This window comes from Microbacterium sp. NPDC059771 (assembly GCF_042732495.1).
GTDB classification, from domain to species: Bacteria; Actinomycetota; Actinomycetes; order Actinomycetales; family Microbacteriaceae; genus Microbacterium; species Microbacterium sufflavum.
In genome coordinates, this window is record NZ_JBHWHK010000001.1 from 2,742,284 (window position 1) to 2,795,900 (window position 53,617).

A 53,617-nucleotide genomic window follows, 5' to 3' on the forward strand; every position below is an offset into this window, starting at 1 on the left:
GCGACGACGTCTTCCTTCTTCGACACGTCTGCAGCCACGAAGATCGCACGGCGGCCCAGCGCCTCGATCTCCGCGACGACGCCGCGCGCCTTCTCCTCCTGAAACGTGAGGTCTGCGACGGCGACGTCGAAGCCGTCCTTCGCGAGCTGGAGCGCGATTCCGCGACCGATTCCCTGACCTGCGCCCGAGACGAGAGCGACCTTGGCAGTGGACATTCCGACTACTCCTTCATGGTTCGATGAAGCGCTGTCGCGCTCCGAGAGAAGGTCGCCCGAAGGCACGTTGCTCGGCGCCGCACGACCCTCGACATCCTCGCAAAACTCATCGAGTCGGACGGAGATGGCAGGTATGCTCGCGAAGACCGCGTCCACGAGCTGCTTTTCCCCATGCGCAAGGACTCGAACGATGACGGGGTCGATGCGTCGAACCTGTGGATTCTGGACGAGCGGCTCGTCTTCCACACTACCTCGCGTCCGACAAGACTCTCAAGAGCATGCCCGTCACGGACGACGCCTCGACGAACCGACCGGACATACTGGCGACACGCGTGCTCGAGGCGGACTCGCCCGTGCTCGCGACCGCGGGGCAGAAGTTGCCGCTGCAGTCGATCGTCGTCGTCGAGATCAAGCGCCCCATGCGCAACGACGCGACGACGGAGGACAAGAACCCCATCGCGCAGTGCCTTGACTACGTCGCGCGGGTTCGCGAGGGCAAAGTAACGACGGCAACCGGGCGGCTGATTCCGTCGAGCGCGCAGGAGCCGCCGGCCTTCTGCTACGTCATCGCCGACCTGACGCCAACGATGGAGCGCATGTGCAAGCTGTCGAACTTGACCAAGACGCATGACGGGCTCGGGTACTTCGGCTACGTCGAGCCGTACAAGGCGTATGTCGAGGTCATCAGTTTCGACGGCCTCGTCAACGCGGCCACGGAGCGGAACAGGGCGTTCTTCGACAGGCTCGGCCTACCGTCGAGCTAGGCCGTGTTGATCAAGAGGCGGGGCCGGGCGCGGCCAGTGATTCCATCCGACGGGAAGGTCGCGGAGGACGGGCTTGGCGTCTTTGAGGCGCTGGGCAGGAAGATCTTGGGAGCGGGATTTCCCGGAGCTCGCGCCGTCGGGATAGGGGAAGGCGTAATCGACCCAGGGGCGAAGTCCGCGTTCGATCGTCTCTCGGTAGTTGCCGCTGACGGTCGCGAACACTTGCTGCTCGAGTTCATCGGCTTCGGCCTCCCAGCTCGAGTCGCAAGCGTCGCAACCGCAGACTGGGTAGTGGAAGTCGTGCAATAGTCCCGCGTGCATGTAGATCCCCGGATAAGCGGTGAAGACCAACGTCAAGGACGCGCACTTCGGATCATTAGGACGTATCCGCACCGCGCGCACCACATCATGAAACGCGGGACGCAGCAGATCCGCTGCCACCTCAACACCCTCATCGACCTCGACGTCATACGTCTCTCGGAGGTGGGCGATAAGGGCGTCAGCGACAACGTGCAGCGGTGCGAACCGCTCGGGATGCGTGTCGACCGAGTAGGTGTCTTCCGGAGGTGACCCGTGCCACCGACTCCCGTAGCTGATCACCGCGCCGTCAGCATCGCGGAACACCGGCGCTTCGATCAAAGGGCGAACGTAGGAACTCATCCCGTCATCCTGCCGCATCGGCGCGGCGCCGGCCGGCCTATGTCCAGGCCGGACGGGACAGGTCCGTCTTGATCCAGATCAGCGTCGCAGCGAGGCTGATCGCGGCACGATAGTTGCGAGCGAGCTTGTCCGAACGCATCGCGATGCCGCGCCACTGCTTGAGCTTGTTGAAGCAGCGTTCGACGACGTTGCGGCCCTTGTAGCGTTCCTGCTGCTGATCGCCGAAGTCGATCGGTCGGCCTGGCTTCTTGCGGCGGTGCGCGATCTGATCGTCCCTCTCGGGGATCGTGGCCGCGATCCCTCTCGTGCGCAGCCATGCACGGTTCGCCTTCGACGGGTAGCCCTTGTCGGCGAGCACCCGGTCGGGGCGGGTGCGCGGCCGGCCCTTCCCGTCGCGGGGCACGCGGATGTCCTCAAGCACGGCGGGCATCATCGTGGTGTCGTTGACATTCCCACCGGTGATGACCATGCCCAGCGGCCTTCCGCGGCCGTCGCAGACCAGGTGCAGCTTGGTCGTCAGGCCGCCACGGGAGCGTCCGATCCCGTGATCAGGCGGCTCGAACCACGGATTCTTGTGATTCGGCAGGGCCCCCTGTGTCACGCTTCAGTGTCGCGCCGTGCTGATGCACACGTGCAATCGTGGAGTCGATCGAGACGACCCAGTCGATCTTCCCGGCGGCGTCGGCCTGCTTCTGCACCTCGGCCAGCAGCTTCTCCCAGGTGCCGTCCTCGGCCCACCGGTTGAACCGCTTGTAGATCGAGTTCCACTTACCGAACCGCTCCGGCACGTCCCGCCACGGCGCCCCGGTGCGGTACTTCGACGCCATACCCTCGACCGCGAGGCGATGATCCGTCCACGGCCTCGACCTCCCGGTCACCGTCGGCATCAACGGCTCCAGCACGGCCCACACCTCGTCCGAGATCTCCTGCCGCGTCACCGTTCAAGACTCGCCCAGCGGAGAGTGAACCCTCTTGATCAACACGGCCTAGCGCTTGCTGTCGTGTTGGGCGCTGCGGGAAGAAGTAGACGAGCCGAGATCGTCTGCCCCAGCGGCTCTCAGCGATGAACTGCTTCTTGCGGCACCGTTGCACTTCGAGCGTGACGGTGGCTCCTTCATCCCATCGCTCGGGCGAGAGGTGGAAGATGTGGTGGGGTAGTTCCGCGTCGCCGCTGACCCTCCGATATGGGTTTGCTGCGGTCACGAGGACGATGACGGCGACCAGCACCAGCAGCCCGCTCACGAACAGGGGCCACCCGAGAGCTGACCGGATCGTCACGATGCCGGCGAGGTAGAGCCCGCCGCCGATGATCGTCAGCGTCAGCACCGTGGCGAGAGCGCGGGTGCTGCGGCGTTTCACATCTGCCGGCACCCAGTCGTCGACGGCCCAGACGTCGTTGTCGTCGCTCATGAATCGTCCTCGAGCCTTTCGGTCGGTACGAACCGCACGCCGGCCTTCTGTGCCTCGTGGCGGTCGTGTCGGGCTCTGGCAACCTGTCGACGCTGCTGCTCGCGTGTGCGGGCTCGTGCAGCTCGGCGGGAGCGCCGCAACAGGCCGATGAGCCCCACGCCGGCTACGGCCGTGATGATGCCGGCCAGGTAGCTGAGTAGTTCTGGGGGCATCGTGCTAGCGCGGCAGGGGGACGCCGACGCCCTCCATGAAGGTCTGCGGGTTCACGTACTCGCCGTTCACCTTCACCTCGTAGTGCAGGTGGCAGCCGTACGAATTGCCCTCGTTGCCGACCTTCCCGATTTGGTCGCCGGCCTGCACGGCCTGCCCCTCGACCACCATGAAGTTGATCGGCTTCATGTGGAAGTATCCGGTCATCACGCCGTCGGCGTGCTTGATCCAGATGTACCCGCCACCGCCCTTATTCTCCCCGGTGTTGTCGACGACGCCTGCGGATGCGGCCCAGATCGGGCCGTCACAGGTGCCGTCCGCGAGGTCGGTTCCCATGTGCGCATGATCGCCTCGGCCGTCTCCAAAGACACCGGAGACGGTGCCGCGGGCCGGCACGATCCAGTCGCCCGATCCACACGGGCCGCTGAGAGCCTCCACGATCGCTGTCGCGTCCGTTTCGTACTTCGCGTAGTGGTTCTTGTCGGAGTTGATCTGCACGCGCCAGATCGCGTGTGAGGGGTCCATGTCCTGCCAGCCGTCGACGGCGACGAGGCGGCCGAAGAACAGCGTTGCGGACTTGGTGGGGTCCATGCGGTCTTCAACGCTCCCCCACCAATCCTGCTGCTGGAACAGGCCGATGCTGCTGGCCGGGTTCCGTCAGGGTTCACGACAGCGTTGATGTCGTCGCCGTAGGTGATGTTTTTGAGGCTGCTCTCCCCCATCGCCGTCATGATGCCGATAATCTGCGCGTCTTCTCCAAGCGAGAGCTGCTGTGCAGCTCCGATGATCGCGGCCGCGTTGGCGAGCTGGTCACCCTTGTAGCCGTTGACGCCCTCAGCGGGGTAGTTCGACGGGTCCGCGAGGCATGTCGATGCGTCGCTGCGCTGCACCGATGCCAACAGGAAGGTCACGCCAAGAGCGACGGCAAGGATGCCGCCGAGCACCGCCAGGCCGAACGACTTCATTACTGCACCTTGCGGGCGTCGCCGCGCATCCCCTCGTCGGTGTCGGTCAGGGTGACCTCGATGTCAGATCGGACGTGCTGCACGTGCGTCTCGGGCACAGATCCGTACTTGAAGACGAAGTGACCGGGCTGGAGCGTCTGCAAGACCTCAGCGGTGCTGGGATCGAAACCGAACGTGCGCACGGCCCAATCGGCGTCGTCTTTCCGGTCCTGCCGGAAAACGTAGATCGACTGCGCTTCACTGATCACGGTCTGTCCGGGTGAGTCCTTCGGGATATCGGTTCCCTTGTGGAACACGAAGACGTTGTTCAGCCCGAGCCCGCGCGAGAGCTTCTGATTCGATTTCAGAAGGTGGGCGGCGGGTCCCTCGACCATGTCCCAGCCTTCCTCGTTGATGCATGTCGTCTGCCAGCCCGGATCGGTGCGCAGTCGGCCCAGCATCCACTGGTTACCGATCGCGCGGATGACGTTCGATGACGGCCCTTCGGCGGGCAGCTGCGAGATATCGAACGATGTGAGCTTGCCTGTCAGGTCGACGCCCTTGCTCGTCTCGCCGTCAAGCAGCCCGCCGTACTCGTCCAACAGTCCTTCGAGAGTGAAGCGGATGCCGAGGCCGGCCTGGTGCAGCCGATCGCGGGAGGCTGGCGACATGTCGTCGTCGCCTGCGTCGACGCGGCCGAGCCACGGGAGGATATCGCCCAGTGTGGCGATGCGGCCGGCGTCAAACGTCGCGAGCGTCTCGGACAGGGCTGCGCGAGCTGCCTTCTCATCCCAGACGTCGAGCTGCGCCCCGTCACGGGCAATACGGATGATCGCGTGCAGCAGACGGTAGGTGCCGGCGTCCCCGATCTGACTCACGATGAGCGGATCGAGCAGATTCAGGCGGGAGCCTGAACCGTCCTGGGTGAACCGGATCGGTTCGCCCTGTCCCCACTCGCGCACCAGCTCGGCGTACTCACCCTCGCCGCCGCGGTTCTTCTTGTCGAAGATGACGGCGCGACGGTAGCGGATCACGAGAGGCCGGATCACGCAGACCGTTTTGACGAAGCTCGACTTACCGCCACCCACTCCCCCAACCACAACCGTGTTGGGGGAGGAAATCAGCCTCGGCACTGAGTTGTAGGCAGTCACCGGGTCGTGTGTGACCAGGTTGTGCGACAGGACGTCGCGACCGTTCGCAACGCCCTGCGTGCCCGTGGAGGGGCCGATGAGAGCGGTGTTCAGAACGGTGGCCTGTCGTGTCGTCGACGGCGCTCCGGGCAGTTTCGGGGCGTAGTAGCCGCGCCGTGCTTTTCGTACGTTCGTGCGCCGTGCTGGCCCTGGCAGTTCGTACGGCGAGATTTCGCCGGCTACATTCTCGACGGGCTGCGTTTCCTCGACGTCGACGGCCTGTGCCTGTCGACGTGAGCGCCGCCCGGATGCTGTGGTGTCGCTCACGAGATCGCCTCCTTCTCTCCCTTGTCTGCGAGCATGCGCATGGTGCGCGCAGCCCATGTGGGCTCGTCGGGCTTGATTCCGCGACCGATCGGCCAGGTGAGCCCGCTCGCTGCGGACTGGTAGCTGTCGAGCCATTCGAGCCGGTGAATGCCGGCGTCGGTGTCGCACAGCTCTTCCAGCTCGCGGCTGTCCAAGGCCAGCTGCTCTTTGCTGTCCGACGTGATCGTGACGTACCCGATCCAGTTGGTGCCGTGGTGGCCGCCGCCTTCTGCGAGGTCGTTACGGCGACGCTGCGCCGCGAGAACGCGCACGCTGCCCTCGTCGAGCGGAATGCGACCGCCTGCGGTCTGCGCATGCTCAGTAGCCATGTCGGCCACCAGGTCTTTGCGAGCTGCGCGCCGAGCCTCGGATGCCGGGATCAGCTCGATGTGGAAGCTCACGGTGCGGATCACATCGAGCTTGCTTCCGGTGAGCAGCGGCAGCAGCCACAGCGGGGTGCGCTGCGCCACGGAAAGGTGATCGGCGCGGATCGCCGCGGTGCGGTGCCACCACTCGACCGGTGCGCCCGTCTCAGGGTCGATGCCCTCGACGACATGTGCGGAGAACTCGCCCCCGCGGGCGCGCTCTCCGAGGTCGGTCGGTGCGAGGTCGCGCACCAGGTCGAGCGGTCGGCTGGGGTTCTGCATGTGCCGGATCACCGCCGTGGTGCCACGTGCCGTAAGTGCCACGGCTTCACCGAAGTAGGCATCGTGCAGACCACGCTGCGCGGACTCAATCTCGGCGGCCATGAGCCGCCGCCAGCCGTCGCGGCCCTCTCCGAACTTGCGTGCCTTCTCGGCAAAGCGGGCATTGAGGGGCCAGCTCGCGACCACGTAGTGGCGCTGCACCATCGCCCCGGTGCCCGACAGCATCAGCACTTCCTCGTATGACTTCTTGGCCCACTCGGGCGCTTCATCGTCGATGTTGGTCATGACCCACCATTCCTGCAGCGCCGTGTCGGCGGGCAGAATGCGGGTCACCGGCTGGACGAAGCGCAGCAGCGAACCCGGCGCCGCACGGCCGGCGAGCTGTGCGCCGAATCCCTCCGCTTTGCGGAGGGTGGAGTCTGGCGATTCCATCCCGCGCAGCTGACCGCTGACCGCGAATGCGACCGAGAGGTACGGGTCTTCGCCTACGGGGCCGTGCCAGGCGATACCCGGGATTCCCCGAGCTGATTGCAGCCAGCCCATGCCGTCTGCACCGTCCGGGGTTGCCCGCATAGCGGCCAGTTCGCGAGCCCACTCGACCCGCGCCGCACGCTCGGCTTTGTCCTTGGTCTTCGCCGTCTGTTCCAGTGCGGCCGTGAGCATCGTGACGCGCTGCTGGTCGTACGGGTGGTAGTCGCCGCTGCGGGTCTTCACAGACTCGCGGTGACGCTTCCGCCGCACCCGTCGCTCGAGAATCGATCCGTTGTGCGTGGCGCTGGTGATCAGCACGAGCACGCCTGCGGCGAGGACGCCTAGGACGATCGGCGGCCAGCCGAAGGACGGCACGAAGATGAAAGCAATGACGAGGATGATGACGACGCCCCATCCGCGGCCCTTCGCCTTCTCTCCCCAGAATCCGCGGTGGCTGCCCTCTCCCCCGAGGATAAAGACGCCGCGCTGCTGCTCAGCCTGTTCCTGCTCATTCATTCGGGGCGATCCTTTCCAAGCGTCGGCGGGGCTCCCACCGGAGTGTGCGCAGTTTCGTTGACCTTGCGGCCCACGGTGTTCGCGCCCTGGAGGGCGACCGCGCCTGCGGCGACGGCTGGCCCAGCTGCCTTACTGGCGGTTGCAGCTGCACCGCGGCCTGCGGTTGCTGTACCTGCTTGGGCTGCACCGCGGCCGGCAGCTGCGCCGCCGCCCGATACTCCCTTTGCCCCGATACTCGCCGTCGTCCCTTGGGCGTTGGCCGGGGTGGCGTTCGCACGAACGGCTTGGGCCGAGCGCGGGGCGGCGGTCGAGCCGCCGCTGTTGCGTGCCGACGCAAGGGATTGCGCCCCGATCGGCATTGAGGGGGATGCGCTGCCGGATGACGATTGGCCGGCTAGATGTTTGGTGGCCCACGAGACGAGAACGAACGGAGCGATTTCGGCCAGGAAGATAGCGATCATCGCCACGAGCAGCATGACCAGGTTCTTGAAGCCGTCGTCGCCCCATTGCCCGATCGAGTCGATGGTGAGCCGGAAAGCGAACCCGAGCATGAAAAACAGCGTCGGGTGGATGAGCAGTAGCCCTATCCAGATCTTCACCGCGGCCATGCCACCGCTACGGCGTTGCTGGTCGACGACGTAGACCACGGCAAGCGGGATGAGCACGCCCGAGAAGTAGAGGATGACGAGCTGAAAGACGAACAGGCACACGACGATCAGAAGGCCGATCGCCATAGCCCAGATAATCAGGAACCCGATGTACGCGCCGCCTGCGATCAGGGACGGGTCTTCAAGTGCCACCTTGCCGAAGGTGTCGACCATTTCGAGGACGGTTCCGCCGTACGTCCACTCGATGATGCTGCGCGAGAGCGCCTGGATCAGCTCGACGAACATCACGCCGATCGCGGGACCGAAGCTGATGCCGACGAGGAATCCGGGGAAATACATGGCGACGGACTCGAATAGCTCTTCGCCGCTCATCCGGCCCCTGGCGGTGCGGACGAACTGGCCCACCAGGAGCAGAATCGCAACCAGGATCGACAGCGCGAACGACACCGCGTATGCACTGAGGAAGCTCGGCAGCGTGAGGTCTGGCAGCGTCGATTCGGTGATCGCGGGAATGACCGTGCCGGCAAGACTCATGACGGCCTCGCGACCGGCCGCGTACATGTTGCCCCACGGGTCTGACCAGAAGTTGACGACACCGCCGATCACATCAGGAAGGTTCCCGATGTCGTCGATGATGTTCAGAGAACGCATGGGTCAGCACCCTCCTGTGAATGCCACGCCCGTTGTGCCAAGCGACGTCTTGTCGGGGGTGTCGACGTTCTCGACGATGACCCATCCGCGGTCAGTCCACTCGACCGCTACAGACGGCATGTAGCGCAGCGTCGGATCGACGGCCTCGTTAATCACGAGAGGGAGCATCAGCGTCACGACAACGCGCGTGTCACTGACGCTCTCGATCCGGTAGTCCCCGTTCAGCGTCGTAACGCGGAACTGAGCGGCTTCGAACTCGTCTGCCGATGCGACGTCGCCGGCCAGGTCAGGAAGCGTTGTCACCACGCCGTCGAGCTGCGCGACCTCATCGGCCGGCACTACCGGCTTCTGAGCGGCCCAGCGCGAGAACGTGGCGACGAATGACACCGCGCCCTCTGGGGTCTGCGGTGCCTGCTCCTGAGCGTCGAGCACGGTCTGTGGTGCCCGTGCGTCGCCGGCTAGACAACCGTCGACACCCTCCACGGCAGGGGGTGCCGACGTGGAGGGCGTCGCCGGGGCTGTGGGGCGCGGGGTGGCCTCGGGGCTGCCGCCGCGCGTGGTGAAGAACACGAGCCCGACGACGGCCACGATGACGAAGACCGCTGCGCCCAGGACGTACCAGGGCCAGCGGCGGCGGGCGGCGGGCTGCGTGCTCATGATGCGATCGCGATAACCGCGCCGACGATGACGCCGAGAGCCACCAGGCCGCCGAGAGCGACGGCGGAACGGATGATCTGCTTCTTGGCCTCCGCGACGCCCTGCGGGTTCGTCTCGCCGCTCGATCCGAGCTTGAACAGGCCCATGATGAGGAAGACGATTGCAGCGATGATCGCGAGGCCCCATAGGCCGGCGAACAGCTTCTGCCAGATGTTGGTGAACTCGGCACCGAAGATGGTGAAGTCCGGGATGATCCCGTCAATCGGGTTGTTCATGGTCATTCTGCCTTTCGGAGTGCTGCGTTGAGCTGGGAGACGATCACCGCGGTGAGCTGGGTGATCGCGGCTGTAGTTGCCGGCTTGAGCTGGCCGAAGCTGAGCGTGGTCCGCTGCGCGATGTGCGGATCGAACGGCACGTGCACGACGGCTCCGACGCCAGCTGTTTCCACGAGCTGATCGGCGTAGGAACGAACCTCGGGATCCTCGGTACGGCCGTCGTGCATCCGCACGATGATTGCCGACCGGGCAAGGTCGGCCGCGCGGCCGCCGAGCTTGTGCAGGTGACGAAGCAGCTGCATCGCCCCGTTGAGCTCGGGCAGCGCGTCGAGCACGGGGATCACGAGAACGTCGGTGACCTCTAGCGCGCCATGGAAGGCATCGCTTGACGGCTGGTTACCGGAGTCCATCACACGCACCGGGTAGTAGGTATCCGTGAGCGCTGCCATGCGCTTCACGTCCTCCCCCGTGAGTGCTTCGCGATCGCCTGCGGTGCCGGTGACGGCCGCGTATGACGTCTGCTGCGCGATGTAGCCGGCGAGCTGGCCGGCCCCTCGAATCTCGTCCATGTCGCGCAGCAGCTCCGCGACACCGGCAGCGGCCGGCCCCTCTGCTCTCACTGCGAGCGCGCCGGGGTCGTCCGAGACTTCGAGAACGATCGTGCCGCCTCCGCGGATGTTCGCGAGCACGCCCGCCGTCAGAAGGGAAAGCGGCCTCTTACCGACGCCCCCTTTCGGGTTCGCGACCAGGATGCCGACGCTGCGCGGCCATGTCGAAAGACGGATCAGCGACCGCGCGCGGCCGAGGTCGGCGGCCGCCAGCTCAGCGGCATTCGGCTTGGGCTTGAGGCCCAGAGTCCGAAGGAACTTGTTCCAGCCGAGCGACGGCACATCGGCCGGCCGCTCACGGTTACGCAACCGCAGATCGCCGGGGCCGGCAGCTGGTGCGGCGGCGTCCTCTTCACGCTCCGCAGCCTGCGAGCCGCGGACGATCATGGCGAGTTCTTCGTCCTCTCCCCCGCCACTCAGTCGTGCGAGCAGCTGCTCGGATGATGGGACTTGCGCGTTACTCGCGTTGTCCCCCATTAGGGGGACAAGTTCCGTTTCGGCAGCGGGGCGAGATACCGAAGTATCGGCATCCTATCTGGATATCTACCTAGCTAGATTCAGTGTGAAGCGATCGTGAGCTATCTAGATAGCTGGCTACGCGGCTGAGCTTACGAAGCGACCTTGTGGCCGGCGATCGTCTTGCCGGCGTCGGCGGTCTTCTCGATCTGATAGACGCGCTGCTTGCTGATCCCGAGCACGCGGCCAACGTCGGGGGCGCTGAGCTGCCCGCGGAGTTCGCGCACCACGGAGCGGCGACGCTCGGCAGCTCGGGCCTGCGCGACTCGCGCTTCCTGTTCGTCGCGCTCGGCGGCCGCCCACTCGTTGAGGGCGCGCTCTGGGCCCTTCACAGTGACGTTGACTGCGACTGTCTCGGGGGAGACGTTGAGCCACATCGCGGCGACGCCCTGAGCCTCGTAGTCGACCTCAGCAAGGTTGCGCGCCTGGCCGCCAGTGCCGAGTTCGGGAATCTCGAACACCCACCAGGTGCCCTCGCGCTCGACGGAAACCTCGAACGTTCGTGCGCTCATCGCGCTCTCCTTCCTCATCGCCACTCGCGCGGCAACTCGACTCCTGCATTCTGGATCTGGCGCAGCACCCCGGGGGAGACCTCGCGGTGTCCGGTCGGGATCGACGCCTTGACAGATTCATCGGGCATTCCCCAAAGCTCGTGGCTTCCCTGGCCGTCCCGGAGGTAGACCCAGCCGAGCCCTTTCAGGTACTTGAGGACGTCCCGCGTCTTCTGTGCTTTCATAACTCTAATCTAGTCCCCCCTTGCCGTCAATGTCAAGGGGGGGCTTGCCTTTCAGTTCTCGGGGGTGAACTCGTCGCCGCAGAGGCTGCACACGATGGGGCCAGCGTCTAGCACCGCGAGGGACGCCCTGATCCTACGGCCGCAGCCACACGCGGCCGCAGCGCCGTTGTTGTTGCTCTTGCGGCCGTCCTCTGCTCCGTGAAGCTCTGCGCGGCGGTGTGCGGTGATCGCAGCGTCAAGGTTGCTGATCGTGGCGGCGTAGTGAGCTGCTGCGCCCGCGGGGAGCGCCGTAACGCTCCATCCGATCTTCGCGTCATGCTCGATCACGAGCCCAAAGCTCTCGGCAATCGCCTTGAACTTCTGATTGTGATAGCGGCCCTGACGGCTCGGCCTCACACGCCTGCAGATGACGGGCGTGCACGGACGCTCCACCACCTCCTCGGCCATGTGGTTCCTGGGCGACGACAACGCCTGCCAGCGCCGAGGTGCACTGGACGGTCAGGGATCCTGGATCCACGACCGCGACACCCTGGTCGCCCTCGAGCTGTGCACGGACACCTCTCCCGCCCGTGCCGCTCTGCTGGGCATCGACCCAACCAGCGGTGCCGAGCGCTGGCGCGTGTCCGTCCCCGGCTTCGACGCGTGGGCCGCGGGGCTCGACGGGCCAGTCCCCACACTCTCCTCCAGCCCGTGGCCGGTGACCTTCCACTCCCTCCCGTCCTCCGCCCCCACCGACGAGGGCGGCACCGACGAGGGCGAGACGGCCGAGGGCGAGACGGCCGAGGGCGAGACGGCCGAGGGCGAGACGGCCGAGGGCGGCGCCGACAAGGATGGCCCCTCGGTGCCCACCGATCCCGGGACAGATGCCTTCGAGGTGGTGGTCGACGGCGTGGGACACAGGATCGCGACCTCGACGGGGGAGATCCTGCAGACGCAGGGATGAGCCGGCCCCCGGGCTGCCCCCTGACGGCCCCCGGGCTGCCCCCCGGGCTGCCCCCGGCGCAGACTTCCGGACGGAGCGCGACACGACTAGCGTCGGTCCTGGCAGGAGAACGCGTGTCGCATGCCGTCCAACACACCGCCGGGACCGTGGCACGACGGACTTCGCCGAGAAAGAGGACGGACTTCGGCGGGAGAAGGATGGGGAGGGACGTGTCGGAACAGGGGGGACCCGAAGAGGTTGACCAGGCCGTGGAGCGGCCGCAGGTCCGGGTGCGCAGGATCTACGAGGACCCCGACCCCGCTGACGGGGACCGTGTCCTGGTGGACCGTCTGTGGCCGCGCGGCATGAGCAAGGTGCGCGCCCATCTGGACGAGTGGTGCAAACAGGTCGCCCCCTCACCCGAGTTGCGTCGGTGGTACGCCCACGATCCGGCGAAGTACCCGGAGTTCCGCCGCCGCTACCTGGGGGAGCTCCGTGGTCCCGACCATGCCGACGCGCTCGCGGACCTGCGGCAACGGGCAGCAGCCGGTCCCCTCACGCTGCTCACCGCCGCGAAACGCTCCGACATCTCCGAGGCCACCGTGTTGAAGGAACTCCTGGACCCCCACGCATCCTGATCCGCCGGAGCCCCATTCCTCACTGCCGCGTCAAGGACCCGGGCCCCGTGCGCCCTGATCCGCTCTGCACGGCTGCGCCGCCCCCAGCCGGTGGCGGTGTCGAACGCGACGGGGAAGCCGGCGTGGCAGGCCTTGATTCCGAGCCCGATGCCCAGATGGGTCTTCCCGACCCCGGGCGGGCCGAGGAGGATCACGTTCTCCGCTTTCGCGATCCAGGTCGTCGTGGCCAGGTGCGCGAGAACATCGCGACGCGGCGAGGGCTGGTGATCGAGGTTGAAGTCCTCAAGCGTCTTCACTGCGGGGAAGTGCGCCCCGGCGATGCGGAGGCTCGTGCCGTTGGCTTCCCTGTCGGCGACCTGACGTTGCAGCACCGCGGCGAGATAATCCTAGTGCGACCAACGACTTCCGCGCGGAAAACGATGCGTGAGTGGTCGTCTTTCACGTTGCATCAGACGGCAATATCGCTCGTTTGTGAATGCCGTCGATCTTGTCGGGGCGGAATCCCGCCCAGTAGCCGACGCGGGGAGCCCACACGACGGGGAACTGCATGAACCCGAGTTCGCGGAGCAACCCGCGTGTCTCGTCGTCATCGTCGGGAACGGTGATCGTGCGGTAGTTGATGCCCTTAGCGTCGAGCGCCCGATAGGTCGCGTTGCACTGAACGCATGAATCCTCGGGGCTGAACACGACGACGATTCCGTCTGCCTGTGCCTTCTCTGCCTTGTTCATATCTAAAGTCTAGTCCCCCCTTGCCTTGTGCGTCAAGGGGGGACTTGCCTTTTAGTCTGAATTCTCGAACGTGACAGCTCGGGCATCGTCGACGGCGGTAGGGCTGTGGGTTCCCCTTGCTTCCCAACTCGGGCGGCTGGGTCTGCTGCGCATCCTTGAAACGCGGGAGAGTGGGGGAGCGCGTACGCCTGGGTCCGACTATTGGGAGACACGACCTAGCCGTGCCGCGGCGATCCGGCGAGCCACTCCCCCAGAGCGGCGGAGACCGCGTCCGGGCTCTCGACGGGCGCCAGGTGCCCGACCCCCGCCAGTTCGACCACCTCCGGGAGCGAGACCTCTGTTCGACGCTCGCGTCTGCGCGCGGAACTCCATCCGTTATGCCCGTGTGCGCATAGTCCCACGACACGTCGGGCGGGCTGGTAGCGTGTAGCGCATGGCCGCCGCGCAGCACATGCCTCTGACGCCGTTCGTCGACGTTCTGCCGTTGCCCGAGCGCCTGCTCGCGCGCGATCACAACGGCCGTCTGACGGTGCGGATCCGTACCGGCTCACACAGCTTCCATCGCGATCTGCCCCGGTCGCGTGTGTGGGGCTACGACGGCACGCTCCCAGGCCCGACGATCGAGGCTGAGCGCGGCCACCCGGTCCGCGTCGAGTGGCGCAACGAGCTTGACGGCGGGCTGCCCGTCATCGTAACGATGGCCGGCGACGAGGTCGACGCCGACGGTGTGCCTGTGCAGTGCAGTCCCGGTCTGAGCGGCGGCACGCCGGACCCGCACGCCGCGGCGCTGACGGGACACTCGGTCGTGCACCTGCACGGTGGCCTGACACCGGCCGTGTACGACGGCTGGACCGAGAACCTCTTCGCACCCGGCCAGCTCGCCGTATTTGACTACCCGATGGACCAACGCGCGACGCTGCTCTGGTACCACGACCACGTGATGGGCGTCACTCGGTTCGACGTATACGCCGGGCTGGCGGGACTGTGGATCATCCGCGACCAGCGCGAACGTGACCTCGGGCTGCCCGAGGGACCACCGTACGAGGTGCCGCTGCTGGTGCAGGACCGGAACTTCGGACTCGACGAGGGCGGTCGGCTGACCGGCCAGCTGGTGCACAAGACCGACCCTGGGGTGATGGAGGCCTTCGCGCCGTTCACGGTCGTCAACGGCAAAGTCTGGCCTATCCTCGACGTCCAGCCCGCCACGTACCGCTTCCGCGTGCTCAACGGCTCCAACGCCCGCACCTTCCGGCTCGTGCTGCTGCGAGACGGCGTGCCCGAATTCGATCGCATCACTCAGATCGGCACCGACTCGGGCCTACTCCGCGAGCCCGTCGCGCTGCCACCCGACGGGCTGGTCCTCGCCTCAGCCGAGCGCGCCGACCTGCTCGTCGACTTCTCGGACCTTCAACCGGGCACCGAGCTCACGCTCTACAACACCGCCGGCGCTCCGTTCGATGGCGCGCCCTTTCCCGCCGCTGATGCCGCCGATGCCGCGGATCTCGACGCGCTGCTGCCGTACCCCCAGGTCATGCGTTTCCGTGTCGTCCCGGGCCCGGTCGCGCACCGTCCGGTGCCCCGCGAACTGGCGACCGACTTCGCCCTGCCAAAACCCGAGGAGCTGGATGCGGCGCCGCGGCGTGCCATCGCGCTTGTCGAGCGCGAGTTCGAGGACGTACCCAACATGCTGACCATGCGTGAGCTCGCCGTTGTCGACGACGAGGACGAGACGACCGGTCCGCTGATCACCCTCACCGACGGCGACCACACGACGCGCTACCGCGCGGTTGCCGCCCACTTCGAGGACACCGCCACGTTCTTCCCGATGCTCGGCCAGTACGAGATCTGGCAGCTCATCAACCTCACCGATGACACGCACCCCATCCACATCCACCTCGATCCCTTCCAGGTCCTCGCGCGCCGGCCCATCGGCTGGGAGATCCCCGACGACGGCATCGGCGATCTCGACCTCAGCGCGCGGATCACTCTCGGTCGCGACCCCGACGACGAGCTCGACCACGTCATCGACGCCAACGAGCGCGGGCTCAAAGACACAGTCCGCGTCAACCCCCACGAAATCGTCGAGATCGCCGTCCGGTTCCACGCCTACAGCGGCCGCTACATGTACCACTGCCACATCCTCGAGCACGAGGATCGCGATATGATGCGGCCCTTTGTGACCATGCCTCCCGAACTCATGCCGTTCATGGCGTGACCCTGGCACGTCAGGAGCGCCAGGGAATACAAATCGATTCGCCATGTTGAAGTGGGAGACGGGCAGCCACTTCTGCTGGCCCTGCACTGTACGACGCGCGAGGCCCGCGAACATCGAATCTGCTGGGCGCCCGTTCGCGTTTGAGAAGGAGTACGAGAATGGCTATTCAGGATAAGGTCGCATTGGTCACCGGAGCCGGGCAGGGGATCGGGCGCGGCATCGCGCTTCGTCTCGCCGCCGACGGTTTTGACATCGCCGTCGCGGACATCGAGCCGCAGCGCGAGAAGGGTGATTCGGTCGTCGCCGAGATCGAGCAGCTGGGCCGAAAAGCGGTCTTCGTCGCTGCGGACGTGTCGAAGCGCGACCAGGTCGTTGCCGCTGTCGACGCAGCCGCCGAACAGCTCGGCGGGTTCGATGTGATCGTCAACAACGCCGGCATCGCCCAGATCAAGCCCGTACTCGAGATCACCGCCGAAGAGCTCGATCAGATCTTCCGGATCAACGTCGACAGCGTGGTCTGGGGCATCCAGGCGGCCGCAGCGAAGTTCGAACAGCTCGGTCACGGTGGAAAGATCATCTCCGCGGCATCCATCGCGTCGATCCAGGGGTTCCCCATCCTCAGCGCGTATTCGGCCTCGAAGTTCGCCGTTCGCGGCTTCACCCAGGCGGCCGCGCAGGAGCTCGCTCCGAAGGGCATCACGGTGAACGCTTACGCGCCCGGCATCGTCGGCACCGGCATGTGGGAACTCATCGACGCCGAGCTCAGCAAGATCAACGGCAAGCCACTCGGCCAGAACCTCAAGGAAAACGTGGAGGGCATCGCGCTCGGCCGCATCGAGACCCCCGAGGACGTCGCGAAGGTCGTGTCGTTCTTCGCCGGCCCCGACTCGGACTACGTCACCGGCCAGGTGCTTCTCGTCGACGGCGGCATGCTTTACAACTGAGTCATCACTGACCGTCTCACCACCCGCCGCGCGTCGGCGTGTGACCCTCCCGGGCGCCCTCCGGTATCGGCAGCTCAGCCCGCAGACCGAGCAGTCGGAAAGGCCTCGTGAAGATCAGACGAAGTCACGACCGGATCGTACTCACCTGCCCCTCGACGCGACCTGCGTCGGGGGGCTTTTTCGCGCCCACAAATCGGCGCCCAGTGGTGCAGCCACCTCGATACGCCTGTACTGAATTACGTATCGAACGCGTCAGCCGCAACCTCCGCGAGCTCGAGATCAGGGCGCGCACGCACGAACCGCACGGCATGACGGAATGAGCCACCGGTCATCGCAACGTCGGCGGAGATCTCCACGACGATCGGATCGACCAGGGTGAGATCGACGGCGGCGCGGCCGCCGCGGTTGAACCTGTCGATGGCGCCGGGCTTCACCTGGCCCGGCCACGGGTGCGCGCCGTCCAGCTCTCGCAGCAGCTTCCCCAGCGTCCGCGCCGTGGCGGGCGCCAACGGGGAGGTGCGACCCACAATGCGCAACTCCTCCCCCGCGGGTAGCCCCAGCACGAGCTGTTCGGGCCGCTCTCGCGTACCGATGACGGCGGCGCAGATGACGTCGCGCGTGGAGCGGTGTTTGAGCTTCAACCAGTCGCGCTCGCCTCCGCGGTACGGCTGGCCGGCGCCCTTCGCCACGAGCCCCTCGATGCCGGACTGTACGAGTGTGGCGAACCACTCCCCCGCTTCGGCCTCGTCCTCCGTGACGGGCGACAGGTGCAGCGGTGGCTGCCACTCTCCCGCGAGCTCGGTCAGGAGGGAGCGGCGGTCTCGCAGAGGTAGCGGGCGGGTGTCCTGGTGCGCGACAGCGAGGACGTCAAACGCGGCATACGAAGCGGGCTGTTCGCGCGAGGCGTGCGACGGTGCTGGGTCGGCTGTTCATGCGGCGCAGCAGAGCGTCGAAGTCGAGCTTGCCGTCCGACCAGACAACGGCCTCGCCGTCGACGATCACACCTTCGGGCAGCAGCTCGGCCGCGGCGATCAGCTCGGGGAAGTACCGGGTGAGGTCCTTCCCCGGGCGCGACCAGAGGGACACGTCCTCATCTCGGACGATGACGAGCCTGAACCCGTCCCACTTCGGCTCGTACAGCACACCCCCGGGCAGAGACACGGGGTGGAGGAAGGATGACACCGGCCGGGCGAGCGCCACCTCGAACGGCGGGCTGAGCCCGGCCGGCATCGCCATGCTCAGCCCTTTACGCCCCGCGGATCGTGACCGTAGGAGGTTCGCTCGCCGATCTGACCGTTCTCGTTGCGGATGATGTGCTCGACCTTCCGCTGGCGGGCCATCTCCCGTCCCGCCTCGACGGCCTCGTGCTTGGTCACGTAACTCTCGGGAACGGTCACGCCGGTTCCCTCGATACGGTTATGCCACGCGCCGTCGCGGTGGTAGGTCTCGACGTCCCCTGTCGGCATGATGCCTCCTGCTCGATCGGTTTCTACTTCCCTCAGATGTACCGACCCGAGCCGCCAGCCGGGAGAGGCTTGCATCGCGGAGCCCGTTCAGTACGCGCGCACCGCTCCCCCGTACGCTCGACGTCGTGCTGATCGGAATGATTCGCCCTACGGCGACGGCAAACCTCCCCGCCCACTCCCACGTGCAAGCGGATCTCCGCGACGGGCTCGAGCGCCAGGTGCCAGCAGGGCACGAACTCACCCACGCGCGCGTGGAAATGGTGAAGGGGTCGACCGAACTCATCGGGCACGGCCGCTACCGATCCGCAGAGTTTCACGAGATCGAAGCTGACGACATGACGGCGCTACGGGCGAAGGTGCCCGAAGGCTGGCAACTCCTCAACGTCCGTTCCGTATGACAGTCTCCTGGTCGGAAGTGCGCGACCTCTGGGCTGACCCCGTGATGTAGGTCCAGTCGTTGTGTGAGTCGTCTTGATGCTCGCTGCTGCGGGCAGGAAGACTGGTCTCGTCATGACGAACACGAGGAAGCGGCACACGCCTGAGCAGGTCGTGCGCAAGCTCGGACAGGCCGACCGGATGCTGGCCGATGGCGCGGACGTCGCGGCGGTGTGCCGCGAGCTGGGCGTGTCGGAACAGACGTACTACCGGTGGCGCAACCAGTACGACGGGCTCAAGGCCGACGACGCCAAGCGCCTCAAGGAGCTCGAGAAGCAGAACGCCACCCTCAAGCGTCTGCTCGCTGAAGCAGAGCTGGAGAAGGCGGCGCTGAAGGAGCTGGCAGAGGGAAACTTCTAGGCCCGGGCAGGAGGCGCGCCGCCGTCGCTCACCTCATCGCGAAGATGCGGGTGAGCGAGCGGATGGCGTGCCGGCTGACCGGGCTATCCAGGTCCGCCTACCGGCGCACCCTCAAGGCCGCTACCGTCGCCGACCCCGACGCCGCCTTGCGTGAATGGCTGCGCGGTTACGCGAAGAAGCACCCCCGCTGGGGCTACCGGCGCGCGTACCACGACGCCCGCGGCGAGGGCTGGCAGGTCAACCACAAGAAGATCCAGCGGCTATGGCGCGAGGAAGGCCTACGCGTGCCCAGCGACGTCGCCGTAAGCGCATCGGCTCCTCGACCGCGGACGCCCCCAAGGCGTGCGCCCCGAACGTGGTGTGGGCCATCGACTTCCAGTAGGTCGGGGCCCGGCGGTCCTCCCGCACGAGCCGCTTGCGCTGTCGGCGAAGACGATTCGACGCCGAGGTCATGCCGGCAAAACCTGCGCGAACTCTGCTCTGTCATTCGCAGCGGCAGTCGTGTCAATGCTGCCGGGATGGAGCACTTTCGATAATCTCACAAGAGCTGTCAACGAGGAGGTGATGCCAAGGTGCGTACTCAACGCCTGACCATCAACAAATCGAAGGAACCCGAGCTACACCACTTCCTGGGGCTTGACCTCCTCGGACATGCCGAAGTACCGCGCGAGTCGGATCGCGGTGTCAGCCGTGACACCCTGTTTACCGCGCACGATTTCGGTGATCCGCAGCGGCGGCACTCCGATCGACACGGCCAGCCTAATCTGCGTGATCCCGAACCCTTTGCTGAAGTCGTCCATCAGGATCTCTCCCGGATGGATCGGCTCGATCAGGTCGGCGTCAGTGGCAGGCGGCGAGTTCGACATCCGCCCTCGACGTCCTTCGCCGCATGGATCAGCTCAAGCTTGCGCAGACTCGCTCGCTGCACCGTGCGATCGACTCGCTTGACGTACTGCTCATGTCAGATGCGATCGCAATCCTTGCTGCGCAGAATCGCGCCAGCTTAGAACTGACGGGGCACGCCGTTGTCCTGCGCTGTGACGCGTAGGGTCTCCGGCGGCCATCGCGGCGAGCAGCGCCGGGCCTCTTCGTTCGACATAGGCACGCGTGAGAGGTAGCGCGAGCAGGAGCGTGAGCGAGCCGACGATCGCGCCGAAGGCCAGGTGTGCGGCCGAGGATGGCGCGGCAACGGTGAGACCGGCGGGGATGAGCGGGATGGTTGCCGCGATGGCTACAGCGGTGAAGATCGTCCATTGTGCTCCGGCGGGATTGCCGGCGTCGTCGGAGGACGCGACTCGGTTTCTCGCGTCTGCTCCGATGGCCGGCATCAGCGCGCTGAGCAGTGGTGCGGTCGCGCACCCGGCACCGGTCGCGGCGAGAGTCATACCGACCGCGAGCAGACCGAACTGGGACCTGCTGGCGATGCTGAGGGCAATCGTGCCGGCTGTTACTGGTAGGCCGAAGAGCAGCATCCAGGTGACCTGTCGTCCGATAATGTCGGCGCGCAGGACACCGGGCGTGGTGAGGATCTGCCATAGTGCCGTGCCGTCGAGGGCGTACGTGTTCACGGCGGCCATCGCAGCGATTGCCGCCGCTACGACACCGATGAACGGGAGGGCCCACGCCCAACCGCTGGGAGCCACCAGGACCACCATGAGAACGGGCGTGAGCCATGCATGCCCGAGGCCGAGGCGACGATGCGGGTCGCGGAACCAGGTCTTGACCTCGCGCGCAACGACGGCCCCGGTTGCGCTGTCCGGCCACGCGACAAGGACGCGACGACGCTCACGCACGGAAATGCCCGAGCGCGCGGTCCGAGGCGGTTGGCGCAACGTCTGTGCGGTGAGTTCGATCCATGCTCTGCGTAGCAGCAGCGCACAGGCCAGGGTGCCGACGAGCGGTGCAGCGATCGCTGCCGGTGCCGCTCCTGACATCGCTGCGTTCACCGCGACGAGACCCCACCCGGTAGGAAGGGTGAGCAGGGTCGTCACGAGAGATTCGGGCACGACGGCCGCGGTCGGTGGGGTGTGGATCGTGACATCTCCGTCACCAAGGTTCGGCAGGACCACCGCGAACAAGGGAACCCACCCGGCGAAGGAGAGCGCCAGCACCGCGGACATCTGGAAGATCGCTGTCCTGACGCCCCAGGCCGAGCGGAGCAAACGGGCCACCCAGGCGGATGCGCACCGCCCCAGCCACACCAGGAGAAGCATCTGTGCTCCTACCGCCAAGACGGCGACAGCGATGACGCCGGGCCCGTGTGGCGCGGCGACCACGACGAAGCTGAGCAGGGCAGCTGTGGTGATCACGGTTCCCACGCTCATCGCCTCGCTGGCCGACATCTCCCTGGCGATACGCACCGGCGGTCGCGGGAGCGTGCGGAACCACTGCGGGTCCAGGATCGGAGCAACGTCCGGCAACAGGACCGGGCCGAGCAGCCATGTCACTCCGAAGAGCGAGATAGCAACGGCGAGCCAGCCTGGATCGAGATCTCCAGCGCGAGTGAGAGCCGCCACGGCGATGACGCCGGCGGCAGCGATGAGTCCGGCGATCAACCCGAAGACCCGCTCGTCGTTCGGGCCGCGGCGGATGACCCGCCAACGCAACGAGATGAAGTCGATACGATGTCTCATCGCAGCCACCCGATGTCGCGATGCGGAGGAGCACCGACGAGGCGTATGAAGGTCTCGGCGAGAGTGCCCTCGGCAGACACCTCGTCGATCGTTCCCTCAGCGAGGACATGCCCGTCGTTCATCACGGCGACCCGCTCGCAGCTGCGCTCGATCACATCCATAATGTGGCTAGACAGCAACACCGTCCCTCCACCGTCGACGTACTGGCCGAGCAGCGTTTCCATTGCCAGGGCGGACACCGGATCGATGGCTTCGAACGGCTCATCCAGCACCAGCACGCGAGGCCGATGCATCATGGCGACCGCCAGTCCGATCTTCTTGCGCATGCCCGTCGAGTAGTCGACGATCAATGTCGAAGGCGACCTGTCGAGCTCAAGGATCTCGAGAAGGTCCACAGCACGTTCGCGCGCCTCGCTCCCGATGCCGCGCAACCGGGCGGTGTATTCCAGGAGCTCGCTGCCGGTGAGCCGTTCGGGCAGGGAGAATCCTTCCAGCATGAGCCCCATGACCTCCAGGGCCTGCTCTCGACTCCGGCGGATATCGAACCCGGCGATCTCCACGCTCCCGGCGTCGGGGGCGAGGATGCCGGCGATCATCGACAGGAGCGTCGACTTCCCCGCACCGTTCGGCCCCACAAGGCCAAAGAACATGCCTTCCGGCACGCACAGGTCGACCTCATCGACGGCAACGCGATCACCGAAACGAATGCTCAAGCTCGACAAACGCACTGCTGGCGAGGACATCGCACTCATACTTCTTGTTCCTCCAATGAGGTCAGGGCAACGGGAACGGCCTCAGCAAGCGCGACATTGCTTCGTACGCCGCATGCCGCGCTCGGTTCAGGCGCGCACGTACTCGGCGAAGATCACGCCCGACTCGAACGCCTCCGTGCGGATTGGGTTCCATGCCATCGGCGAGTAACCGGCAGACCCGAACAGAGGGATGCCCGCGCCGAGCACAACAGGGTTGATCTTCAGCACCAGCCGATCGATCTCCTCGATGAGCGATGCAGCGAGCGCACCGCCGCCGCACAACCAGATGCCCAGCCCGTCCTCCTGCTTGAGCGCACGCACGGCCGCTGTCGGATCGGCCGTCGTGAACTCAACGGCGTCACTTCCTTCCGGTCGCTGTGACGGCGTGCTCGTGAAGACGATCTGCCGCAGATGCTGATACGGGTCTGGCAAGTGCGGGAGCCCGACGGCGTAAGTGTTCTTCCCCATGAGGACCGTGTCGAACGGCCCATCAGCGACCGAAAGCCCGGCCGCCTCGGCCAGTTGCGTCGGCGCCGTGCCGCGATAGCGGGACCAGATCGGCCCCATGTGATCGCCGGCAGCAAGAAAGGTGTCGAACTCACCGCCGGGTCCGGCGATGTATCCGTCCAGGCTGACGGCGACGTAATAGGTCAGTTCTCGCATTGTTCTCCAATCACAGCATCTGCAGTGGTTGCGAGACTACATCATCTGCAGTGGTTGCGCTAGTCTCTCCTCATGGCCAAGAACGATGCACGCCGAAACGCGCTCGCGGATGCAGGCATCGCCGTACTCGCACGCGAAGGATCCCGCGGATTGACCCACCGCGCCATCGACCAGGAAGCGGGCGTCCCCACCGGGACGACGACGAACTACTTCCGGAGCAGGGAAGCGCTCCTCGCGGGCCTGTTCGAGAGAATCGGAACTCGCCTCGCCCCCACGCTGGACGATCTGGCCAAGCGCGCCGAACAACCACGCGGGCGCGCTCTGTTTGCCGACTACATGCGCGACATCGTGCGACGCCTGACCGCCGAACCCGACATCGCTCGCGCCCTGTTCGAACTACGACTCGACTCCGCACGGCGACCCGACCTCTCCGCCGTCCTCACGCCGTGGCTTCGCACGAACTTCGAAGCGGATATCGCGTTCAACCAGTCGATGGGGCTGCCCGGCGGACGCAGGGAGATCGCGCTCTTTCACTACGCGATCGACGGCCTGCTCTTCGACCTGCTGACCACCCCGATCGCCCCGGACATCTCGAGCGATGACGTCATCGATGACCTTGTGACCGGACTGCTCCCCGACGAATGAGTACCTGACTGTTTCCCCGACCCGGCGCGATTCCGAGCCCTTCGTCCGCACCCACAGACATATCCGTTCAGCTCCGAGTCTCAGGATTGCTCATAACGTGGGCCCAGCTTGTCGATGTGTTCCCTGACGGACGCGAGGAGCTACTCGCGAGAAGGACCTCATCCCGTACTACGGGCAACAGTGCTCATCACGGCAGGCCGACGAGGTTCTACCCCATGCCCGATGAGCTCAGCGACGGCGCTGCGGTTCCTCAGCACCGGTCGACTCAGACGTTGAACCGGAACTCCACCGCATTTCGCAGCATAAGTGCATGACAGCACTGCCAGTTGCTCAGCCTTGACAGCCTTGATAGGATCGCGTCAAGTCTTTGTTCACCGCGACCCGCAAGGTGATCGAAGAAGGATCACCCTGAGGGTGGATGCGAACCACGATCCTCGCACCACGGAGTAGCGCTCCGAACGGCTAGCGACCGGCAACTCCTCCGAGATCGAGAACCAGAGGCTGGGTGGGGAGTTAGCGCTCCCGTAAAGCAGCGGTGAGGATCACCTCGCCAACGAGCACGGCACGCTAGGCCGCCCAGATGACAAGCCGGGAAAGCACCCCTCTCCGGACAGTCCACGCTGTCTGGAGCTCTCATGGTGTCCTCCCCGCCCCCGCAGGGCGATCGCACCCACTACCTCAATCTGACCGATGCGGTCGAGCTCGGCTACGGGGCGTATCAGACCCTCCGTGGCTGGATCAAGCAGGGCAAGTTGCCTGCTGTAAAGACCGGCGGACGCGTCAAGGTCTTGCGCTCCGATCTCGATGCGCTGGCCGTGCCGACGCAGCCGTCACACACGTTCGAGACCGTCGAGGCCGCTGTCGCACGGATCGCCGCAACCGCTCCCCCACTGACCGACGAGCAGGTCCGCAGGCTGTCGGCGCTGCTGGACGGTGCGTCATGAACGCCACGGCCCCCGGATGGACGCGGCACGAGATCACCGACCTTGCAGACGCCCGCCTCGCCCACAACCGACAGGCAACTCCAGCGGCTCAACGTTAGGCCGGCGGAGACAGGTCACGCGGATGGCTTCGTGTCTGGCCGGGTGCCAACGGGCGCGGTCTGAGAAACGTCTGTCCAGACCTCGGTCATCTCGCTAATCAGTCCATCCCGTACTCGGACGAACGTCGCACATTCAAAATGATCCACACCCTCACGACCGCGCCCCGTGACATGCGAACGACAGGCCGCTCGGTCCAAATCTCCAACGATCTCTTCAACACGCAGATGATCGAACCCCGGATACTCCGAGTTCAGCCGGATCCAGGACCCACCATCGAACGACTCACCGGTATGCACGTATCGGCAGGAGAAATCGTCATGGAGATACCCACCCAAATCACCCCACCGGCGGTCATCGATCGCGGACATCAGGCTACCCAGCAGCTCAACAGCAATCACACCCTCAGGCTACTGGCCCTGATCGACACCTACCGGGGTCCGACCCGCATCCAAACATCATTAGTGGTCCCAGATCAGAGTGACAAACCGGTCCCAGATCAGATTGACATTCTCAATTGTCGACCAGACGCTTGATCGAGACATACGTGAAGCGCCCTGGGTCTGATGGAGACTCCTGACCTTGGAGGTAGAGGTGTGCCTCGTCGCAGACGAAGGTCACAGGGGTTCGTACGTCCTCATCGGTCCAGAAGTGGATCTCGTAGAAGCCGCGAGGCAGGCCAACCAGTTCCTCGCCAAGACCCCCACGAGGAAGGGCATCAGCAACGGACCCCGCCTGTGACCACGAATGGAACCACGCTCTGACCGTCCCAGAAGGGGCCGGAAGACCCTCGTTGCTGGACAGTGGAGCTTCAGCCAGCATCGCGGTCTGCCATCAGGTGCGCGACGACCGGTGCGAGTGCGACACCTAGGGCGTGGTGCTGGTCGGCGTCGAGATGCATGCCGTCGTGCTTGCTGCTGGTGGTGATCGTGTTCGAGTCGAAAAAGACGCAGCCGGTGTCTTCGCTGATCTGTCGAATCGCCTGCGCGAGACCCTGTGCGGCGATATCCCCGCCCGCGAACTTCGGGCCGATCGCTCCTCGAGGGTTGTCAAGTTGCGGGGGCGCGATGACGAGAATCGGCGGGGTAGGCATCCCGGGCTCGATCGGCGCTGTCCTGATCGCGTTGATGAGCGCGGCGATGCCCATCGCGGAGTGCCAGGGTTTGTGCTGGTGCATGGATTGGAAGTCGTTCGTGCCGAGTAGGAGAATCACGAGGTCGAGCGGGGATTGCGCTTCTATGACCTGTTGGATGCCGCTGAGGGCGTTCCGCCCAGGTTTATATGGGTCGTCGAAGGCGGTGCGACGCCCGTTGAGACAGTCCTCCGTCAGCCGGATGCGACCGTCCCTTCCCGCGTTGAGCGCGGCGTGCAGGACTCCGGGCCAGCGCTCTTCGAAGGGAAGTCGCTGCCGAGTCGTCGGGACTATGCCCCAGGTCAGCGAGTCCGAGTACACAAGGATGTGCTTCGTCGTTGGCATCTTGGCTCCTTTGCGTTGCCGTCGTTCTCTTTATGCGTTCACGGGTCCGGAAGGAGGATCGTGGCGAGGTTGACGCGTTGCTGACCGTCCTCCCGTTCCGCCAGGTAAGGAGTCAGTAGCTCAGCGAGGCTTGCCTGAATCGTGGCGAGATCCTCCCTGCTCACGTACAAGGGCGTTCGGGCGAATCCGACCAACTCACGTGCTTCGGGAGAATCCGCGCTGAGGAAGCGGTCGAAGTCACCCGTGACGTCTCCCAGGAAAGTCAGGAAGGCAGTGCTCAGCTGCGCGCTGCTCATCGCAGAAAGCTCAGCGTGGTCAATGGCTGCCATCCGGTCGCCCAGCGCCAAGGTTCGCTCGATCGCGCCACGAGATCTGCGCTCATCGACCACGGCGACAACCTTGGCATCGAGGAGGGCAGCCACGTGTCGGTAGAGCGTGGCCTGCGGGATATCCGGGAGCGCCTCGCGCAACTGGGCCGTCGTGCGGTTGCGACCGCCCAGCTGCTGGATGATCCGTAATCGCACCGGGTGCAGCACGACTTCTGCCAGAGCAGTCTTGTCCGGCACCTTGACTCCTCACTGTTATCACAATGATAATGTTCTCAATACGATTCCATTCTAGCTATCGAGGAGAGCACGATGACGAACATCACATACGACCGAACCGGAGTGCACGTGCAGTTTCCCGGTTGGGAGGCGACGATGACGGGCCTGCCGAAGCTGTTGATTCCAAGGTCGGCGATCCGTGGCGTCGCGAGCGAGCAGGGATGGACTTCCGAAATCCTCGGGATGAAGTCCGGTCTTGTCATCTCTGGCTACCGCAAACTGGGCACGTTCAGGCACCCTTCCGGGGTGCGGCGCCTGGTCTCAATGAAGCGCGGACACCCGCTGCTGCGGATCACCGTCGACCGGGCCGCCGTCGGGTTCGACGAGATCCTCCTGAGCACCGATGCTGCAGAGTCGATCGCGGCAGACCTCCGATCGGATGTGCACTCTTGAACGCTGCGATCGAGGTAGAGGCGCTCTCCAAGCGGTTCGGAAACGTCGTTGCACTCGAAGATGTGAACGTGAAAGTCGAGTATGGACGCATCGTCGGGTTTCTCGGGCCCAATGGGGCAGGGAAATCGACGCTGATGCGCGCGCTACTCGGCCTGATCCGCTCAGACAGCGGTGAGACGCTCATCGCCGGGCTGCCCTACGCCCACCTGCCTGCGCCCGCAATGACCGTGGGCGCGGTCCTGGACATCGCGTCAGCGCATCCACGCATGACAGCACGCGCTCACCTTCACACCTACGCGGCACTCGGAGGAATGGACCGGTCGCGGGTCGACACCGTGCTATCCCTCGTGGGGGCGCAGTCGTACGCCGATCGTCGAATCGGCGCCTTCTCCACCGGGATGCGGCAGCGCCTCGCGCTGGCCACCGCGATGCTCGGCGACCCGGACATCCTCGTGCTCGATGAGCCGTCGAACGGTCTGGACCCAAGCGGAATCGCGTGGCTCCGCACATTCCTGCGCGGGTTCGCCGATGCTGGCGGCGCCGTACTGCTCTCCAGCCATGTGCTTCATGAGATCGAGCACGCGATCGACGACGTCATCCTCATCGACCAGGGCCGCACCGTCTGGACGGGCGCGCTCGAACGACTCGTGGCGCAAGATGCTCCTCTCGAGGAAGCATTCCTGCACCTCACGCAGAAAGGACCTCTCTCATGAATGCCGTCTACGGAGAGGTCGTGCGACTGCGCGCCACCGGAGTAGCACTGTGGTCGGCAGTGGTTGCGCTCGCGTGTGGTGGCGGATTGACGCTTCTCCTTGCGCTCACCGGACCGCAGAACGCCCAGCCTCCCATGCCGGACATCGACACCCCCGAAGGCGTTGGATTCGTGCTCGGCATCGGGACCGTGCTTCTGTTCATCCCCGCGCTGGTCGGGACCATCGCGATCACAAGCGAGTATCGACACCGCACGATCGGCACGACGCTCCTCGTCGTTCCTCGACGGGGTCGAGTACTAACAGCCAAGCTCGCCGTGTACACAGTGCTGGGCATCGTCTACGGAATGATCGCATCTCTGTCGGCATTGCTCGCCCTGATCGTCGCAGCATGGGTGCGCGGTGTACCGCTGGGCGTCGATGCGGTGGATCTGGCGCCGGCCCTCATACAGCTCACCCTCGCCGCTGCGGCCTACATGCTGCTCGGAGTAGGTATCGGCGCGTTGGCGCGTTCACCCTTCGTCGCGATCGGCGTCGTGCTCGGCTACTTCCTGTTCGTCGAGTACATCCTGATGCTGGTTCCCGGCGTCAACGCGATTTACCCGTTCCTGCCGGGCGGCGCGACGGCATCGCTGACGAGTTTTGACTTCCTCACCGGCGCGATCGCGAGCCAGACAGCGCTGACGCCTGCGACGATGGTCTCACCTGTGCTCGGCGCTGCGATTCTCGTGGCATACGCGGTCATCGCGGCGATTCTCGCCGTCTTCGTTCCCCTTCGGCGAGACCTGAGGTGACCGGATCCAGGGTCTCGCCGAACGAAAGCCTCTATGTCTGCACATACGCGCTCGCGTAGTCCTCGCTGGGTGCCACGGGCTGGATGATGTCGAGCAGGACGCCGTCGGGGGCGGCAACGATGAAGTGCCGCTGACCGAAGTCCTCATCGCGAAGCGGTAACACCACGTTCGCCTCTGTCTTGCCGGCCAGCTGCGTGTGGACGGCATCGACGTCGCTGACTTCGAGGTTGACGATCACTCCTCGGGGAAGCTCACGGTATCCGTCCGGCACCGTGGGGTGATCATGAGCCAAGATCGCCAGCTCGAACTCCCCTAAGCGCAAGCTGACATACCAGTCGGATTCAAAGGTCGTCTCAAAACCGATGAAGTCGCGGTAGAAGGACGCCGCGGCGTCGACATCGCGAGACATGAGCACGGGATAGAGGCTGGTGACGGACATTGCACTCCTTTACGTACGATATGAATGTAACGAAGTCAGTATACATACACGCTGTACGTAAAGGGAGAGGACCATGCCTCGCGCCTCCGCAGCCGACGCCGCCCAGACAGCCCAACGCATCCTCGATTCGGCGAAGGAGCTCTTCTCAGCACGAGGCTTCAGCGAAGTCTCGGTCGATGACGTCGCCCGGGACTCCGGGGTCACGCGAGGCGCGGTCTACCACCACTACCGGAACAAGGTCGCACTGTTCGGCGAGGTCGTCGCCCGCCTCCAAGCCGACGTCGCACGAGCTGTCGTCGCGGCAGCAGAGAAGGCAGACCCGCAGCCTCTCGAACAGCTCAGGGCCGGGTCGCACGCATTCCTCGATGCGATCACGAACGGGGCGGCCATGCGAATCCTGCTCATCGATGCACCAGCGGTGACCGGCTGGCAGGAATGGCGCCGACTCGACGCGGAGAACTCGGCGACACATCTGCGAGAGGCACTACGTGAGGCGGGAGTTGCAGAAGACATCCTCGATGCGTCGACCGCGCAGCTCTCCGGCGCGATGAACGAGGCGGCCCTCTGGACGGCCCAACACGAGGACACCGACCTGGCTCGTCGGCAATCTCATAAGGTTCTCGACAGACTACTCACGGCCTACGTGTCGTAGATCCGACTCTGGGGCATGCGCGAGCTTTCCAGAGACTCGCACGATGTCAAGGAGGTCGCGCGCGTCGAGCCGCTCGGCGAAGCGACGGCGCACGGATTCCAGGTGCACGGCAGTCGCTGCTCGAAGGGCGTCGAGACCGAGGGGGGCGAGCACGAGCAGACAGCCGCGACCATCTGCCGGGTCGGGGTCACGGCGAATCAGCTCTCGCGCTTCCATCCTGCCGGCGTGACGCGAGAGCCTGCTCCGTGACCACCCCATCTTCTGCGCCTGGGCATGCAGTGTGCTCGTCATTTCCGGCGCCTCGACCAGGGTGCTGAGCACCTCGTAGTCGGGCTCCGAGAGACCCGATGCAGCAAGGTCGTGCACCACACCGGCCTGCACTGCGATCGTCATGCGACGAAACGCGCGCCAGGCGACTTCCTCGTCCTCGCTCAGCCAAGGCGCCGCCGACCCCATCCTTCTCGTTGACATGATTCTGCTGACCGGCATCGCCGTGGTCGGCAGCCTCCCATGGGCACCGTCGTGGAGTGGGGCGCGTTCGCGTACCTCGCGGCGGTGAGCATGTTCCTCGGGTTCTTCGCCTGGTATCGCGGCCTCGCCATCGGCCCAATGTCGCAGGTCAGCCAGGTGCAGCTCACTCAACCCGTGATGAACATCCTCTGGGCGGCCATGCTGTTGGGCGAGCACATCGGCTGGCAGACCGTGACCGGCGGCATCGCCGTAATCGGCTGCGCACTGCTCGCAGTTCGCGCCCGCAACCGAGGGAAGCAGGCAGGCGTACGAAACACACTCCGCGCTAACTGATGACCGATCTCGCAGAGGTTAAGCGGCGTCAGTGGTGAGCTGAGCAGCGTGTCAAAGTACACCAGCTGCTTCGCCCTGCACCCGCTAGCCGTTCTCTATTCTGCCCCCAGCTCGAGCTGGAAGGGCGCCCCTTCGCGCGCCTCATCCATTGCTGGTCTCCAACGAGCACGTCACCGGCCTAGAAGCGCGTTACCGCTGCGTCACCGCAACCGCCGGTCCCAAAACGGCGAAGGCCCCGCGTCCCAGTGTTTCCAAGGAGCTTCGGGCCTTCGTGGTTGGCGGTGACGGCGGGATTCGAACCCGCCGTCACCCATGCACAGCGTGTATGACGAGCGTCGTGATGATGAAAGGCAACCCTGACGGGTCAGAACTCGGTTTCGTCCGCGGTAGGGCCGACAGACCTTCCGCGCTCCTCCAGGTACCGTGCGTACTCTTCTTCGGGGTCGTACCGGTTCGGGTGGCCGTCGCCCCACAGTTCGTACTTCGTCTCGATCCTGCCGGGCGGGAATGAAGGCCAGCTCCAGTCTTCGCCGCGTGCGTGTGCCCACACCGCAGTTTCCAAGGAGGCGCGCGCGAAGTCGATGGCGGCGAGGACCGAGTCTACGAAGGCACTCCAGCGGTCTCGGTTCGAAGTGGGCCAGCCCCCGGATTCTTCGTCCCAGGAGCGATCTCGGTCTGTGTAGGAGATGCGCTGCGTCGAGAAGGTGGCGAGCTGCGACGCCCAGTCGGCCGGCAATCCCCGGGGGATGCGGAAGTGGATGGTTGCGTACTCGTCCGTCTCGTTGGTGAGTACGCGAACGCCGTAGCCGTCCCAGGTACCGATGACATAGCGAGTGCATGCGAGATGCGAGTAAAGAGGCGACGGGTCGATGTCTCGCACGTACTGGTCAGTGGTGGGGCGGGGGAAGTCCGGCAGTTCGATGTCAGACTGCGGCGTAGTCGAGGCGTGGATGTTAGTCATAAGCAGCTTTCTCTGAGTGGTTTGGACGCCTCCCTATGCGCGACAACATCGAGCCGGCAAGGCTCAGCTATAGGTCGTCAAGTACGCGTGCTGAGACACCCGCGTTGGAGAGAGCTGGCGTCGAGAATCGCCGAACGGACGACAACGCTCCATGCGAACAGACTCGACGCATGTTTGCTTGAGATGCTGGCAGGATCGCCCGGTGTACGGCCGTGGTGCTCACCGCTAAACGGAGTCGGGATGAGAGTGTCTGAACACACAGAAAGGATCTCTTTGCCCGATCGGCGCGTCGCGGTGTGCGGCGACTGGCACGGCAATGCAGATTGGGCTCGTCTGGTCGCCCGGGCATTCCCGTCGCTGGCACCCGATGTGACGACGCTACTGCACCTAGGGGATTGGCAGATGTCGCCGCGCGAGGTCGACACGATCTTCGCCGACACGAACATCGACCGCTTCTACGTGGTCCTCGGGAATCACGACGACTACGGTCAGATCACTCCGCTGCTCGATCGACATCCCGGGGAAGCCGTAAGGGTATCCGAGCTCACCTGGATCCTCCCACGGCCAGCCCGCCTCACCATCGGCGGACGCTCTGTTCTGGCGCTTGGCGGCGCCGCGTCCGTCGATCGCGAGTCCCGCCAAGAAGGGCGGACCTGGTGGCCAGATGAGACGATCACCGATGACCACGTCGCGACAGCTGTCGCCGGTGGGCGGGCGGATCTGATGCTTACCCACGAGTCGCCGGCCAACAACCCCGTCCGCGCCGTTCGCCAGGTCTTGCGCACAAACCCGCACCGGTTTCCGAGGATGGCACTCGAGGCTTCCGCAGCATCACGCGCGCGCGTGAGCGAAGTCTGGGACGCTGTGCGCCCGGAGCTTCTCATTCACGGGCACATGCATGTCGCAGGAGGCGGACAGACCGATGATGGACGGCGGGTCGCTAGCCTCGGACGCGACGGCCACGAGGGGAACCTCGGGATCCTCGACATGCAGAACCTTCGGATGGCAACGCCGAGTCTCGCCGTCCTCCGCGGACTGGCGAACGACCAAGCTCCCCGCCTCACTCGTGCGCAGCGAATCAACGGCGCCGCAGAAGCCCTGCACTCGGGTGTCTTGGACGGACTCAAGCCGACGCCTCGTGCCCTCCGTGACGCCCAGGACTACGTCGACGGTGTCCGCAGTCTCGAGGAGATACTCGAAGAGGTCCGCCGCCGCCATACTCGAACCCGCCACGATGAGCCTTGACCGAGGAGAAGCCCCTCGCTTCAGGTGCGACCCTGCGCGGGCTAGCTGCAAGCATTCAGCTAGTCGCGGTCGCCTCACGAACAGCATCGACGCTGTTTCGCTCGACGGACGGCCGCAAGTATGTCTGTCGCTGTGCCAACCGTTTTGGTCAGGCTTGTACATCGCGACTGTATAAGCCTGCGCCACGGCTCCCGCCGCATCCACCCTCCCCGCTATACGGCACCGCTGGGTGAGAGGCCATCTCCTGTTGCTTCAGCGGGAGGGCGGGAGCGGTGGCTATGACGGTTTCGCCTGACACCGTTTGTCGGTCTCGCTCGACACCACCTGGGCACCGAATGGGGTAGGAGTGTCGGCTTCGTTCGACACCACTTCGCGACCCGTGTTACTGCTGGGCGAGTCGCCGGTTGGTGTGGGCGAGTCGGTAGGAGTCTGTCCCGGTTTCGATGATGGTGCCGCCGAAGGTGAGGCGGTCGACGATTGCGGCGCAGAGCCGCGGTTCGGTGAACGTCTTGGTCCACCCGGAGAAGGACTCGTTGGACGCGATCGCGACAGATGCCTTCTCCTCGCGTTCGGTGAGGACCTGGAACAATAGTTCGGCACCTCGTCGGTCGAGCTGCATGTAGCCGAGCTCGTCGACGCATAGCAGGTCGACGCGTCCGTAGCGGGCGATTGTTTTCGACAGGGTCTTCTCGTCGGCGGCCTCGACGAGCTCGTTGGCGAGCTTCGTGGCGAGGGTGTACTTGACCCGATAGCCGGCCATGGCGGCCTCGGTGCCGAGTGCGATGAGCAGGTGGGACTTGCCGGTACCGGAGTCGCCGATGAGGCACAGGGGTTGGCCCTTCTTGACCCAGTCGCACTTGGCGAGGGTGTGGATGGTGGCGGGGTCGATGTTGGGGTTGGCGTCGAACTCAAAGGCCCGCAGGGACTTCTCTCGGGGGAACTTCGCGGCCTTGATCCGTCGCTCGGAGCGGCGGAGAGCCCGGTCGTCGCACTCGGCCAGGAGGAGCTCTGCGAGGAACCCGCGGTAGGACATCTGCTCGGCCGCCGCCCGGTCTGCGCCGTCGGCAAAGCCTTGTCGGATGGTCGGCAGCCGCAGCATGCGGCACGCCTGGTCGATGGAAGCATCGGCGGCTTCTTCAGTCATGCCTCGACGGCGGGTCATGGGGGCTCCTTCATTCCTGGGCGCGAGATCGGCGTCGTAGCAGCTGGTCGTACTGGTCGACGGTCGGCGGCGGGCGGGTATCGACGGGCAAGGGCTTGCGTAGTCGCCGTTCGGTGAGCGAGGCGATCACGGTGGGGTCGCTTCGAGGGGAGACCGCGGAGTCGGGCGCGCCGCTGTTGTCGCGGGTTTGGTCTTCGGCCTTACGCGCTTCGAGCGCGACGACGTCGGCTGTGTGCCCACCGGCTCGCAGGGCGGCGGTTAGCCCGGCGACGACATGCTCGTGCGCGAGGTGTCGGTGCAGGAGCAGGACCTCGATCAGGGCGCGGGTGCCCTCGGCATCGCCATGGGTCTTGCAGGCCGCGGCCCACCACTCGTCATGTATTGGGGTGAACCGGCCGGTCTTCCGGGCTTGCTCGAGGGCGGTGGCTCCGGGGAGCGCTCCGGGTTTGCGGAGGAGGACCTCGAGGTAGTGGTCCAGGTCGAGCTGGACACCGCCCTTGGTCATCAGCCGCTCGTGGCGCGCCACCTCCTTGTGGCCGTCGTAGACGACCAGCTCGCTGGCATGTAGCAGGACCCTGATTTGGCGACCGACGTAGCGGGCTGGCGCGGAGTACTTGTTCATCCGGACGCTCACCTGAGCGAACCTGTCGACCCGCGGGGTGAACCATCGGCCGGTCTCGAACGGCTCGGTCGGGAGCGCAGCGAGGAGTGGTTGCTCGGCTGCGAAGTGCTCGCCGATGGTGTGCGCGCGTGAGGCGATCCTGCGTTGCTCGTCGCTGCGGTCCCAGGCGTCGAGCATGGCGTTGAGCTGCTCGATGGAGTCGGCTTCTGGGATGGGGACGAGGTGGTTGCGGCGAAACCAGCCGATGTCGCCCTCGACGCCGCCCTTCTCGTGCGCGCCGGTGATCCCTGGCTGGCAGTAGAACGCCTCGATCCCGTAGTGGGAGCGGAACGCGGTCCACCGATCCGCCTCGACCCGCTGACGGGAGAACCCGATCACGGACGCGACGGCGGCCTTCAGGTTGTCGTAACGGATCTTCCCGGTCGGCACCCCGCCCAGGACACGGAAGGCGTGTACGTGGCCTTCGAAGAACGCCTCCTGCCCGGCCGAGGCGCTGATCCTGTGGACGGCCTTCCCAGAGTAGGACAGTCGCAGGCTGAACAGCGTGCAGGTCACCAGCTTTCCGCGCAGCCGTACGACGACCTCGCCGAAGTCAACCTCGCCCTCGCGGCCGGGCAGGTGGGTCTGCGGGATGAACGTGGTGACGGGCTCCCGCCCGGTTTCGATACGGATCTCGCGGCGACGGGTCGCGACGTAGTCACGCACCATCCCGTACGACACCACTCCAATGGCGTCGTGCTCGTCGAGGAGCCGGCCGAAGATGCGCTTTGCGGTATGTCGCTGCTTCCTCGGCGCGTCCAGGTCATCGCGGAGCCAGCCGTCGATCACTGACCGGTAGGGGTCGAGCCGCGACCCCCTCTTCGGTGGCGGCTTGGGCTCCTTGGGCCATGCCGAGGCCAAGGCTGCCGCTACTGTGCGGTACCCGACTCCGTGCTTGCGTTGCAGTGCCCGTTTCGACAGGCCCTCCTTGGCATCACGTCGAATTGCTGCATAGAGGTCGACACGGGACGTTCGTGCTTCACGCGCCATGACGTCGGTGTCCGCAGGGGGTTGCGGTTAGTTGAGCGCCTTGGTCCGCGACGCGAGACGGACCGCCATGATCACCGAAACCAGCAGGATCCCGGCCGACCAAGCGAGGGCGGCCATCAGCGAGGTTTGGTCGACGCCGATCAGGTCGGACTGGGTGAGGCCACGCAGTGCGTCGATCATCGGAGTGAGCGGCTGGAAGTCGGCGACCGCTGCCAGCCAGCCTGGCATCGACGCGGTGGGGACGATCGCGCTGGAGATGAAGGTGAGCGGAATCGCGATGAACGCCAGCCCCTGGGCGGCCTCCGGGCTGGAGGCCGCTGACCCGAGCGCGAGGAACAGCGCGGCGAACGCAACCGAATAGAGCACCAGCATCGCCAACGCCAAGACGAGTTCGCGTACGCCTGCGTGGGGTCTGAAGCCGGTGACGAAGGCCGCGAGGAGGGTGGTAAGTGCTGCGGCCACCACGATCGTCGACTGGGCGGCGAGCCGTCCCAGTGTGATCCCGGCGCGAGCCACCGGCATTGACAGGACGCGGTCGGAGAACCCGGCGGAGCGTTCCTTGGCGACGGTGACCGCGGCCTGGGACGATCCGAACAGCAGCGTGGTGGTGATGATGCCGGGCGTCATGTAGTCGACGTATGTCAGCGGAGCGGAATCGATTGCGCCGGCGAAGACGTAGCGGAACACGAGCAGGAAGAGAACGCCCTGCAACAGGGTGGGGAACACGGCCTGCGGGTCGCGAAGGAACACCTTCAGAGTCTTCGACCCGATCGTGGCGCTGGTGGCAGCTAGGCCCGCTGACGGAATCGGAGTCACTGTCGTGTGGATAGTGGCGGTCATGGGCTTGCCTCGCTTCCGGTCATAGAGAGGAAGACGTCGTCGAGCGTCGGCGGCGACACGGAGAACTCGGTGATGTCGAGGATCCCCTGCTCGGTCACCGCGCGATGCGCGGCGTCGAGGTCGAATTGGCCGGTCACCGTCAGCTCGTTGTCTCCGAGGTCGCGGATCTCGCCGCGCAGCCGTTCCGCCAGCGCCTTGGCCTGGTCGCTGGACAGCGGTGCGTGGGTGACAAGACTCAGCGTGGTGCTGGCCATCGTGCGACGAAGTTGGTTCGGAGTTCCGGCCTGGATGACGCGGCCCTCGTCGATGATTACCACTTCGTCAGCGAGACGCTGTGCCTCCTCCAAGTACTGGGTGGTCAGCAGCACCGATGTGCCGTTCAGAGGTAGGGATCGGATGGTCTCCCAGAGGCTGTTGCGGCTGTGGGGGTCCAGCCCGGTGGTCGGCTCGTCGAGCAGCAACAGCGATGGCCTGTTCACGAATGTCGCGGCCAGGTCGAGGCGGCGGCGCTGACCGCCGGAGTAGGTAGAAACGCGTCGGTCGACGAACTCGCTCAACGCGAACCCGTCGATCACCCCTGCAGCGGCCTGGCGGGCCTCGCGCGGTGAGAGACCGTAGAGGCGGGCAACCATGCGTAGGTTCTCGACGCCAGTCAGCTCGGCGACAACGGCGGCGTGCTGTCCCGCCAGGCCGACAATCCCCCGAACCGTCTGGGCTTCGTCCTTCACCTCGTGCCCGAGAACGCGGAGCGATCCGGCCCGGTAGGGCTGGAGGGTCGCGATTGCTCGCACCAGGGTGGTTTTCCCAGCGCCGTTGCGTCCCAGGACCGCTGTGACCCGTCCCGCGGGAGCGCTCAGATTCAGGTCCCTCATCACGGTGCGCTCCGGGTACTCGATCTGCAGGCCGAGCGCCTGGACCGCGACGTCGGTGTTCGGAGTCTGAGTTGACTGTCCTGTCGTCATGTCGCCGCTCGCGTACCCGCGGTCAGTTCGCGGGCTTGAGACGGACCGACGACCAGGTGTCGGAGAGCGAGATATTGCCGTTGAGGGTCCAGCCTGATTCCTCGGCGCGCTTCCAGATGCTGTCGCGATTGATGTCGGCCTTGTTGCCCTTCGGGTATCCGATCCAAACGGCCTTCGGCGTCGACAGCAGCGGGAACACATCGTCGAGCAGCGTTTCCAGTTCGTCACGGCTTTGGGCAAACATCACCGCGACCCCGGTGGTGTCGCGGTCGATCCCGTCGACGACGGTGACGTGTTCAGGGAGGGGATCGAGCAGCGCTCGCTGGTCGGGCGAGGAGGGGCCGAGCAGCAGCTCGGTGCCGGGCTTGATCTGAAGTTTCTCCGCGATCGTGCGCGCCATGACATGGCCTTTCGTCGTGTTGTCGCTGGCGGTGCCAGCCACAGTTGGTGGATTCGGTTCTGCCCCCAGAGGACGGGCAGGATGATGGGTCAAGTGGATCAGTGGAGGTGCTGGAGCAGTTCGCTCATTCGGCGCAGGACGTGGCTGCGCCAGCCGCCGTTCATGAACTTCCGGGCGAGTTGCTGTGTGGGGTCGTCGGGGTCGAAGCCGGCGTGTTCGAGGAACAGGCGGGTGCCCTTCCCTTCGGGCTGCAGCGTCCAGGTGACGGTGGTCGCCATCCAGTCGGGCTGTTGGGCGTCTGCCCAGCTGATCCGAAGCATCTTCTGGGGCAGCAGGTCGAGCACCTCACACGTGATCCGTCCGGAGAATCCGGTCTGCGCGACGGGGCGTGCCCAGAAGGTGAACCGGTGACCCACGACGGGTTCGAAATCGTTGGGCATGAGCCACTGCGCCATCAGCTCCGGCGTCGTCAGGGCCCGCCACAGTTTAGAGGGCGTGTGCGGGAAGTACTGGTCGACTTCGATCCGGGTCAGGTCTTCATGCGTGGTCATCGTCGTCCATTTCGTCGAGAACACCGCCGAGCGCGGTCATCCGGTTGCGCCAGAAGCGCTCGTAGGGAGTGAGCCAGTCGATCAGCTCGACCATCGGCTCGCCCGTGACGCGGTAGTAGCGGTGACGACCCTCCTGGCGCTCCTCCACGAGTCCGGACTCGCGCAATGCACGGAGATGTTCGGAGACGCTCGGACGAGACATGTCGAACTTCCCGGCGAGTTCCCCGGCGGTGTGGTCACCACCGAGGAGCGCGTCGAGGATGTCCCGACGAGTGGGGTTGGCGAGCGCGCCGAACACCTCGTCCAGCGGGCCGTTCTTGAGACGTCGAGGCAAACTGGACGACCTCAGCCCTGCAGGATGTAGCCGTTGCCGTCAGGGTCCGAGAAGGTGGCCTGCCGACCCCACGGCATCTCGTTCGGACCGTCGACGACCACACCAGCTTCCTGCAACCGTTCGACATCGGCGTCCAGGTCTGAGCTGGCGAACAGAATGCCCTGCCCGCCGCCAGCGCTCATCCCGGGGAACGGCTTGTGCAGCACCAGGGTGGTGCCGCTCTGGGCACCGACCTCAAGCCAACGGTTCTCGCCGAAGGTCTGGTCGGCCGTCACCTCCAGCCCGAGCGCGTCGACGTAGAAGTCGCGGGCGCGGTCCTGGTCGGAGACGAACACGGTCACGGTCTTCACGGTGTTGATAGCCATGCCCACACTTTACGTAGGAGAAATCCTACGCGTCAAGCCCGAGCTGCGCCCGTTGGACTTCCTGGTCGACCCCCAGCCACCAGTGGTGTCACCGCTCATCGACATCTATCTTGTCGCCGCCAGGCATGGTGTCGAACGAGACCGACAAACGGTGTCAGGTGAGCTCGACGGAATCAGGAGCGGCAAGGTTCGAGCAGCGTCGAGCACGCATTCGACGGACCAGCAATCCTCCCTGACGAGTCTCTCTGGAGACGAGTGAACGCCTGGGCGTGAAGGTCTGACGAAAGCTCCAGTGCACGAGCAGCCCATCGCGGGACGAAGGCTATGTTCGCCGTGCTTCAGGCGACGAGGAAGAGCGAGCCGACGCTCGCGGCCGTCGAGATGAGTAGTCCGCCCGCGGCGGTCAAAAAGTCGCGCCGAGTCGAGTTGAGCACTCGTACGCCGCAAGAAGGCTTTGTTGTCGTAGGTAGGACGTGTGAGCCCATGTTCGGCGCAAATCGCGTCCCACTTCTCGTCCCTACCGATGAAGAGAACCATTGACGAGGGGTCGCCGGGAGGTGCGAGTTGTCCTCGAGCTCGGCCTTCGCGAGCTCTTCCATCTTGTCGATCCGCGCCTGGGCATGATCGAACTCCTTGCGCGCGCCGATGGGCCCCCGGCAACGACTTCCGCCTCGCCATCGTAACCTGGAGCGAACGGACCTACTACCGGCGCCGTCGACAGCGAGCCCTCGGCAAGTTGCGCCCGTCGAATTCGAAGCCATCATGACCACACAGGCCGCATCCGCGGCCTAACACGAAGAGTCACCAAGACCCTCGGCAGTCCCACGGAGCTTCGATCAGACCGGGAGCTCGTCGTACAGCACAATCCACCCGCGGCTCAACGCTTCGGGACAACGGGGGCTGGCACTGGACGCTCCCCATTGACCTGAAGCTTCAGATCACGCCAGCGTTCCAAAGCGAGCCCAGTTGCCCGACCGGCAATGGAGACGACGCTGATCATCCACTCTGTCTTCGTCGAAAGCGTGCCACGCAGCACGTTGCCGTCGGAGTCGAGGCCCGAAAACTCTGGGACGGACGCGCCACGACGGAAGGACGGATGCGTGAAGCCACTCGCTAGTCGCCAAACCACCACGAGGGCATCATCACGAAGCTTGGGCACTTGCCCGGCCTCCCGCACCACCGTCTCCCACGTGGGGAACGTATTCTCGTACTCGTCGGGCTTGATGGAATTCGCGGTCGCAATCGCACGCAAGTATGCCTTGTGTCGCTTCTGCCGGCGCGCTTCTTGACGAAGCAGACTATTCACCTCAGAAACAGCTCGCCCGGACAGAGCGCTCTTGGTCAGCGCTCTCTCATGGATGAGCTCATCGTGTCCGGCCTGCAAGCGACGAAGCACCCTCGTCCTGCGATCAGGGGGCGCAAGCACCCACATGGCCATGCTCGCACTCTCAATCTGAGCGCGCACCAGCGGATACAGAGCCATGATCGGAAGTTGAAGCGTGCCGTCCTCAGCACGAACCATTGAGTGCATCGAACGACCAAGGTCAACAGCCTGCATGATGCAATAGCTGATGAAGCGTTCCAACTGCATCGGGTTCGTTGCCTGGTTGTCGGCAGCTATCACCGACCGCGCCTGCGCAGGGGGCCGCTGCAGACGGTCGTAGGCGTCCCTTAGCGCGTCTTGACGCCGCACAACCTCTTCGAAAACTGCGGCCAAGTCTTGCTGCTCATGGATCAGCGTCCCACCCACGCCGCTCTCCTCCCCCGTGTTGTCCATTTTCGTAGTCCGTGGTCTCAGACTTAGGACCGTGACCTGGTCGTTCGAATCAAAGGTGCTTTGTACCGTCACTGCGCTTGGTCGCACCCGAGGTTGTCCAGACTATTCTTCGAGCGCCGCGTCCAATTCGGTGCCGTCGTACTCGTCGCCTGTATCTGCCCCGTTTACCGGGTGAGCGCCAGAGGCGAGCTTGCGTCGAATCCGCTCCCCCAGTGCTGCTCTCCGCGCCTCATAAAAGCTCAGGAACTCGGCCGCCTCGCGCGGGAGTGCCGTGAGTTCGTTTAGCGTCTTGTAGTTGCTCAGCAGATCCGGAGTCGGGTAGGCACGTACCGCCCATTCAGCTGGCGCAGTCGCGGACTTGTCGATGTTCTCCGGGCCAGCGAGCAGTTGCAGATTTGCAAAGCGATCTCGCCGTTCGGTCAGCGCATCGATGTCAGCGCTAGCGAGGCCTTGATCCTTGAGCCGCTTCGCGTCGAGAAGTGCCCGCGGGAACACATGATCGACGTGGAACTGGTTGCGCGTGTCGACGTGGTCGAAGAGCATCGCCAGGACCGCAAACGTGCGGGCGCTGCCGTAGGACAAATCGAGAACGTCATCGACGAGTTCGTCGGTCACTGCGAGGGACTTGCCTCGTAGCGCCATCGTGCGCTCCAGGTCCGCTGCCGGGAACCCGGTAGATCCGTGTTCGTTGAGGACGGTGCGGATGTCGCGTAGTAGTGTGTCGAGACCTGATCCCCAGATGCCGCGGACGATGAGGGACCTGAGCACCCAGGATCGGAGCAAGGCCCGGTCGGATGCGTGAGCGACCGCTGTGCGATAGGCGTCGTCGAGGCCTCGTGTATGAAGGTAATAGGCGACCGGGATTACGACACTCTTCGCCGACAGCGTGGCATCGGACAGTCCGAAATCACTGAGCAGTCCGACCGCGGTCTTGAGCGAGTCGCCGATGTTGTCCCACTGCCGATCAAGTTCGGCCATGTTTTCGGCCGTGAAGTTCTTGACATTGAACGCGATGTCGTTGATGCCGGCGAGCATCAAGCCCGCCTTGAGGACAACGTCCTGCGAGAAGGTGAACCCAGAGCCTGTTGTGTTCAATGCGTCAACGAGTCCGTGGATGGCGCTGCGAGCATCGCGATCCTTCCATTGCGCCGTGGCAATGGATAGCAGGAGGTCGCTGTAGGAAAGGACCGTGCCACCGGAGTTGACGCGGATGAAGATGTCGAGCACGCGTTCGACATCTTGATCGGTCTCCTCGTACATGTGCAGGCTCTCCTTCGCATGGATCGCCTGGTAGAGCTCCCCAAGCACGTCAATGGCGAAGGTGTGATTTCCGAGCCCGATCTCGGCTAAGTCGCGCATCGGCTGCATAGCAGTGGTCGCGTCGAACACCTTGCTGACGGGGAACCAGTGGTACTCAGAGTCCTCGGCGGAGTCGCGCACCTGTTCGTCGGTGAGGAGTCGGAAGTCGTACCGGAGTCCGGCGTCGTTCGATGCCGCTTCGCGGAGGATGTTCAAGTAGAGCCGTCGGGTCGGGTAGCCGCGGGCAGTGTTGTGTCTCGCGTACTTCTCCCGAACCGCGTAGGAGCCACGCAATCCGATGTTTAGCGAGGTGAGCCGCTGCTGGCCATCGAGAACCGCTGTGAACCTACGGCCGGGAAGGTCGAGGTCGGGATTGTGGCGGTTGTCGAATTGAGAGTAGTCCTTCATGAAGCCGTAGAACTTGAACTTCTCGACCGTCTCCGGTTCAATCCGCCAGGCCAGGAAGCTTCCGATGGGGTATCCGCGGAGAACGGAGTCGAATAGCCTCACCACCTGCGATGGCTTCCATACGTACTCGCGTTGGATGGCAGGGAGAACGAGGTCGTTGGACTGGATGCCGCGGAGTGTCTCAGCGATAGTCTTCGGAGGAAGGTGGCCCATAGGTCGACGCTATCGGTATCCAGCGTGATCCCGCCCACAACGAGGATCGTTGCAGCAGAGAGGGATGCTGTGCTTCTGCATGACGCAATCGCGGATGTTCTTCAGTCGACGGGCCGACCGATGCAGCCAGTGGAGATCGCCGAGCAGATCAATCTTCGCGGACTATATTCGCGACGTGATCGGGAGCGTGTCCCTGCCAGCCAGATCAATGCTCGCATCCGGAAGCACCCGGAGTTGTTCATCCGCACTCCCGATGGAGTGCGGCAGAACACCATCCCGATGCCAGCGACATCGACGCTTGCGACCCAGCGGAACAGCATCGATCACACCTTGTCCACCTCTCAGTTCGGCGGCGCTTCAGACAATGCGGCTGACCAGCTCCTACCCTTTGAGGCTTTTCGTTCCGCTGCGGACATCGACGACGACGTACCGGATCTGTTCGGGGTGTATGCGATCAAGATCCGCGATGTGCGCTCTCTTCCTCCCCGGTACCGAGACGCGGCATCCGACCGTGGAACCGATCTGCTGTACGTGGGCGAAGCGGCAGGCCGCACGCTCCGCCACCGGTTCCTCCGCAACGAGCTTCGTGGACGGGGTCACGGCACCTTTTTCCGCAGCATCGGCGCGGTTCTTGGATACCGGCCGCCAGCGGGCTCACTCGTGGGCAGGGCCAACGCACGGAACTACCGGTTCTCCGCTACCGACGTCACCGCCATTGTCAGTTGGATCAACGACCATCTCGACGTCTCATGGGTCACACTTGACGCCGGCGTCGTGCACGAGACAGAGGTCGCTCTCATTCGGGCGCTTCGCCCACTCCTCAACATTCGCGACAATCCCGCGGCATTGCGCGAGCTTTCGGACGTACGTGCCCTGTGCAGGCGCCTCGCGTCGTATGGATCTGAGGTGCCGTCAGCTTCCCCAGCTCACCGTGACGCCACGTGGGCTGGCCCGATCTCACCGACCCGCCGACAACGTCCAAGCTTCTGAATCGCGATACCCACAAAGACTGCGACGCTACTGGTAGACGCTGCGCGAACGGTACTCGTGACGCGCTCGATCCCTCTCCGAACGACGTCGCCGCTGACATCTGAGGAAAGCAGATGAGACTGGAGCCTAATGAGCCTGCTCGACACCGCCGCGATGATGGACCTGCCCGACACTCGGGTTGCGGTTTGCGGCGACTGGCACGGGAACGTGGGATGGGTTCGGACGCTGGCGCCGGCTATCGGACGGCTCGCCCCAGATGTGACGACGATCCTGCAGGTCGGTGATTGGTGGATGGACACCGAGCTCACTGACCCCGTCTTCCTTGATGCCGGCATCGAGCGCGTTCTCGTGACGCTCGGGAATCACGAGCCGTGGCCACTCGTCGTGCGGGCGCTCGACGTGGCTCCGGAAGAGGCCGTTCAGATCTCGGAGGTGACGTGGCTGCTCCCACGCCCGTACCGGTTTCAGGTTGGCGGGCGCCAGATCCTCTCGCTGGGCGGTGCGACATCCGTGGACCGATTGTGGCGGGTCCCTGGTCGGGAATGGTGGGCGGAGGAAGCGATCACGGACGAGCACGTCGATGCGGCTATCGCCGGCGGCCCGGCTGACGTGATGCTCACGCACGAGTCGCCTGCCCGTACTTCGGTGCGGGCGGTGCGGAGGATGCTGAGCAGGAATCCTGCCGGGTTCCCGGGACGGGGTTCTGCTGGAGTCGGCGGAATCCCGGGAGCGCGTCACCCGCGTGTGGGACGCCGTGCGTCCGGAGGCTCTGTTTCACGGGCGCATGCATGCCCCCGGTGCCAGCGCCACGGACGATGACCGGCGGGTGATCAGCCTCGGACGCGACACGCAAGAGGGCAGCGTCGCACTCGTCGACCTGGCCACGCTTTCGATGACGATCCCGAGTCTGCGGGAGATCCAGGAGGCCGCTCATGGATGACGACGCCCTCCGCACCTGGGTGGGCGATGACTTCCCAGGGCCGATCCAGGCCATCGCCGACCGTTCACGCCCCGGGCGGGTCGCCGACGTCAGCGTTGAGCAGGGGTGGTGGCCGCTACTGGTCCGCCTCGACCGCCGGCTTGCGACCATCGACCCCGACTACGTGGTCCGGGAGGTCATGCCTGTGGACGGGCGGTTACGGTTCGAAGTAGAGAACAGCCGCTACGCCCGGGAGCTCCGAGCGATCATTCGTGACGCGGAGGCCGAGGCCGCGCGCACGTGCGAGATCTGCGGGCGCCCGGGCAGGAAACGCGGCACTTATCACCCCTGGTACGAGGTGCTCTGCGACGAGGATGCCGGTCTCCGCTCGACGATGCGGACTTGGTAGAGTTTGGCCAGCAATCCACGACATTCCGGCTCCGGCTCGATAGTGGTGGTGGCCCCCGGTCTCATGCTTCGGCTGCCGGGGGCTGCTGTCTTCGGTCGCTGATCTCGTAGCAGGTCAACGTGTGCCGCGGTGAGCGTTGCTCGTTGTTACTGCTCGCATTCGGGGTCGGTGCTGTCATGCAGCCACATGACGTGCGTGATGATCGTGTTCTCGATGCGGTCACCGACGGCCAGGAACGTGGGCGCGGGCAGGACGAGACCGTCGTGGACGGGTAAGAGCATGTTGTCTTCGACGATCCATGCCGCGTCGGGCCCAGCGACGAGATACGTGCGATGGTCGTCGATTTGGTCGACGAGGGTGCCGGCGAGGATGCGGACGATGGGTGTGGTGAGCGTCCACTGGGCGCGCGTGTGCAGGTAGAGGCAGTCGCCGAGCGTCGCTTGTTCGATGCCCGGTCGGGCGTCGGGGTGCCGGATCGCTTCGTCGACGGTGTCCGCGGCGTCGATCACGCTGGCGGGCACGGCGACGACGAGGGCGCTGTGCCACGGCCCGGGCGCGGCTGGCGTCGCGGGTGAGCGTGAGGTGATCTTCGACCAGCGCCCGGCGGCGGAGATGGCGTGTACGGCCCCGGATGCGGTGACGAACAGCGTGACAGACTCCCACTCGGCCGGGATCTGACGGTTGGCGTCGTAGCGCCTGTGCCTACCCGGCGTGAGCATAAACCTGCGCGGGACCTCGAACGCCAGCACACGGCCCACCTTCGCGTACTGATGCAGCCGGTCCCGGATGTCGTAGACGTGGGCGCTCGCCCCGCGCGGTTGCAGCCGGTTGAACGCGGTCACCTCGTCGCTGGCGAAGACGATCCCGCCCGCGACGACGAGTCCGGCATGGATCGGGTCGTCCTCGAGCACCCGCAACGGGACGCACCAGAGAATCCGATCACCATCGTCATCGTCATCGTCATCCCCTGACCGGATGAGGCCACCCCAGAACGCGCTGTCTTCAAGCGCGTCTTCGTTGTCGATGGGACGAACCGGCTCACTCTGCCGTGTGTCGAGTGTGACCGTCGCCGGTTGCCACTCGGGCTGCCCCGTCGGCGTGACGGTGAAGGGTGCATGGAGCATCAGGCCGGCCGCGACATCCACGATGAACAGACCTTCGTCGGTGCGGATCCCGTGCAGGGGCGTCACCACCGCGAACCACACCTGACCCGGGCCGCGCGACGCCTATGCATCGGACGGTGTTTCGCTTGCGAGTGCTTCGAGGAGACCCTCCAGCGCCAGGTGCAGCTCGTCGTATCCGTGTACGTAGAAGCGCGCATCCATGTCCGGCCAGGGGACATCATCGAGCCGGGACAGGAGCTCCCGAACCTCCGCGACCACTTCGGCCAGTGTTTCTGGTGACTCATCGGATGTCATCGAATTCGCCCGGCTTGAGCGCATCCTCGACGTCACCATCCGTCTCCGGAGTGCGGTACCCGTGCTCCAGGAGAAACGTCATCAGGTCCGCGAAGTCCGCTTCCGATTCGACTTTGGCCAGCGCCGTCCGCATCCCGTCGATGAATAGCTCGACGCTCGCGCGGGTGTCGGGACGGCGAGAAGGTGTTGGCTGTTCGGCTGTGGAGGTCAGGCTTAGGGTGAGCAGGACCGGGCTAGTGGTGCGCACCGTGCCGATGTACGGCAGGTCCGGGCGGTCGTAGTCCGCGGGATTCGCTTTCCACCACTCGATGTGCCCCAACCCGGAGCCCGCATCGAAGAAGAAACTGCGCACCCCCGTCAACGGATCGCCGTCCAGCAGCAAGGCGTTGACGCGCGGATACCTGGTCACCGTCGAGGACGAATTGTCCTCGATGTCCACGTGATAGATGGTGCGTGACGCGGTGATCACGAAGTAGGTTCCGGGCGCGGACCGCTCCGTCAACGGAATGCCTGGGGTTGATACGTCACCCCGCGCCGGTTGGTCGCTCACAATGGCGCCCTACGCCTGTGGGTCGTAGTGCGCGACAGCGAGGATGGTCGGGGTCGCGTCATCGTTCCTCCAGGTGCCGATCAGCGCGAAGTTGCCGCTGCTGCTCTCGACGATTCCGCTTGTCGGGATGCGCGAACTACCGATCCGACGACATCGCCGCCGCGCCCACACGCGATCCCCGCGCGAATCGAGCGAGCGGATGCTCAGGCCTGTAGGTGAAGCACCGCGTGGATATACGGCGTGCCTCGAGCGTGAAGCGTCTGCTGGGGAGGCGCGTCCCCTTGCCTCCTCCCCAGCAGACCCGCGGCACGAGTTCAATCGGCCGCGGCCATCCGGACTGTCCCCCTACAGGTCCGGGAGGTCGTCGAGGTTGTTGCGCGTCGTGGCGTCCCGGTCGGTGCGCAGGTACTTGCCCGTTGCGCCCTGCACGACCCGGATCTCGGTGCGCTTTTCCGGCCACTGCACGAAGTACGTGTGCGCCCGGGTCTCGATGTCTCGGATCGCATCACCCGACGGTCGCGTTGACCAGTACTGGCCCGGCTGCCCGATAGCGGTGATGTTTCCGTAGCGGTCTTTCCTGCTGTGTGTAATGCGGCGATCAGCCATGTTCTGTTCTCCTGACAGATCGGTACTGCTCCAGAGGTGACGCCGGCCCGCGAACCTCACGAACCCGATGGCGAGCTCGCACCACAAAAGCTAGAGAACGTTGAACGCCGACCTACATTGAGTACTGATAAGCCCACTTATCAGTACGTTATACCGAATGTCGGTGCGGAGTCTTAGTGTGGGCGCATGACCTCAAATGCTTCGATCCAGGAAGAGCCGGTCCCGCCCCGCGGGCTCGTCTCTCTCCAGGGCGTTGCCACGCTGGCGCACGTCCAGCGGCCTGTGGTCTCGATGTGGAGGCGGCGGTTCCTCACCGGCACGAACGCCTTCCCCCGCCCGGTCCGCACGGTCGCGAACCGTCTCCTGTTCGACGAGGACGAGGTCGCGCAGTGGTTGGAGGTGACCGGCCACGGCAACAACCCGGATGCCCGAGCGGATGCCGCGTCCGCAGCCACGCCCACCGATCTCTCCTTCGCGGTGGACGCTGACGTCGCCGAGCTGGAGGCGCTTATCGCGTTGCAGGGGCAGACCGGAGCCTTGGCCGGGCGCACTGCGACTTCCTTGCGTGAGGATGCCGGCCGGACGGACCCGGACGATCTCACCATCCGGTCCGAGATCGAGCAGCACATCCGGAGCGGGCGGGACTGGCGAGCGTTCGTCGACCGCATCGTGGATGCGGCCTACTCGCCCGCCGGCGCGTTGGATGTCGTCGCGCAACGCTCCAAGGCCGCCGCGTCGTCGTCCGGGTCCGATGCGCCCCTTGGTGCGGAAGTGACCGATCTGCTCGGTGCGTTCGTGCAGGCATGGCCGCAACGCCCGCTACTCCTCGGCGCCGGTATCGACGCGGACCTCGGCATGCAGCTCGCCGCGCAGGCGCACGACGACACCGACCTCACGCTGACCCCGGGGCCGCAGTCGCGCCGGCTCCGTCGCCGACTCCACGTACTCGGCCGCTGGCTGACCGATGCAGAACCCCGCCCGGGCCTGCTTCGGATCGACCGGATTCCGCACAGCGCAGACCACACCGACGAGAGCAGCCTCACCATCGTCGACGAGCTCGCGCTACAGCTCCACAGCGACGACATCGCGGTGGTCCTCGGCCCGGCACGCCTCCTCACCGACGCCCTCCCGGCCGCAGAAAGCGGCATCCGCGCGGAAATCCTCCGCACCGACCACGTGCGCGCCATCGTGCGTCTACCCGCCCGGCTGGTCCCGGGCGCGACACGCGAAGCCCTCGCGCTCTGGGTGCTCGGCACCGCTCCCCTCCACCTTCCTGCTGAGGAGCGCTACACCGCCATCGCCGACCTCACCGACACGACCCTCACCCCCGCCCACCGGGCAGACCTCATCAGCGACGTCATCGCGAGCATGGGCCCGACGGATCAACTCCGCGCACGCGCCTACCGATTCCTGACGCGGCAACGCACATCCTCACTGCGCGCACGCCTCGGCAGTCTGACGACCCCGCAGCCCGCACGACACCGCACCCCGAATGCCGTGGAACTCGTCGCCCGTCTGGAATCCGCCCAACGCGATCTCGGCGACGACCTCCCACCCATCATGATCACCGAACACGATGGCGAGACCGCATCGCCGCCGGCGCGACTCACCGATCTCGTACGCGACCGTCATGCACGCCTCATCCCCGGGACGCGTCTCTCCGCCGAATATGCCGGAGACACCGGCCTGCGGGTCATCCGCACCCACCACCTCGACAACCCGTCCCTGATCGGAACAGAACGGATCGATCCGCTCACCTTCACGGCCGCCCACCCGTCAGCGCCCCTGACGCAGCCGGGGGATGTCGTGTTCCGCACTGGCCCCGCCACGGCCGCGTGGGTTGACCATGACGGCTCCTCCGTCGTCGCCTACCCCGCCCGCATCCTCCGCATCCGACGCACCGACCCCGGCGGGCTCGTACCCGAACTGGTCGCCGAAGACATCGCCACACAACCTGCCGGACCAGGCGCCTGGAAGCGCTGGCACCTCCGCCGCGTCCCACCCACAGCTGTCCCCATCCTCCGCGACGCCCTCACCGAAATCCGCGCAGTACAAGCAGACCTCACCGCCCGCCTCGCGCGACTCGTCACGTACACGAACGCCCTCGTCAACGGCGCCGCCGCTAGTGCTATTACCCTGACCATAGGCCGACCCGACAGCACCACCGTCACGGCCCCAGAAAGCTAAGAGGAACCATGCCCCGCACCGCCAAAACCGCGCCCGCGGCACCATCCACGATGAAGGAACTCAAGGACACGCTGTGGAAGGCCGCCGACAAGCTCCGCGGCTCCATGGACGCCTCCCAGTACAAGGACGTCATCCTCGGGCTCGTGTTCCTCAAATACGTCTCCGATGCCTTCGACGAACGACGCACCGCGATCCGCACCGAGCTCGAAGCCGACGGATACGACACCGACCAGATCAGCGAACTCATCGACGACACCGACGAATACACCGGACGCGGCGTGTTCTGGGTCCCTGCCAGCGCACGCTGGGGCCACCTCGCCGAGAACGCCAAGAGCAGCGAGCCCGAACGCCCCATCGGCGCCCTCATCGACGAGGCCATGGATGCGATCATGCAAGCCAACCCGCAACTCGCCGGCACCCTCCCCCGCATCTTCAACCGCGAGAACGTCGACCAGCGACGCCTGGGCGAACTCATCGACCTGTTCAACTCCGCCCGCTTCGCCGGCCAGGGCCAAGCAGGTCAGACCGGGCGACGCGCCCGCGACCTGCTCGGCGAAGTCTACGAATACTTCCTCGAGAAGTTCGCCGCCGCCGAAGGAAAACGCGGCGGAGAGTTCTACACCCCCGCCGGCGTCGTCCGCGTCCTCGTCGAACTCCTCCAACCCACCCACGGGCGCGTCTACGACCCTGCCTGTGGATCCGGCGGCATGTTCGTCCAAGCCGAGAAGTTCCTCGAAGCCCACCACGGCGAAGGCGCCGACATCTCCGTCTACGGACAAGAGCTCAACGAACGCACCTGGCGCATGGCGAAAATGAACCTCGCCATTCACGGCCTCACCGGAAACCTCGGCCCCCGCTGGGGCGACACGTTCGCCCGCGACCTGCACCCCGACCTGCAGGCCGACTACATCATGGCCAACCCGCCCTTCAACATCAAAGACTGGGCACGCAACGAATCCGACCCTCGCTGGCGGTATGGCTTACCGCCAGCGGGCAACGCGAACTATGCCTGGATCCAGCACATCCTCTCCAAACTCGCCCCCGGTGGACAGGCTGGCGTTGTCATGGCCAACGGCTCCATGTCGTCCAACTCCGGCGGCGAAGGACAGATCCGCGCCGAGATCGTCGAAGCCGACCTCGTCTCCTGCATGGTCGCCCTCCCCACCCAACTCTTCCGCTCCACCGGAATCCCCGTATGCGTCTGGTTCTTCGCCAAAGACAAAGGCAAGCGCGCCGGAGAAGTGCTCTTCATCGACGCGCGCAACCTCGGCCACATGGTCGACCGTGCCGAACGCGCCCTCAGCGACGACGACATCGCCAAGATCGCGGGCACGTTCCACGCCTGGATGGGCGGCGAATCGGATGCTGCGCCCTCCGTGTACGCGGACGTTCCAGGCTTCGCGTACTCGGCGACGCTCGCCGAGATCAAAGCAGCCGACTACGCCCTAACGCCAGGCCGATATGTCGGTGCCCCAGAGGTTGCGGACGATGGCGAGGCAATCGAGGAAAAACTTGCCGGTCTGCGCGCCGAGTTGGAGAGGCAATTGTCTGAGTCCGCACGCCTCGCAGAAGTCGTGCGCGAGCAGCTTGGGAGGGTGATGTGACATCGCTCGCAGATGTATGTTCACACATCGTCGACTGCAAGAACCGCACCGCTCCGACCGACACAGACGGCGAATACTTTGCCATCGGTACGCCTGCGATGCGAGGGAACGTCATCAACTTCCGAGAAGCGCGACGCATTAATGCGCTCACGTTCAAAGAGTGGACAGCGCGCCTAATACCCGAACCAGGCGACCTCCTACTTGCACGAGAAGCTCCGGTCGGGCCAGTCGTGATCGTTCCGCCGGGCGACAACATCGCGGCTGGTCAACGCACGACGCTGTTGCGGGTCGACCCGAGGATCGCGGATGCGCGATACCTACGGCATTACCTTGTTGCAGCGCCAACTCAGGCTCGACTCTTGTCCCGGGCCCACGGATCGACGACCCCGCATCTCCGCGTTGACGACATACGCAACTTCGACGTAGACCTTCCTTCGTTGGACGAGCAACGAGCAATCGCCGAGGTGCTGGGTGCGCTCGACGACAAGATCGCCGCCAACACCGCTCTCGCAGCGGCAGCGGACAACGTAGTGCGTGTTGAGTATGAGACGCTCGACGCTCCTTACGTTCGAATCGACAGCGTAGCGACTTCACCGCGGGTGAAGGCCGACCCGGTACATCTTGCATCCCAGGAGACATACGTTGGGCTTGAGCACCTGGGCCGACGCAACATGTGGCTGAGCGAAAGTGGTACAGCCAGCCAGGTTACGAGCGCTAAGTCAAGATTCGAGTCCCGGGATGTGCTCTTCGGGAAGCTGAGGCCGTACTTCCACAAGGTTGTCGGAGCCCCCACGGACGGAATCTGCTCGACTGACATTCTGGTACTTCGGGCTAGGAACGCCGCAGACTCATCGATGTTGCTCGCCGCCGTTTCGAGCGATTCAGTCATAAGCGAGGTTGTCGCTGCCAGCGAAGGAACTCGCATGCCGCGCACTAGTTGGAAGGATCTCGCATCCGTCAATATTCGCTGGCCAAACGACGCTTCACGCTCCACGATGGGTGCCCGGCTGGACTCCATCCGAGACTCGGCGGAAGCTGCGATTGCGGAAAACACTGTTCTCGAGGAAACGCGGGACGCCCTTCTTCCCCATCTCATGTCCGGCAAGCTCCGTATCCGTGACGCAGAGGCCGTAGCGGCCGCAGCGGGCGCTTGACTACCTGGTCGAAAGAAGCATTATGAAGAAGAATCTGATCCTGTGGCCGGCGTTGGTCATCGTCGGCGCAGTGCTTGCCGCTGGGACGCTCTTCATCGTCAAGCCTCCGCTCGGCGAGTGGGTCGGCGCGACGACCGACAAGAACACCCAGATCGTGAACGCGATCACGCGCACCCAGGAGGTGGCGCTGGTCACGCTCGGGATTGAGGGTATTCGCGAGCGAAAGACCGAGGCTGGACAGTTCCTTTTCCTCACCATCCCGAATTCCCGCGCTGCCTTCTTGCGCTACAGCTTCGACGCGAAGCTCGGCATTGACGCCAAAGACGTCAAGATCGATGAGCAACCGGACGGTTCCTTCGTGGTGACCATCCCGTCCTTCATCGTGATTGGACTCGACAACCAGAACGTCGAGGTGGCAGCTGAGAGCAGCGATGTCCTGAGCTGGACGACTCCGGACATTGACAAGGTCGAGATGGTCAACGATGTGTTCGGGGATGAGTTGCAGGCCGAGTACCTCGCCAAGAATGAGGAGCTACTCCGCGACCAGGCCCGCATATTCTATACCAACATCATCACCTCCATCGATCCCGATGTATCCGTAGCGTTCGAGTTCACCTCGGCTACTCCGGAATCCAACTGAAAGCAGGAACGGACATGACCGATACGTCTGACGCGCGCTCCTCCGATGTACCCAAGGTCGACGAGCAGCCCTTCCTCGAAGCCAACGAGACCGCGAAATCGCGGTATGGGCGCTTCAACCTCGCAGTCGTCGGTGGCACCGGGGTCGGCAAATCGTCCCTCATTAACGCCGTGTTCGGACGTGATCTTGCAAAGGTTGGGAAGGGTCTCCCCGTCACGCGTGGCGCTGACTATTATCACGACGATTCTCTCGGGATCTGGGACCTCGAGGGA

At 65.1% G+C, this 53,617-nt stretch carries 60 protein-coding genes and 6 pseudogenes (2 of these 66 cut by a window edge); 24 read left to right on the forward strand and 42 right to left on the reverse strand.

The annotated features are described in order from the left end of the window. Positions 1 to 215 carry the beginning of an acetoin reductase gene (locus tag ACFV3I_RS13260; RefSeq protein WP_155049184.1) on the reverse strand. 568 nt of this gene lie to the left of the window's left edge, so the window shows 215 of its 783 coding nt (coding positions 1-215); its start codon is at positions 213 to 215; the stop codon falls past the left edge of the window. 278 nt (positions 216 to 493) lie between these two features. Here ACFV3I_RS13260 and ACFV3I_RS13265 point away from each other — a divergent pair, with 278 nt between their 5' ends. Continuing rightward, a complete protein-coding gene (locus tag ACFV3I_RS13265) occupies positions 494 to 979 on the forward strand; it encodes a hypothetical protein (protein WP_378823108.1) in 486 nt (161 codons plus the stop codon). On the opposite strand, the gene ACFV3I_RS13270 is transcribed toward ACFV3I_RS13265, so the two are convergent. The 13 genes from ACFV3I_RS13270 to ACFV3I_RS13330 form a co-directional block, all read right to left on the reverse strand. Continuing rightward, a complete protein-coding gene (locus ACFV3I_RS13270) occupies positions 965 to 1,639 on the reverse strand; it encodes a DUF6226 family protein (RefSeq protein ID WP_365763901.1) in 675 nt (224 codons plus the stop codon). The genes ACFV3I_RS13265 and ACFV3I_RS13270 overlap by 15 nt on opposite strands. A 37-nt stretch (positions 1,640 to 1,676) precedes the next feature. Then, positions 1,677 to 2,526, reverse strand: a protein-coding gene (locus ACFV3I_RS13275; RefSeq protein WP_378823231.1) for an IS5 family transposase whose coding sequence is annotated in 2 segments (ribosomal slippage) — positions 1,677 to 2,231 and positions 2,233 to 2,526 — 849 coding nt in all. Because the reading frame shifts where the segments join, the coding sequence is not laid out codon by codon here. Next, complete coding sequence (locus tag ACFV3I_RS13280; protein ID WP_378823111.1) at positions 2,408 to 3,049, reverse strand: hypothetical protein; 642 nt, start codon at positions 3,047 to 3,049, stop codon at positions 2,408 to 2,410. Before ACFV3I_RS13280 ends, ACFV3I_RS13275 begins: the two co-directional genes overlap by 119 nt. A 216-nt stretch (positions 3,050 to 3,265) precedes the next feature. Beyond that, the gene (locus ACFV3I_RS13285) at positions 3,266 to 3,850 is read right to left on the reverse strand and encodes a M23 family metallopeptidase (protein WP_365763905.1); all 585 of its coding nucleotides are present in this window, start codon (positions 3,848 to 3,850) and stop codon (positions 3,266 to 3,268) included. Between the two features lie 373 nt (positions 3,851 to 4,223). Continuing rightward, positions 4,224 to 5,660 (reverse strand): ATP/GTP-binding protein, encoded by a 1,437-nt coding sequence (locus tag ACFV3I_RS13290; RefSeq protein ID WP_153244272.1) that lies wholly within the window; start codon positions 5,658 to 5,660, stop codon positions 4,224 to 4,226. Then, positions 5,657 to 7,333: an SCO6880 family protein gene (locus tag ACFV3I_RS13295; protein WP_378823113.1), complete on the reverse strand. Its 1,677-nt coding sequence runs from the start codon at positions 7,331 to 7,333 to the stop codon at positions 5,657 to 5,659. Before ACFV3I_RS13295 ends, ACFV3I_RS13290 begins: the two co-directional genes overlap by 4 nt. Continuing rightward, positions 7,330 to 8,592 (reverse strand): hypothetical protein, encoded by a 1,263-nt coding sequence (locus tag ACFV3I_RS13300; protein WP_378823115.1) that lies wholly within the window; start codon positions 8,590 to 8,592, stop codon positions 7,330 to 7,332. The genes ACFV3I_RS13295 and ACFV3I_RS13300 overlap by 4 nt, the downstream gene beginning before the upstream one ends. A 3-nt stretch (positions 8,593 to 8,595) precedes the next feature. Next, positions 8,596 to 9,249 carry a hypothetical protein gene (locus ACFV3I_RS13305; protein ID WP_365763911.1) on the reverse strand — a complete coding sequence of 218 codons (654 nt, stop codon included), beginning with the start codon at positions 9,247 to 9,249 and terminating at the stop codon, positions 8,596 to 8,598. Next, positions 9,246 to 9,524, reverse strand: coding sequence for a hypothetical protein (locus ACFV3I_RS13310; protein WP_042540912.1), 279 nt, complete (start codon positions 9,522 to 9,524; stop codon positions 9,246 to 9,248). The genes ACFV3I_RS13305 and ACFV3I_RS13310 overlap by 4 nt, the downstream gene beginning before the upstream one ends. A 2-nt stretch (positions 9,525 to 9,526) precedes the next feature. Beyond that, a complete protein-coding gene (locus ACFV3I_RS13315) occupies positions 9,527 to 10,519 on the reverse strand; it encodes a MinD/ParA family protein (RefSeq protein ID WP_378823117.1) in 993 nt (330 codons plus the stop codon). A 221-nt stretch (positions 10,520 to 10,740) separates the two neighbouring features. After that, on the reverse strand, positions 10,741 to 11,160 hold the full coding sequence (locus ACFV3I_RS13320) for a hypothetical protein (RefSeq protein WP_365763916.1): 420 nt from the start codon (positions 11,158 to 11,160) through the stop codon (positions 10,741 to 10,743). A gap of 14 nt (positions 11,161 to 11,174) precedes the next feature. Next, positions 11,175 to 11,384: a type II toxin-antitoxin system HicA family toxin gene (locus tag ACFV3I_RS13325; protein WP_147040063.1), complete on the reverse strand. Its 210-nt coding sequence runs from the start codon at positions 11,382 to 11,384 to the stop codon at positions 11,175 to 11,177. A gap of 51 nt (positions 11,385 to 11,435) precedes the next feature. Further along, positions 11,436 to 11,831: a hypothetical protein gene (locus tag ACFV3I_RS13330; RefSeq protein WP_378823118.1), complete on the reverse strand. Its 396-nt coding sequence runs from the start codon at positions 11,829 to 11,831 to the stop codon at positions 11,436 to 11,438. On the opposite strand from ACFV3I_RS13330, the gene ACFV3I_RS13335 reads away from it, so the two are divergent. Together ACFV3I_RS13335 and ACFV3I_RS13340 are read left to right on the forward strand one after the other, a co-directional pair. Continuing rightward, complete coding sequence (locus tag ACFV3I_RS13335) at positions 11,800 to 12,327, forward strand: hypothetical protein (protein ID WP_365763920.1); 528 nt, start codon at positions 11,800 to 11,802, stop codon at positions 12,325 to 12,327. The genes ACFV3I_RS13330 and ACFV3I_RS13335 overlap by 32 nt on opposite strands. A 209-nt stretch (positions 12,328 to 12,536) precedes the next feature. Next, entirely contained in the window at positions 12,537 to 12,944 is a 408-nt protein-coding gene (locus ACFV3I_RS13340) for a DUF488 domain-containing protein (RefSeq protein WP_378823120.1), read from the forward strand. A gap of 101 nt (positions 12,945 to 13,045) precedes the next feature. Here ACFV3I_RS13340 and ACFV3I_RS13345 read toward each other — a convergent pair. After that, positions 13,046 to 13,315, reverse strand: a pseudogene (locus ACFV3I_RS13345) (ATP-binding protein); the annotation flags it as partial. A gap of 67 nt (positions 13,316 to 13,382) precedes the next feature. Further along, a complete protein-coding gene (locus ACFV3I_RS13350; RefSeq protein WP_187664268.1) occupies positions 13,383 to 13,673 on the reverse strand; it encodes a glutaredoxin domain-containing protein in 291 nt (96 codons plus the stop codon). 433 nt (positions 13,674 to 14,106) lie between these two features. On the opposite strand from ACFV3I_RS13350, the gene ACFV3I_RS13355 reads away from it, so the two are divergent. Together ACFV3I_RS13355 and ACFV3I_RS13360 are read left to right on the forward strand one after the other, a co-directional pair. Further along, positions 14,107 to 15,888 carry a multicopper oxidase domain-containing protein gene (locus tag ACFV3I_RS13355; RefSeq protein ID WP_365763926.1) on the forward strand — a complete coding sequence of 594 codons (1,782 nt, stop codon included), beginning with the start codon at positions 14,107 to 14,109 and terminating at the stop codon, positions 15,886 to 15,888. Between the two features lie 158 nt (positions 15,889 to 16,046). Continuing rightward, positions 16,047 to 16,832, forward strand: coding sequence for an acetoin reductase (locus ACFV3I_RS13360; RefSeq protein WP_025104939.1), 786 nt, complete (start codon positions 16,047 to 16,049; stop codon positions 16,830 to 16,832). Between the two features lie 236 nt (positions 16,833 to 17,068). Here the strand turns inward: ACFV3I_RS13360 and ACFV3I_RS13365 are convergent, their stop codons facing one another. The 3 genes and pseudogenes from ACFV3I_RS13365 to ACFV3I_RS13375 form a co-directional block, all read right to left on the reverse strand. Further along, positions 17,069 to 17,521, reverse strand: a complete 453-nt coding sequence (locus tag ACFV3I_RS13365; RefSeq protein WP_378823234.1) for a hypothetical protein — start codon at positions 17,519 to 17,521, stop codon at positions 17,069 to 17,071. Then, positions 17,522 to 18,068, reverse strand: a pseudogene (locus ACFV3I_RS13370) (ATP-dependent DNA ligase); the annotation flags it as partial. A gap of 2 nt (positions 18,069 to 18,070) precedes the next feature. Beyond that, positions 18,071 to 18,298, reverse strand: a complete 228-nt coding sequence (locus tag ACFV3I_RS13375) for a DUF2188 domain-containing protein (RefSeq protein ID WP_086991369.1) — start codon at positions 18,296 to 18,298, stop codon at positions 18,071 to 18,073. 125 nt (positions 18,299 to 18,423) lie between these two features. Between ACFV3I_RS13375 and ACFV3I_RS13380 the strand changes: the two genes are divergently transcribed. Both ACFV3I_RS13380 and ACFV3I_RS13385 read left to right on the forward strand, forming a co-directional pair. Then, entirely contained in the window at positions 18,424 to 18,696 is a 273-nt protein-coding gene (locus ACFV3I_RS13380) for a hypothetical protein (RefSeq protein ID WP_365763932.1), read from the forward strand. 112 nt (positions 18,697 to 18,808) lie between these two features. After that, a pseudogene (locus ACFV3I_RS13385) lies at positions 18,809 to 19,472 on the forward strand (transposase); the annotation flags it as partial. Positions 19,473 to 19,734: 262 nt separating this feature from the next. Here ACFV3I_RS13385 and ACFV3I_RS13390 read toward each other — a convergent pair. The 4 genes and pseudogenes from ACFV3I_RS13390 to ACFV3I_RS13405 all read right to left on the reverse strand — a co-directional run. Continuing rightward, a pseudogene (locus ACFV3I_RS13390) lies at positions 19,735 to 19,959 on the reverse strand (HigA family addiction module antitoxin); the annotation flags it as partial. 90 nt (positions 19,960 to 20,049) lie between these two features. After that, a complete protein-coding gene (locus tag ACFV3I_RS13395; protein ID WP_378823123.1) occupies positions 20,050 to 21,726 on the reverse strand; it encodes a hypothetical protein in 1,677 nt (558 codons plus the stop codon). Next, a complete protein-coding gene (locus ACFV3I_RS13400) occupies positions 21,723 to 22,478 on the reverse strand; it encodes an ABC transporter ATP-binding protein (RefSeq protein ID WP_378823124.1) in 756 nt (251 codons plus the stop codon). The genes ACFV3I_RS13395 and ACFV3I_RS13400 overlap by 4 nt, the downstream gene beginning before the upstream one ends. 87 nt (positions 22,479 to 22,565) lie before the next feature. Beyond that, positions 22,566 to 23,141 carry a dihydrofolate reductase family protein gene (locus ACFV3I_RS13405; protein ID WP_378823126.1) on the reverse strand — a complete coding sequence of 192 codons (576 nt, stop codon included), beginning with the start codon at positions 23,139 to 23,141 and terminating at the stop codon, positions 22,566 to 22,568. Between the two features lie 72 nt (positions 23,142 to 23,213). Between ACFV3I_RS13405 and ACFV3I_RS13410 the strand changes: the two genes are divergently transcribed. Both ACFV3I_RS13410 and ACFV3I_RS13415 read left to right on the forward strand, forming a co-directional pair. Continuing rightward, a complete protein-coding gene (locus ACFV3I_RS13410) occupies positions 23,214 to 23,786 on the forward strand; it encodes a TetR/AcrR family transcriptional regulator (RefSeq protein ID WP_378823128.1) in 573 nt (190 codons plus the stop codon). Positions 23,787 to 24,421: 635 nt separating this feature from the next. Then, positions 24,422 to 24,730, forward strand: a complete 309-nt coding sequence (locus ACFV3I_RS13415) for a helix-turn-helix domain-containing protein (protein WP_378823129.1) — start codon at positions 24,422 to 24,424, stop codon at positions 24,728 to 24,730. A gap of 113 nt (positions 24,731 to 24,843) precedes the next feature. On the opposite strand, the gene ACFV3I_RS13420 is transcribed toward ACFV3I_RS13415, so the two are convergent. The 3 genes from ACFV3I_RS13420 to ACFV3I_RS13430 all read right to left on the reverse strand — a co-directional run bounded on the left by ACFV3I_RS13420 (position 24,844) and on the right by ACFV3I_RS13430 (position 26,869). Further along, positions 24,844 to 25,197 (reverse strand): nuclear transport factor 2 family protein, encoded by a 354-nt coding sequence (locus ACFV3I_RS13420; protein WP_378823233.1) that lies wholly within the window; start codon positions 25,195 to 25,197, stop codon positions 24,844 to 24,846. Between the two features lie 440 nt (positions 25,198 to 25,637). Continuing rightward, entirely contained in the window at positions 25,638 to 26,303 is a 666-nt protein-coding gene (locus ACFV3I_RS13425; protein ID WP_378823131.1) for an SGNH/GDSL hydrolase family protein, read from the reverse strand. Positions 26,304 to 26,341: 38 nt separating this feature from the next. Further along, positions 26,342 to 26,869: a helix-turn-helix domain-containing protein gene (locus ACFV3I_RS13430; RefSeq protein ID WP_325471747.1), complete on the reverse strand. Its 528-nt coding sequence runs from the start codon at positions 26,867 to 26,869 to the stop codon at positions 26,342 to 26,344. 72 nt (positions 26,870 to 26,941) lie between these two features. On the opposite strand from ACFV3I_RS13430, the gene ACFV3I_RS13435 reads away from it, so the two are divergent. From ACFV3I_RS13435 to ACFV3I_RS13445, 3 genes are read left to right on the forward strand one after another with little or no spacing between them, the layout of a single operon-like run. Continuing rightward, positions 26,942 to 27,301, forward strand: a complete 360-nt coding sequence (locus tag ACFV3I_RS13435; protein WP_096799360.1) for a hypothetical protein — start codon at positions 26,942 to 26,944, stop codon at positions 27,299 to 27,301. Next, a complete protein-coding gene (locus ACFV3I_RS13440; RefSeq protein ID WP_378823133.1) occupies positions 27,298 to 28,014 on the forward strand; it encodes an ABC transporter ATP-binding protein in 717 nt (238 codons plus the stop codon). Before ACFV3I_RS13435 ends, ACFV3I_RS13440 begins: the two co-directional genes overlap by 4 nt. Then, the gene (locus ACFV3I_RS13445; protein ID WP_126893487.1) at positions 28,011 to 28,805 is read left to right on the forward strand and encodes an ABC transporter permease; all 795 of its coding nucleotides are present in this window, start codon (positions 28,011 to 28,013) and stop codon (positions 28,803 to 28,805) included. Before ACFV3I_RS13440 ends, ACFV3I_RS13445 begins: the two co-directional genes overlap by 4 nt. Before the next feature lie 31 nt (positions 28,806 to 28,836). Here the strand turns inward: ACFV3I_RS13445 and ACFV3I_RS13450 are convergent, their stop codons facing one another. Next, a complete protein-coding gene (locus ACFV3I_RS13450) occupies positions 28,837 to 29,244 on the reverse strand; it encodes a VOC family protein (protein WP_126893486.1) in 408 nt (135 codons plus the stop codon). Between the two features lie 73 nt (positions 29,245 to 29,317). On the opposite strand from ACFV3I_RS13450, the gene ACFV3I_RS13455 reads away from it, so the two are divergent. Then, positions 29,318 to 29,896 (forward strand): TetR/AcrR family transcriptional regulator, encoded by a 579-nt coding sequence (locus ACFV3I_RS13455; RefSeq protein WP_126893485.1) that lies wholly within the window; start codon positions 29,318 to 29,320, stop codon positions 29,894 to 29,896. On the opposite strand, the gene ACFV3I_RS13460 is transcribed toward ACFV3I_RS13455, so the two are convergent. Then, positions 29,873 to 30,289: a MarR family winged helix-turn-helix transcriptional regulator gene (locus tag ACFV3I_RS13460; RefSeq protein ID WP_378823137.1), complete on the reverse strand. Its 417-nt coding sequence runs from the start codon at positions 30,287 to 30,289 to the stop codon at positions 29,873 to 29,875. The two genes, ACFV3I_RS13455 and ACFV3I_RS13460, sit on opposite strands and share 24 nt — an antisense overlap. Positions 30,290 to 30,397: 108 nt before the next feature. Between ACFV3I_RS13460 and ACFV3I_RS13465 the strand changes: the two are divergent. Further along, positions 30,398 to 30,700: pseudogene (locus tag ACFV3I_RS13465) on the forward strand (EamA family transporter); the annotation flags it as partial. A gap of 364 nt (positions 30,701 to 31,064) precedes the next feature. Here ACFV3I_RS13465 and ACFV3I_RS13470 read toward each other — a convergent pair. Continuing rightward, positions 31,065 to 31,661: a hypothetical protein gene (locus tag ACFV3I_RS13470; RefSeq protein WP_378823138.1), complete on the reverse strand. Its 597-nt coding sequence runs from the start codon at positions 31,659 to 31,661 to the stop codon at positions 31,065 to 31,067. A 273-nt stretch (positions 31,662 to 31,934) separates the two neighbouring features. Between ACFV3I_RS13470 and ACFV3I_RS13475 the strand changes: the two genes are divergently transcribed. Further along, positions 31,935 to 32,906 carry a metallophosphoesterase gene (locus tag ACFV3I_RS13475; protein WP_378823140.1) on the forward strand — a complete coding sequence of 324 codons (972 nt, stop codon included), beginning with the start codon at positions 31,935 to 31,937 and terminating at the stop codon, positions 32,904 to 32,906. 382 nt (positions 32,907 to 33,288) lie between these two features. Here the strand turns inward: ACFV3I_RS13475 and istB are convergent, their stop codons facing one another. The 8 genes from istB to ACFV3I_RS13515 form a co-directional block, all read right to left on the reverse strand. After that, positions 33,289 to 34,068, reverse strand: a complete 780-nt coding sequence (gene istB / locus ACFV3I_RS13480) for an IS21-like element helper ATPase IstB (protein ID WP_378823142.1) — start codon at positions 34,066 to 34,068, stop codon at positions 33,289 to 33,291. 10 nt (positions 34,069 to 34,078) lie between these two features. Then, on the reverse strand, positions 34,079 to 35,719 hold the full coding sequence (gene istA / locus ACFV3I_RS13485; protein WP_378823144.1) for an IS21 family transposase: 1,641 nt from the start codon (positions 35,717 to 35,719) through the stop codon (positions 34,079 to 34,081). Between the two features lie 27 nt (positions 35,720 to 35,746). Further along, positions 35,747 to 36,559 (reverse strand): ABC transporter permease, encoded by an 813-nt coding sequence (locus ACFV3I_RS13490; RefSeq protein ID WP_378823146.1) that lies wholly within the window; start codon positions 36,557 to 36,559, stop codon positions 35,747 to 35,749. After that, on the reverse strand, positions 36,556 to 37,521 hold the full coding sequence (locus ACFV3I_RS13495) for an ATP-binding cassette domain-containing protein (RefSeq protein ID WP_158032982.1): 966 nt from the start codon (positions 37,519 to 37,521) through the stop codon (positions 36,556 to 36,558). Before ACFV3I_RS13495 ends, ACFV3I_RS13490 begins: the two co-directional genes overlap by 4 nt. Positions 37,522 to 37,543: 22 nt before the next feature. After that, on the reverse strand, positions 37,544 to 37,921 hold the full coding sequence (locus ACFV3I_RS13500; RefSeq protein WP_158033065.1) for a DUF3052 domain-containing protein: 378 nt from the start codon (positions 37,919 to 37,921) through the stop codon (positions 37,544 to 37,546). Positions 37,922 to 38,019: 98 nt separating this feature from the next. Continuing rightward, on the reverse strand, positions 38,020 to 38,472 hold the full coding sequence (locus tag ACFV3I_RS13505) for an SRPBCC domain-containing protein (RefSeq protein ID WP_158032983.1): 453 nt from the start codon (positions 38,470 to 38,472) through the stop codon (positions 38,020 to 38,022). Beyond that, complete coding sequence (locus tag ACFV3I_RS13510) at positions 38,459 to 38,806, reverse strand: helix-turn-helix transcriptional regulator (protein WP_209904488.1); 348 nt, start codon at positions 38,804 to 38,806, stop codon at positions 38,459 to 38,461. Before ACFV3I_RS13510 ends, ACFV3I_RS13505 begins: the two co-directional genes overlap by 14 nt. 11 nt (positions 38,807 to 38,817) lie before the next feature. Further along, a complete protein-coding gene (locus ACFV3I_RS13515) occupies positions 38,818 to 39,171 on the reverse strand; it encodes a VOC family protein (protein ID WP_158032985.1) in 354 nt (117 codons plus the stop codon). A 640-nt stretch (positions 39,172 to 39,811) separates the two neighbouring features. On the opposite strand from ACFV3I_RS13515, the pseudogene ACFV3I_RS13520 reads away from it, so the two are divergent. Next, positions 39,812 to 39,963 (forward strand): annotated as a pseudogene (locus ACFV3I_RS13520) (IS3 family transposase); the annotation flags it as partial. Between the two features lie 85 nt (positions 39,964 to 40,048). Here ACFV3I_RS13520 and ACFV3I_RS13525 read toward each other — a convergent pair. Continuing rightward, entirely contained in the window at positions 40,049 to 40,921 is an 873-nt protein-coding gene (locus ACFV3I_RS13525) for a hypothetical protein (RefSeq protein ID WP_378823150.1), read from the reverse strand. A 129-nt stretch (positions 40,922 to 41,050) separates the two neighbouring features. Next, complete coding sequence (locus tag ACFV3I_RS13530) at positions 41,051 to 42,868, reverse strand: DUF262 domain-containing protein (protein WP_378823152.1); 1,818 nt, start codon at positions 42,866 to 42,868, stop codon at positions 41,051 to 41,053. A gap of 69 nt (positions 42,869 to 42,937) precedes the next feature. Between ACFV3I_RS13530 and ACFV3I_RS13535 the strand changes: the two genes are divergently transcribed. From ACFV3I_RS13535 to ACFV3I_RS13545, 3 genes are all read left to right on the forward strand, one after another. Then, complete coding sequence (locus ACFV3I_RS13535; RefSeq protein ID WP_378823153.1) at positions 42,938 to 43,858, forward strand: GIY-YIG nuclease family protein; 921 nt, start codon at positions 42,938 to 42,940, stop codon at positions 43,856 to 43,858. Positions 43,859 to 43,987: 129 nt separating this feature from the next. Next, positions 43,988 to 44,677, forward strand: a complete 690-nt coding sequence (locus ACFV3I_RS13540; RefSeq protein WP_378823155.1) for a metallophosphoesterase — start codon at positions 43,988 to 43,990, stop codon at positions 44,675 to 44,677. A gap of 113 nt (positions 44,678 to 44,790) precedes the next feature. Continuing rightward, positions 44,791 to 45,186, forward strand: coding sequence for a hypothetical protein (locus tag ACFV3I_RS13545; protein ID WP_378823156.1), 396 nt, complete (start codon positions 44,791 to 44,793; stop codon positions 45,184 to 45,186). A gap of 146 nt (positions 45,187 to 45,332) precedes the next feature. Here the strand turns inward: ACFV3I_RS13545 and ACFV3I_RS13550 are convergent, their stop codons facing one another. The 3 genes from ACFV3I_RS13550 to ACFV3I_RS13560 form a co-directional block, all read right to left on the reverse strand. Beyond that, positions 45,333 to 46,379, reverse strand: coding sequence for a hypothetical protein (locus ACFV3I_RS13550; protein ID WP_378823158.1), 1,047 nt, complete (start codon positions 46,377 to 46,379; stop codon positions 45,333 to 45,335). Positions 46,380 to 46,590: 211 nt separating this feature from the next. Beyond that, a complete protein-coding gene (locus tag ACFV3I_RS13555) occupies positions 46,591 to 47,043 on the reverse strand; it encodes a hypothetical protein (RefSeq protein ID WP_378823159.1) in 453 nt (150 codons plus the stop codon). Positions 47,044 to 47,499: 456 nt separating this feature from the next. Beyond that, a complete protein-coding gene (locus ACFV3I_RS13560; protein ID WP_378823161.1) occupies positions 47,500 to 47,760 on the reverse strand; it encodes a DUF3892 domain-containing protein in 261 nt (86 codons plus the stop codon). A gap of 186 nt (positions 47,761 to 47,946) precedes the next feature. Between ACFV3I_RS13560 and ACFV3I_RS13565 the strand changes: the two genes are divergently transcribed. The 5 genes in view from ACFV3I_RS13565 to ACFV3I_RS13585 are tightly spaced (at most 22 nt apart) and all read left to right on the forward strand, a layout consistent with a single transcriptional unit that may run on beyond the window. After that, positions 47,947 to 49,947, forward strand: coding sequence for a helix-turn-helix transcriptional regulator (locus ACFV3I_RS13565; protein ID WP_378823163.1), 2,001 nt, complete (start codon positions 47,947 to 47,949; stop codon positions 49,945 to 49,947). Positions 49,948 to 49,955: 8 nt separating this feature from the next. Continuing rightward, a complete protein-coding gene (locus ACFV3I_RS13570) occupies positions 49,956 to 51,551 on the forward strand; it encodes a type I restriction-modification system subunit M (RefSeq protein ID WP_378823165.1) in 1,596 nt (531 codons plus the stop codon). Then, complete coding sequence (locus tag ACFV3I_RS13575; protein WP_378823167.1) at positions 51,548 to 52,705, forward strand: restriction endonuclease subunit S; 1,158 nt, start codon at positions 51,548 to 51,550, stop codon at positions 52,703 to 52,705. Before ACFV3I_RS13570 ends, ACFV3I_RS13575 begins: the two co-directional genes overlap by 4 nt. Positions 52,706 to 52,727: 22 nt before the next feature. Then, positions 52,728 to 53,345, forward strand: a complete 618-nt coding sequence (locus tag ACFV3I_RS13580) for a hypothetical protein (protein WP_378823169.1) — start codon at positions 52,728 to 52,730, stop codon at positions 53,343 to 53,345. 14 nt (positions 53,346 to 53,359) lie between these two features. Beyond that, positions 53,360 to 53,617 carry the 5' portion of a GTPase gene (locus ACFV3I_RS13585; protein ID WP_378823171.1) on the forward strand. 909 nt of this gene lie beyond the right edge of the window, so only the first 258 of its 1,167 coding nucleotides appear in the window; the start codon lies at positions 53,360 to 53,362; the stop codon falls past the right edge of the window.

What these genes read in the sequence shown, in the direction of transcription:
- istA (WP_378823144.1), bottom strand. Translation starts at nt 35,719, where the DNA reads ATGGCGCGTGAAGCACGAACGTCCCGTGTCGACCTCTATGCAGCAATT.
- ACFV3I_RS13270 (WP_365763901.1), bottom strand. Translation starts at nt 1,639, where the DNA reads ATGAGTTCCTACGTTCGCCCTTTGATCGAAGCGCCGGTGTTCCGCGAT.
- ACFV3I_RS13410 (WP_378823128.1), top strand. Translation starts at nt 23,214, where the DNA reads ATGGCCAAGAACGATGCACGCCGAAACGCGCTCGCGGATGCAGGCATC.
- ACFV3I_RS13320 (WP_365763916.1), bottom strand. Translation starts at nt 11,160, where the DNA reads ATGAGCGCACGAACGTTCGAGGTTTCCGTCGAGCGCGAGGGCACCTGG.
- ACFV3I_RS13460 (WP_378823137.1), bottom strand. Translation starts at nt 30,289, where the DNA reads ATGACGATCGCAGTGCAGGCCGGTGTGGTGCACGACCTTGCTGCATCG.
- ACFV3I_RS13300 (WP_378823115.1), bottom strand. Translation starts at nt 8,592, where the DNA reads ATGCGTTCTCTGAACATCATCGACGACATCGGGAACCTTCCTGATGTG.
- ACFV3I_RS13310 (WP_042540912.1), bottom strand. Translation starts at nt 9,524, where the DNA reads ATGAACAACCCGATTGACGGGATCATCCCGGACTTCACCATCTTCGGT.
- ACFV3I_RS13435 (WP_096799360.1), top strand. Translation starts at nt 26,942, where the DNA reads ATGACGAACATCACATACGACCGAACCGGAGTGCACGTGCAGTTTCCC.
- ACFV3I_RS13295 (WP_378823113.1), bottom strand. Translation starts at nt 7,333, where the DNA reads ATGAATGAGCAGGAACAGGCTGAGCAGCAGCGCGGCGTCTTTATCCTC.
- ACFV3I_RS13325 (WP_147040063.1), bottom strand. Translation starts at nt 11,384, where the DNA reads ATGAAAGCACAGAAGACGCGGGACGTCCTCAAGTACCTGAAAGGGCTC.
- ACFV3I_RS13350 (WP_187664268.1), bottom strand. Translation starts at nt 13,673, where the DNA reads ATGAACAAGGCAGAGAAGGCACAGGCAGACGGAATCGTCGTCGTGTTC.
- ACFV3I_RS13360 (WP_025104939.1), top strand. Translation starts at nt 16,047, where the DNA reads ATGGCTATTCAGGATAAGGTCGCATTGGTCACCGGAGCCGGGCAGGGG.
- ACFV3I_RS13355 (WP_365763926.1), top strand. Translation starts at nt 14,107, where the DNA reads ATGGCCGCCGCGCAGCACATGCCTCTGACGCCGTTCGTCGACGTTCTG.
- ACFV3I_RS13500 (WP_158033065.1), bottom strand. Translation starts at nt 37,921, where the DNA reads ATGGCGCGCACGATCGCGGAGAAACTTCAGATCAAGCCCGGCACCGAG.
- ACFV3I_RS13445 (WP_126893487.1), top strand. Translation starts at nt 28,011, where the DNA reads ATGAATGCCGTCTACGGAGAGGTCGTGCGACTGCGCGCCACCGGAGTA.
- ACFV3I_RS13450 (WP_126893486.1), bottom strand. Translation starts at nt 29,244, where the DNA reads ATGTCCGTCACCAGCCTCTATCCCGTGCTCATGTCTCGCGATGTCGAC.
- ACFV3I_RS13505 (WP_158032983.1), bottom strand. Translation starts at nt 38,472, where the DNA reads ATGACCACGCATGAAGACCTGACCCGGATCGAAGTCGACCAGTACTTC.
- ACFV3I_RS13560 (WP_378823161.1), bottom strand. Translation starts at nt 47,760, where the DNA reads ATGGCTGATCGCCGCATTACACACAGCAGGAAAGACCGCTACGGAAAC.
- ACFV3I_RS13280 (WP_378823111.1), bottom strand. Translation starts at nt 3,049, where the DNA reads ATGAGCGACGACAACGACGTCTGGGCCGTCGACGACTGGGTGCCGGCA.
- ACFV3I_RS13425 (WP_378823131.1), bottom strand. Translation starts at nt 26,303, where the DNA reads ATGCCAACGACGAAGCACATCCTTGTGTACTCGGACTCGCTGACCTGG.
- ACFV3I_RS13375 (WP_086991369.1), bottom strand. Translation starts at nt 18,298, where the DNA reads ATGCCGACAGGGGACGTCGAGACCTACCACCGCGACGGCGCGTGGCAT.
- ACFV3I_RS13455 (WP_126893485.1), top strand. Translation starts at nt 29,318, where the DNA reads ATGCCTCGCGCCTCCGCAGCCGACGCCGCCCAGACAGCCCAACGCATC.
- ACFV3I_RS13395 (WP_378823123.1), bottom strand. Translation starts at nt 21,726, where the DNA reads ATGAGACATCGTATCGACTTCATCTCGTTGCGTTGGCGGGTCATCCGC.
- ACFV3I_RS13400 (WP_378823124.1), bottom strand. Translation starts at nt 22,478, where the DNA reads ATGAGTGCGATGTCCTCGCCAGCAGTGCGTTTGTCGAGCTTGAGCATT.
- ACFV3I_RS13470 (WP_378823138.1), bottom strand. Translation starts at nt 31,661, where the DNA reads ATGACTAACATCCACGCCTCGACTACGCCGCAGTCTGACATCGAACTG.
- ACFV3I_RS13580 (WP_378823169.1), top strand. Translation starts at nt 52,728, where the DNA reads ATGAAGAAGAATCTGATCCTGTGGCCGGCGTTGGTCATCGTCGGCGCA.
- ACFV3I_RS13490 (WP_378823146.1), bottom strand. Translation starts at nt 36,559, where the DNA reads ATGACCGCCACTATCCACACGACAGTGACTCCGATTCCGTCAGCGGGC.
- ACFV3I_RS13285 (WP_365763905.1), bottom strand. Translation starts at nt 3,850, where the DNA reads ATGGACCCCACCAAGTCCGCAACGCTGTTCTTCGGCCGCCTCGTCGCC.
- ACFV3I_RS13570 (WP_378823165.1), top strand. Translation starts at nt 49,956, where the DNA reads ATGCCCCGCACCGCCAAAACCGCGCCCGCGGCACCATCCACGATGAAG.
- ACFV3I_RS13330 (WP_378823118.1), bottom strand. Translation starts at nt 11,831, where the DNA reads ATGGCCGAGGAGGTGGTGGAGCGTCCGTGCACGCCCGTCATCTGCAGG.
- ACFV3I_RS13540 (WP_378823155.1), top strand. Translation starts at nt 43,988, where the DNA reads ATGAGCCTGCTCGACACCGCCGCGATGATGGACCTGCCCGACACTCGG.
- ACFV3I_RS13515 (WP_158032985.1), bottom strand. Translation starts at nt 39,171, where the DNA reads ATGGCTATCAACACCGTGAAGACCGTGACCGTGTTCGTCTCCGACCAG.
- ACFV3I_RS13495 (WP_158032982.1), bottom strand. Translation starts at nt 37,521, where the DNA reads ATGACGACAGGACAGTCAACTCAGACTCCGAACACCGACGTCGCGGTC.
- ACFV3I_RS13315 (WP_378823117.1), bottom strand. Translation starts at nt 10,519, where the DNA reads ATGATCGTCCGCGGCTCGCAGGCTGCGGAGCGTGAAGAGGACGCCGCC.
- ACFV3I_RS13545 (WP_378823156.1), top strand. Translation starts at nt 44,791, where the DNA reads ATGGATGACGACGCCCTCCGCACCTGGGTGGGCGATGACTTCCCAGGG.
- ACFV3I_RS13265 (WP_378823108.1), top strand. Translation starts at nt 494, where the DNA reads ATGCCCGTCACGGACGACGCCTCGACGAACCGACCGGACATACTGGCG.
- ACFV3I_RS13305 (WP_365763911.1), bottom strand. Translation starts at nt 9,249, where the DNA reads ATGAGCACGCAGCCCGCCGCCCGCCGCCGCTGGCCCTGGTACGTCCTG.
- istB (WP_378823142.1), bottom strand. Translation starts at nt 34,068, where the DNA reads ATGACCCGCCGTCGAGGCATGACTGAAGAAGCCGCCGATGCTTCCATC.
- ACFV3I_RS13530 (WP_378823152.1), bottom strand. Translation starts at nt 42,868, where the DNA reads ATGGGCCACCTTCCTCCGAAGACTATCGCTGAGACACTCCGCGGCATC.
- ACFV3I_RS13405 (WP_378823126.1), bottom strand. Translation starts at nt 23,141, where the DNA reads ATGCGAGAACTGACCTATTACGTCGCCGTCAGCCTGGACGGATACATC.
- ACFV3I_RS13420 (WP_378823233.1), bottom strand. Translation starts at nt 25,197, where the DNA reads ATGTCCGCGATCGATGACCGCCGGTGGGGTGATTTGGGTGGGTATCTC.
- ACFV3I_RS13565 (WP_378823163.1), top strand. Translation starts at nt 47,947, where the DNA reads ATGACCTCAAATGCTTCGATCCAGGAAGAGCCGGTCCCGCCCCGCGGG.
- ACFV3I_RS13415 (WP_378823129.1), top strand. Translation starts at nt 24,422, where the DNA reads ATGGTGTCCTCCCCGCCCCCGCAGGGCGATCGCACCCACTACCTCAAT.